Origin of the sequence: Limosilactobacillus urinaemulieris (assembly GCF_932750685.1) — a bacterium.
GTDB lineage: Bacteria > Bacillota > Bacilli > Lactobacillales > Lactobacillaceae > Limosilactobacillus > Limosilactobacillus urinaemulieris.
The window spans coordinates 173,015-223,706 of record NZ_CAKOBX010000003.1; the positions used below are offsets into that span (position 1 = coordinate 173,015).

Annotated in this window: 51 protein-coding genes, 1 pseudogene and 1 other annotated feature (1 of these 53 only partly in view); of the genes and pseudogenes, 17 read left to right on the forward strand and 35 right to left on the reverse strand. The window is 40.0% G+C overall.

The features are described 5' to 3' along the window. On the forward strand, nt 1-497 hold the 3' portion of the coding sequence (locus MR181_RS03420) for an ABC transporter permease (protein WP_242334875.1). 274 nt of this gene lie to the left of the window's left edge; only the last 497 of its 771 coding nucleotides appear in the window; the start codon falls outside the window, past its left edge; the stop codon is at nt 495-497. 49 nt (nt 498-546) lie between these two features. Here the strand turns inward: MR181_RS03420 and MR181_RS03425 are convergent, their stop codons facing one another. The 7 genes from MR181_RS03425 to MR181_RS03455 form a co-directional block, all read right to left on the reverse strand. Next, the gene (locus tag MR181_RS03425) at nt 547-1,056 is read right to left on the reverse strand and encodes an O-acetyl-ADP-ribose deacetylase (RefSeq protein ID WP_242334879.1); all 510 of its coding nucleotides are present in this window, start codon (nt 1,054-1,056) and stop codon (nt 547-549) included. 89 nt (nt 1,057-1,145) lie between these two features. Further along, the gene (locus tag MR181_RS03430) at nt 1,146-1,772 is read right to left on the reverse strand and encodes a helix-turn-helix domain-containing protein (protein WP_242334880.1); all 627 of its coding nucleotides are present in this window, start codon (nt 1,770-1,772) and stop codon (nt 1,146-1,148) included. A 340-nt stretch (nt 1,773-2,112) separates the two neighbouring features. Further along, nucleotides 2,113-4,026: a M13 family metallopeptidase gene (locus tag MR181_RS03435; RefSeq protein WP_422732540.1), complete on the reverse strand. Its 1,914-nt coding sequence runs from the start codon at nt 4,024-4,026 to the stop codon at nt 2,113-2,115. A gap of 45 nt (nt 4,027-4,071) precedes the next feature. Beyond that, a complete protein-coding gene (locus MR181_RS03440; protein WP_242334882.1) occupies nt 4,072-4,365 on the reverse strand; it encodes a hypothetical protein in 294 nt (97 codons plus the stop codon). Then, nucleotides 4,362-5,657: a vWA domain-containing protein gene (locus MR181_RS03445; RefSeq protein ID WP_242334885.1), complete on the reverse strand. Its 1,296-nt coding sequence runs from the start codon at nt 5,655-5,657 to the stop codon at nt 4,362-4,364. Before MR181_RS03445 ends, MR181_RS03440 begins: the two co-directional genes overlap by 4 nt. After that, complete coding sequence (locus tag MR181_RS03450) at nt 5,654-6,829, reverse strand: AAA family ATPase (protein WP_242334886.1); 1,176 nt, start codon at nt 6,827-6,829, stop codon at nt 5,654-5,656. The genes MR181_RS03445 and MR181_RS03450 overlap by 4 nt, the downstream gene beginning before the upstream one ends. A gap of 2 nt (nt 6,830-6,831) precedes the next feature. Further along, the gene (locus tag MR181_RS03455) at nt 6,832-7,467 is read right to left on the reverse strand and encodes a DNA-3-methyladenine glycosylase (RefSeq protein WP_242334887.1); all 636 of its coding nucleotides are present in this window, start codon (nt 7,465-7,467) and stop codon (nt 6,832-6,834) included. 64 nt (nt 7,468-7,531) lie between these two features. Between MR181_RS03455 and MR181_RS03460 the strand changes: the two genes are divergently transcribed. Next, nucleotides 7,532-7,930: a DUF488 domain-containing protein gene (locus MR181_RS03460; protein ID WP_242334888.1), complete on the forward strand. Its 399-nt coding sequence runs from the start codon at nt 7,532-7,534 to the stop codon at nt 7,928-7,930. Nucleotides 7,931-8,096: 166 nt separating this feature from the next. Here the strand turns inward: MR181_RS03460 and MR181_RS03465 are convergent, their stop codons facing one another. Further along, nucleotides 8,097-8,414 carry a DUF7671 family protein gene (locus tag MR181_RS03465; RefSeq protein WP_242334889.1) on the reverse strand — a complete coding sequence of 106 codons (318 nt, stop codon included), beginning with the start codon at nt 8,412-8,414 and terminating at the stop codon, nt 8,097-8,099. 116 nt (nt 8,415-8,530) lie between these two features. On the opposite strand from MR181_RS03465, the gene MR181_RS03470 reads away from it, so the two are divergent. Both MR181_RS03470 and MR181_RS03475 read left to right on the forward strand, forming a co-directional pair. Then, entirely contained in the window at nt 8,531-9,172 is a 642-nt protein-coding gene (locus tag MR181_RS03470; protein WP_242334890.1) for an NAD(P)H-hydrate epimerase, read from the forward strand. Between the two features lie 149 nt (nt 9,173-9,321). Further along, on the forward strand, nt 9,322-10,323 hold the full coding sequence (locus MR181_RS03475) for a D-2-hydroxyacid dehydrogenase (protein WP_242334891.1): 1,002 nt from the start codon (nt 9,322-9,324) through the stop codon (nt 10,321-10,323). A gap of 66 nt (nt 10,324-10,389) precedes the next feature. On the opposite strand, the gene hisS is transcribed toward MR181_RS03475, so the two are convergent. From hisS to MR181_RS03490, 3 genes are all read right to left on the reverse strand, one after another. After that, nucleotides 10,390-11,667 (reverse strand): histidine--tRNA ligase, encoded by a 1,278-nt coding sequence (hisS, locus tag MR181_RS03480; RefSeq protein WP_242334892.1) that lies wholly within the window; start codon nt 11,665-11,667, stop codon nt 10,390-10,392. Nucleotides 11,668-11,813: 146 nt separating this feature from the next. Beyond that, nucleotides 11,814-12,989: an MDR family MFS transporter gene (locus tag MR181_RS03485; RefSeq protein ID WP_242334895.1), complete on the reverse strand. Its 1,176-nt coding sequence runs from the start codon at nt 12,987-12,989 to the stop codon at nt 11,814-11,816. A 97-nt stretch (nt 12,990-13,086) separates the two neighbouring features. Further along, nucleotides 13,087-13,707, reverse strand: a complete 621-nt coding sequence (locus MR181_RS03490; RefSeq protein WP_242334898.1) for an LVIS_2131 family protein — start codon at nt 13,705-13,707, stop codon at nt 13,087-13,089. Between the two features lie 225 nt (nt 13,708-13,932). Between MR181_RS03490 and MR181_RS03495 the strand changes: the two genes are divergently transcribed. Then, nucleotides 13,933-14,133 carry an LBP_cg2779 family protein gene (locus tag MR181_RS03495; RefSeq protein ID WP_003716400.1) on the forward strand — a complete coding sequence of 67 codons (201 nt, stop codon included), beginning with the start codon at nt 13,933-13,935 and terminating at the stop codon, nt 14,131-14,133. A 105-nt stretch (nt 14,134-14,238) separates the two neighbouring features. Here MR181_RS03495 and MR181_RS03500 read toward each other — a convergent pair whose 3' ends face one another. Further along, the gene (locus MR181_RS03500) at nt 14,239-15,174 is read right to left on the reverse strand and encodes a LacI family DNA-binding transcriptional regulator (RefSeq protein ID WP_191910886.1); all 936 of its coding nucleotides are present in this window, start codon (nt 15,172-15,174) and stop codon (nt 14,239-14,241) included. A 337-nt stretch (nt 15,175-15,511) separates the two neighbouring features. Here MR181_RS03500 and MR181_RS03505 point away from each other — a divergent pair, with 337 nt between their 5' ends. Together MR181_RS03505 and MR181_RS03510 are read left to right on the forward strand one after the other, a co-directional pair. Continuing rightward, nucleotides 15,512-17,479 (forward strand): LysM peptidoglycan-binding domain-containing protein, encoded by a 1,968-nt coding sequence (locus MR181_RS03505; RefSeq protein WP_242334901.1) that lies wholly within the window; start codon nt 15,512-15,514, stop codon nt 17,477-17,479. A gap of 135 nt (nt 17,480-17,614) precedes the next feature. Further along, the gene (locus tag MR181_RS03510) at nt 17,615-17,926 is read left to right on the forward strand and encodes an ArsR/SmtB family transcription factor (protein WP_040530638.1); all 312 of its coding nucleotides are present in this window, start codon (nt 17,615-17,617) and stop codon (nt 17,924-17,926) included. 94 nt (nt 17,927-18,020) lie between these two features. On the opposite strand, the gene MR181_RS03515 is transcribed toward MR181_RS03510, so the two are convergent. The 6 genes from MR181_RS03515 to MR181_RS03540 all read right to left on the reverse strand — a co-directional run bounded on the left by MR181_RS03515 (nt 18,021) and on the right by MR181_RS03540 (nt 24,025). After that, on the reverse strand, nt 18,021-18,257 hold the full coding sequence (locus MR181_RS03515) for a hypothetical protein (protein ID WP_191910888.1): 237 nt from the start codon (nt 18,255-18,257) through the stop codon (nt 18,021-18,023). A 185-nt stretch (nt 18,258-18,442) separates the two neighbouring features. After that, nucleotides 18,443-20,422: an ABC transporter ATP-binding protein/permease gene (locus MR181_RS03520; protein ID WP_242334904.1), complete on the reverse strand. Its 1,980-nt coding sequence runs from the start codon at nt 20,420-20,422 to the stop codon at nt 18,443-18,445. A 122-nt stretch (nt 20,423-20,544) separates the two neighbouring features. Then, a complete protein-coding gene (locus MR181_RS03525; protein ID WP_242334907.1) occupies nt 20,545-21,231 on the reverse strand; it encodes an ABC transporter ATP-binding protein in 687 nt (228 codons plus the stop codon). A 13-nt stretch (nt 21,232-21,244) separates the two neighbouring features. Continuing rightward, entirely contained in the window at nt 21,245-22,309 is a 1,065-nt protein-coding gene (locus MR181_RS03530) for an ABC transporter permease (RefSeq protein ID WP_242334910.1), read from the reverse strand. A 5-nt stretch (nt 22,310-22,314) separates the two neighbouring features. Beyond that, nucleotides 22,315-22,833: a TetR/AcrR family transcriptional regulator gene (locus MR181_RS03535; RefSeq protein WP_242334913.1), complete on the reverse strand. Its 519-nt coding sequence runs from the start codon at nt 22,831-22,833 to the stop codon at nt 22,315-22,317. A 178-nt stretch (nt 22,834-23,011) separates the two neighbouring features. Then, nucleotides 23,012-24,025: a zinc-dependent alcohol dehydrogenase family protein gene (locus MR181_RS03540; RefSeq protein WP_242334916.1), complete on the reverse strand. Its 1,014-nt coding sequence runs from the start codon at nt 24,023-24,025 to the stop codon at nt 23,012-23,014. 358 nt (nt 24,026-24,383) lie between these two features. Here MR181_RS03540 and MR181_RS03545 point away from each other — a divergent pair, with 358 nt between their 5' ends. From MR181_RS03545 to thrS, 3 genes are all read left to right on the forward strand, one after another. Then, on the forward strand, nt 24,384-25,988 hold the full coding sequence (locus MR181_RS03545; protein ID WP_178695904.1) for an Nramp family divalent metal transporter: 1,605 nt from the start codon (nt 24,384-24,386) through the stop codon (nt 25,986-25,988). A gap of 262 nt (nt 25,989-26,250) precedes the next feature. Next, complete coding sequence (locus MR181_RS03550; RefSeq protein WP_369807497.1) at nt 26,251-26,832, forward strand: hypothetical protein; 582 nt, start codon at nt 26,251-26,253, stop codon at nt 26,830-26,832. A gap of 338 nt (nt 26,833-27,170) precedes the next feature. Then, the gene (thrS, locus tag MR181_RS03555; RefSeq protein WP_191910896.1) at nt 27,171-28,976 is read left to right on the forward strand and encodes a threonine--tRNA ligase; all 1,806 of its coding nucleotides are present in this window, start codon (nt 27,171-27,173) and stop codon (nt 28,974-28,976) included. A gap of 80 nt (nt 28,977-29,056) precedes the next feature. Here thrS and MR181_RS03560 read toward each other — a convergent pair whose 3' ends face one another. The 4 genes from MR181_RS03560 to MR181_RS03575 all read right to left on the reverse strand — a co-directional run bounded on the left by MR181_RS03560 (nt 29,057) and on the right by MR181_RS03575 (nt 32,711). Beyond that, nucleotides 29,057-29,767, reverse strand: a complete 711-nt coding sequence (locus tag MR181_RS03560) for an MIP/aquaporin family protein (RefSeq protein WP_242334922.1) — start codon at nt 29,765-29,767, stop codon at nt 29,057-29,059. Nucleotides 29,768-29,846: 79 nt separating this feature from the next. Continuing rightward, nucleotides 29,847-30,155, reverse strand: a complete 309-nt coding sequence (locus tag MR181_RS03565; RefSeq protein WP_242334925.1) for an MGMT family protein — start codon at nt 30,153-30,155, stop codon at nt 29,847-29,849. Then, a complete protein-coding gene (locus MR181_RS03570; protein ID WP_242334927.1) occupies nt 30,156-31,409 on the reverse strand; it encodes an MFS transporter in 1,254 nt (417 codons plus the stop codon). Continuing rightward, complete coding sequence (locus MR181_RS03575) at nt 31,410-32,711, reverse strand: alkaline phosphatase family protein (RefSeq protein WP_242334930.1); 1,302 nt, start codon at nt 32,709-32,711, stop codon at nt 31,410-31,412. Nucleotides 32,712-32,920: 209 nt separating this feature from the next. On the opposite strand from MR181_RS03575, the gene MR181_RS03580 reads away from it, so the two are divergent. Beyond that, nucleotides 32,921-34,279 carry an APC family permease gene (locus MR181_RS03580; protein WP_191910900.1) on the forward strand — a complete coding sequence of 453 codons (1,359 nt, stop codon included), beginning with the start codon at nt 32,921-32,923 and terminating at the stop codon, nt 34,277-34,279. Nucleotides 34,280-34,377: 98 nt separating this feature from the next. Here the strand turns inward: MR181_RS03580 and phoU are convergent, their stop codons facing one another. Genes phoU through MR181_RS03605 form a run of 5 tightly spaced genes read right to left on the reverse strand, consistent with a single transcriptional unit; the run spans nt 34,378 to nt 38,513 of the window. Continuing rightward, on the reverse strand, nt 34,378-35,076 hold the full coding sequence (phoU, locus tag MR181_RS03585; RefSeq protein ID WP_242334933.1) for a phosphate signaling complex protein PhoU: 699 nt from the start codon (nt 35,074-35,076) through the stop codon (nt 34,378-34,380). 14 nt (nt 35,077-35,090) lie between these two features. Further along, nucleotides 35,091-35,846: a phosphate ABC transporter ATP-binding protein PstB gene (gene pstB, locus MR181_RS03590; protein ID WP_191910902.1), complete on the reverse strand. Its 756-nt coding sequence runs from the start codon at nt 35,844-35,846 to the stop codon at nt 35,091-35,093. Between the two features lie 10 nt (nt 35,847-35,856). Beyond that, entirely contained in the window at nt 35,857-36,738 is an 882-nt protein-coding gene (gene pstA / locus MR181_RS03595) for a phosphate ABC transporter permease PstA (RefSeq protein ID WP_102167956.1), read from the reverse strand. Further along, nucleotides 36,738-37,637, reverse strand: coding sequence for a phosphate ABC transporter permease subunit PstC (gene pstC, locus MR181_RS03600; protein WP_242334936.1), 900 nt, complete (start codon nt 37,635-37,637; stop codon nt 36,738-36,740). The genes pstA and pstC overlap by 1 nt, the downstream gene beginning before the upstream one ends. 3 nt (nt 37,638-37,640) lie before the next feature. After that, nucleotides 37,641-38,513 carry a phosphate ABC transporter substrate-binding protein PstS family protein gene (locus MR181_RS03605; RefSeq protein ID WP_242334939.1) on the reverse strand — a complete coding sequence of 291 codons (873 nt, stop codon included), beginning with the start codon at nt 38,511-38,513 and terminating at the stop codon, nt 37,641-37,643. Nucleotides 38,514-38,626: 113 nt separating this feature from the next. Here MR181_RS03605 and MR181_RS03610 point away from each other — a divergent pair, with 113 nt between their 5' ends. Further along, nucleotides 38,627-39,340 (forward strand): winged helix-turn-helix transcriptional regulator, encoded by a 714-nt coding sequence (locus tag MR181_RS03610; protein ID WP_242334942.1) that lies wholly within the window; start codon nt 38,627-38,629, stop codon nt 39,338-39,340. Between the two features lie 82 nt (nt 39,341-39,422). After that, nucleotides 39,423-40,853 (forward strand): annotated as a pseudogene (locus MR181_RS03615) (C69 family dipeptidase). A gap of 237 nt (nt 40,854-41,090) precedes the next feature. On the opposite strand, the gene MR181_RS03620 reads toward MR181_RS03615, so the two are convergent. Beyond that, the gene (locus MR181_RS03620) at nt 41,091-42,041 is read right to left on the reverse strand and encodes a ketopantoate reductase family protein (protein ID WP_098044465.1); all 951 of its coding nucleotides are present in this window, start codon (nt 42,039-42,041) and stop codon (nt 41,091-41,093) included. 107 nt (nt 42,042-42,148) lie between these two features. Then, nucleotides 42,149-42,385: a binding site (T-box leader), on the reverse strand. 542 nt (nt 42,386-42,927) lie between these two features. Here MR181_RS03620 and MR181_RS03625 point away from each other — a divergent pair. After that, nucleotides 42,928-44,064: a 5-methyltetrahydropteroyltriglutamate--homocysteine S-methyltransferase gene (locus tag MR181_RS03625; RefSeq protein WP_242334944.1), complete on the forward strand. Its 1,137-nt coding sequence runs from the start codon at nt 42,928-42,930 to the stop codon at nt 44,062-44,064. 103 nt (nt 44,065-44,167) lie between these two features. Here MR181_RS03625 and MR181_RS03630 read toward each other — a convergent pair whose 3' ends face one another. After that, nucleotides 44,168-44,404, reverse strand: coding sequence for a cytochrome b5 domain-containing protein (locus tag MR181_RS03630; RefSeq protein ID WP_003716370.1), 237 nt, complete (start codon nt 44,402-44,404; stop codon nt 44,168-44,170). A 171-nt stretch (nt 44,405-44,575) separates the two neighbouring features. Here MR181_RS03630 and MR181_RS03635 point away from each other — a divergent pair, with 171 nt between their 5' ends. Further along, complete coding sequence (locus MR181_RS03635; protein ID WP_191910908.1) at nt 44,576-45,091, forward strand: hypothetical protein; 516 nt, start codon at nt 44,576-44,578, stop codon at nt 45,089-45,091. A 92-nt stretch (nt 45,092-45,183) separates the two neighbouring features. On the opposite strand, the gene MR181_RS03640 is transcribed toward MR181_RS03635, so the two are convergent. Together MR181_RS03640 and MR181_RS03645 are read right to left on the reverse strand one after the other, a co-directional pair. Then, nucleotides 45,184-45,840: an SDR family oxidoreductase gene (locus MR181_RS03640; RefSeq protein WP_242334947.1), complete on the reverse strand. Its 657-nt coding sequence runs from the start codon at nt 45,838-45,840 to the stop codon at nt 45,184-45,186. Between the two features lie 159 nt (nt 45,841-45,999). Continuing rightward, nucleotides 46,000-46,308, reverse strand: a complete 309-nt coding sequence (locus tag MR181_RS03645) for a winged helix-turn-helix transcriptional regulator (protein ID WP_242334950.1) — start codon at nt 46,306-46,308, stop codon at nt 46,000-46,002. Between the two features lie 113 nt (nt 46,309-46,421). On the opposite strand from MR181_RS03645, the gene MR181_RS03650 reads away from it, so the two are divergent. Further along, complete coding sequence (locus tag MR181_RS03650; RefSeq protein ID WP_242334953.1) at nt 46,422-47,024, forward strand: nitroreductase family protein; 603 nt, start codon at nt 46,422-46,424, stop codon at nt 47,022-47,024. Nucleotides 47,025-47,088: 64 nt separating this feature from the next. Continuing rightward, nucleotides 47,089-47,520, forward strand: a complete 432-nt coding sequence (locus tag MR181_RS03655; protein ID WP_102167976.1) for a winged helix-turn-helix transcriptional regulator — start codon at nt 47,089-47,091, stop codon at nt 47,518-47,520. Between the two features lie 59 nt (nt 47,521-47,579). On the opposite strand, the gene MR181_RS03660 is transcribed toward MR181_RS03655, so the two are convergent. The 4 genes from MR181_RS03660 to MR181_RS03675 all read right to left on the reverse strand — a co-directional run bounded on the left by MR181_RS03660 (nt 47,580) and on the right by MR181_RS03675 (nt 50,385). Beyond that, nucleotides 47,580-48,278, reverse strand: a complete 699-nt coding sequence (locus MR181_RS03660) for a dihydrofolate reductase family protein (protein WP_242334955.1) — start codon at nt 48,276-48,278, stop codon at nt 47,580-47,582. An 88-nt stretch (nt 48,279-48,366) separates the two neighbouring features. Beyond that, nucleotides 48,367-48,891 (reverse strand): DUF3278 domain-containing protein, encoded by a 525-nt coding sequence (locus MR181_RS03665; protein WP_242334958.1) that lies wholly within the window; start codon nt 48,889-48,891, stop codon nt 48,367-48,369. Next, a complete protein-coding gene (locus MR181_RS03670) occupies nt 48,888-49,082 on the reverse strand; it encodes a helix-turn-helix transcriptional regulator (RefSeq protein WP_242334961.1) in 195 nt (64 codons plus the stop codon). Before MR181_RS03670 ends, MR181_RS03665 begins: the two co-directional genes overlap by 4 nt. Before the next feature lie 172 nt (nt 49,083-49,254). Further along, complete coding sequence (locus MR181_RS03675; protein ID WP_242334979.1) at nt 49,255-50,385, reverse strand: MFS transporter; 1,131 nt, start codon at nt 50,383-50,385, stop codon at nt 49,255-49,257. Nucleotides 50,386-50,692 lie beyond the last annotated feature (307 nt).

Genomic DNA, 50,692 nt, shown 5'->3' on the forward strand with positions numbered 1-50,692 from the left:
CAAAATACATTGCATTATTTATCTATAACGTAGTCCTTCACCTTTTAGCAATTGTTTTTACCATTCTTTTAAATATTGTTCCACTTCTCAATGCACCAGTATCGTGGACAGGCATTTATAAATACCACCAGCCACTAGTAGTAAATATGCTGGCGACGACTGGTATTGACATCATAACTTCAACGCTAATTATCAGCTTACTGTGTCTCTTCTCTTGTCTGATTAACTCCGATGCAATTGTTATTGCGATTAACGCGATTATCATTTTTATGGGGAGAGGCTTTTCCGCAAGTTTACTAAACGCTAACTTGGGAATCGGTCAAATTCTCAAATGGAACCCCCTTAACATGACTAATCTCACAACCCAATATTACAATTACGCATCCTACCATCCCACTTCCATGCTCTCCAACAGCCAACTCTTCTGGGGAACTTGCTGTTATATCGTTTTGATTTCGGGATTAGGATACTTAGCGTTTAGAAGAAAACGATTTTAAAAAATAAACTTCAAGAGCTTTGCAATTAAGTTCTTGAAGTTTATTTTTACTATTCTTCTTTGATTTCCTTTTGGTAAGCTGCATAGGTGGTTGGATCAAAACAAACCATCTCAACCTCAGCAACAACCTGGCTTGTTTTAAGGAAGTCACGGATTGTTGTGATGGCAATATGAGCAGCCCGGTCTAAAGGAAAGGCATACACTCCGGTACTAATCGAGGGAAATGCTACCGTATGACAATCGTTTTCTTCAGCAAGCTGCAAGCTGTTTCGATATGAATTAGCCAACAATTCGTCCTCGCCATTATTACCACCATGCCAAATTGGTCCTGGCGTGTGAATAACGTACTTTGCCGGCAGACGAAAACCATGTGTAATCCGTGCTTCACCGGTTGGACAGCCATGAAATTTCAAACAAGCGGCATACAGTCCTGGTCCAGCAGCTCGGTGGATCGCTCCATCAACCCCACCGCCACCAAGTAATGTCGTATTAGCAGCGTTGACAATCGCATCAACGTGGACCTGAGTGATATCTCCTTGGATTGCTTTAAGTTGGTGCATTTTTCTCCCCCTAACTTGATATTCCTAATTATAAAGCTTAAGAGGAACCAAATCCTCTTTTTCCATAGATTTAGTTCCTCTGACGATATTTATTGTTCAATTTTAGATCTAAATTGCGGATATAACCAAATTGTAGCGGTAACACAAAAACCAAATAAGATATATCCCGTAACCCTTCCAGAAACATATCCTAAATAATTATGGATATCTCCTGGCATTGCTGAAAGTGATGAGGCAGTTAGCTCGAATTGCATCACACCCAAGACAAGCCAACAAATATAGAATCCGTACTTCATTTTTAACCTTTTCCAGTCAATATATTTTAGAAGAACAAGCGTATTGAAAATTAGCGCTAATACTAATACCCACATGAACTTTCGCAGAGTTAAGTTACCCATTATCACAGGCTTTGCTAATAAAATTACTGACATAATAACGTTAATAATGTAGCTAAAGATAAAAGTTCGCCGTTCTTTTTTATTTATTTCATGTTCTTGCTTGTAGTTATCAATCATTTTATGATCCTCCCGTAATAAATCATCTAAACTTATACGGTAGAGATCACTAATTTGAACCAACATAAAGATATCCGGATAACTTCGACTATTTTCCCAACTGGAAATTGTTTTTCGTGAAACATTTAGTCTTTCAGCAATATCTTGCTGCGTCCAGTTATTCTTCTGTCGATAAGATTTCATTTTTTGAGCAAAATTCATCTCCAATTTAACCTCCACCGATATTAAATTGATTTCCCGGGAAATAATTCTTGATACTAAGATAACCAAAAGCGCGTTAAATGTCACGCTAAGGATCGTGGCAACAAAAAAGTTCCGCTTGTCTACTCTCTCAAGACAAGTGGAACTTTTTTGAACTTACTTTAGAAATGTGGTATTGCTAACGCGACCGCAATCGGTTATCGGTTCTACTGCAGCATAGCTAAAACGTGCTCAGCCTAACCTTCCTAGAGCTAACGACCTCCACCTCCGACGACATCCCGCCGTTCGGTGGAGAAATCGTTAGCCACCGGAAGGTTTTAACGGCTTCACACTCTCCTCTTTACCAAATATTCACCCGCTCTCCGGAAGCTTTGAACATCGGATCGTTGGGTTGAATGTTGAAAGCGGAGTAAAAGTCATCGAGGTTTTCTGCTTGAATATTGGCCCGGAGCTTTTGTGGAGCATGAACATCAATGGAAAGTAATAATTGTTCATACTGCTTAGTAGCTTTCATTCGCCAGATCGTTGCCCAATTAATAAAGAACTTCTTTGCATCGAAATCATCTTCTTGCTTAGCCGCTTCAAGAGCACAACTCAAGCCACCGGCATCAGCAATGTTCTCAGAAACGGTTAACTTCCCGTTAACTTTTTGACCAGCGAATTCAATTCCATCAAACTCTTTGATCATCTTTTGGGCTAGCTGCTTAAAATGTTCAGAATCTTCCTTAGTCCACCAGTTATTCAGGTTTCCCAACTCATCAAAGAGCGCACCATTATTATCAAAGGCGTGAGAAATTTCATGAGCAATTACCGCACCAATTCCGCCGTAGTTCTCACTACTGCTTTGCTTAAGTGAGTAGAATGGGGCCTGTAAAATTGCAGCTGGAAAGACGATGATATTCTTAAACGGATGGTAGTATGCATTTACGGTTGCCGCACTCATTTCCCAGCGCATCCGGTCAACCGGCTTGTTCCACCGACTAAACATCTCGCGATTTGCGACAATGTTGGCTTGATTAAGGTTAGCAATTAATGACTCACCCTCATCAATTTTAATTTGATCGTAAAGAGCTGGGATTTTGTCTGAATACCCTACTTGAATGCCAAGTTTATCTAACTTTAAAATTGCCTTATCACGGGTAGCCTTGCTTAACCAGTCATTGTTAGCTAATCGTCCTTTATATACTTTGATCATCTGCTCAACCATATGATGAACATCTTCCTTAGCTTGGGGACCAAAGTACTTCTTCCCGTAATAGTCACCCATTACTTGGCTAAAGACATCTCGTGCCAAGTAGTAAGCAAACTTCCGTTGATTAATCGACTTTTTACTACCGGAAAGTGCCCGACTATAACGACCATTAATCTCCCGCATTTCATCATCAAGATAGCTTGCGTTAGCTCGAATAACGTTGATTAACACCCAGCTCTTAAACAATTCAAAGTGATCCGTTAAGATCCCATTAAGTGCCTTAAAATATTCTGGTTCAGTTACAATGACCTTTTCAGGAGTAGTACCAATGAGCCGTTTAATCACATCTGCCAAGTCAAGCTGATCAGTTGAACTTGCTAATTCTTCTACGGTTTGCGGATTATACATTTTACTATAATCAGCTGCTTCCTCTGCGCTTTTTACGTTTGGAGCAAGAAGAGCATCAAACTTTTTGGTATTTTCAATATGCTTGGCAGCTTCATCCTTATCGTACCCAAGCTTATCCATCAAGGTAGTAACCATTGATGACCAGAGCTTTAGAAGCTGATCGTGTTGGTCCTTCTTATCAGCTTCATAGTAGCTTTTATCTGGCAAAATTAACGATGGTGCTGCAGCGAATAGAGCATAAACAGTTGCGTTTTTCATATCAGCATCAATATCAAAAACAACCGGTGACGGCATCCCCGCCATAATCCAGTTACGCCATTGACCCTGGTATTCATCATATGACTTCAATTCTTCAATACTTGTTAGCATCCGCTTAAGTGGGCGTGGGCCAACTTTTTTACGAAAATCAAATTTTTTAGCTAACCGGTATAGTTTTACCATCTCGTTGAAGCGGGAATCATCACTTTTTTCTTTTCCTTCCGCATAAGCATCTAGGTCATCCATGAGCTGCTTATCAATCTCGTCAACAAGGTCATTAAATCCCCCAGTTGCCGGCTTATCATCAGGGATTTTAGCGTTCTTTAGCCATTCCCCATTAACCGCTTCATATAAATCGTTTTTAATTTCTTGTTCATTCACTGTCACGCTCTTCATCCTCCTTATCAATCATATATTTATTATACTATTTTTAATTATCCGTTATCCATTAAAGGGCTTTAAGAGCTCGAATCGCGCAGCCCCGCTAAACCATTGAGAATGTTGACTTAATAATTGGCCAACTGCCCGGTAATCATCAAGATTAACGTTTCCAATTATTAAATGATGGTGTTGTAGCTGACGAGCTAAAATTACGTCCGCAGCCATTACCCGATCCCGAAAGAGCATTTGATTTCCTAAATCCCAATCAACATTCAGGAGCTTAACCGCCCGCTGGTATTCTTTTGAATGAGTTAGGATCTGTTTCATTACTGTCGGCTTTAATAATTCAGTCATTTTATTTCCTTCTTTAAGCTAAGAACTTGTCCAACCGGACGATGAAGTGACAAATCTGTAACTGACCCAGTTACTAACCAGTCAACCTGATGAAAATCGTATGGGTTAATCTTTTGCTCACCCCATCCATCAGTCATAATTACTACTAATGAATTTGTTGGATTAATATGGCGATCATGAAGAAAATCAAATATGCATTGAAAGCTTGTTCCTCCACCACCAACTCGGCGAAAAATAACCCGTTTACCATTTTCAATATGTTGATAGTGTTCAAAATGAACACGAGCATCAAATGGATAAATTTCTACGGGAAGGTGATCGCTATTTGTCATATAGCTAATCTGGCTTAATGCCTTTTCCAACTCATCATCAGTTACCGAACCAGAATTATCAACAAAGACTAAAATTCTGGGAACCAGTCGACTAACCGATCCCGGAAGTTCCATCCGCCAAGGTTGGCGTCGGTTAAACCTGTACGCTGCTTCTTCTCTTCCTGCAGCTAGCGTTCCCACTTGGCGACTAATCAATTGTTGCCAATTAAACCGGTCATTTATTTGTGGTTTCAATAATGTTGTTAAAATGTCACCTGGTAACGATCCACGATCCCTTTTAGGAGTATTCATATACGCTTGATGTAAAATCTTCTTTAACTGAGCTAACCGCAATTGTTGAATTCCAGAGGCAGGTTGGGCATCGCTTAATTGCCATCCCTGATGTGTTTCCTGAACTACCCGGGAAGGCTTTGCTTGATCATTTTGCCCTGCATCCTGTTCTTTTTTTCGCTGCAATTTCTGCTTATCTTGCTCTGATAGGTTCTTTAATAAACGAAGATAACTACTTGAATCCTGATGTGGCAAAATTCTGCGGTGCAAATACCGTTGCAGTTCTTCTAACGTCATTGTTTCACGGGGAACTTCTGGTAAATATTGGTTAACTGCAATGTCTGTTGCCAATTGAACTAACTCTGGCGTAGGTGAATTAGCATAACGTAATGGGTGTTGCCATAGTAAATGAAGGGCTTCATGTTCTAATAAAATTACCACTTCATCACTTCGTAGATCGGCTAGTTTTTGGGGAACTACCCTTAATTCAATTTGATCCTTCCGCCAAAAAAGACCCAGGATCGCATCTTGCTCCCGAATAACCCGTCGAGGAACCTGCAGAAGAATTTCACCAAGGATTCGCTGAGTTTGAAGAACTTGAACAATCGCTTGAGTAAGAACACGATTAGCTATTTCATAATCTGACGGGTTTTTTCTTAGTTGTTCAAGCATTTTTGCTAGTCGGTTCATTCGCCACGGTCCCCATAAGTTGCTATTTGAGCGCCGGTTTCGTATAATTCTGCCACCGCACCGTCAGGATTTTCCTTAGCGGTATTATACATTCTATTTAATAATTCATCGTTTTCACCAACTTGCTGAATAAGAGAATATTGACCATCTGGACTAATATCGGTTAGGTATGAACTAAAATTAGCTGCCCCACTATTCTGTGCTAACGTTTCTGAATATTTCCTAACCCATTCACGTAAAAGTGATAACTTATCAGCTTCTTCTAACTGCTGAAAGTCGGTTTCAAGTCCAGCTTGGTTTATCATATCGCTTACCTTTAGGCGAATTCCGTGAGCCTGAACAAATTTAGCAAATGAAACCCCAATCTCAGTTCCTAAATCACCACTAAACAAGTCAGGTGCCAATTGTTCCTGTACTTTTCCAGGAAGTTTTTGTAATTGATCCAGATTCCGGGAAACTCGTTCCCAAGCTCTTGGCGTTGGTGTTAAATCAGAGCCAAATTGATGTGGTTGAACTAGCCGACTCGGATACTGCGTTAAGTATTCAATTACCAACGGATTAATTTGAGAACGTTTAGTCTGTTCTCGCGGCTTTTTTGCCCACTCAAGCCATTCGTCAGTCGAACTGGACATTACTAGACGGACAGTTCGATCCTTAATCGCCGCGTCACCAGTTGAGACTGCATATTCACTATCTTCAAACCCTTCCATTGTATTATCTGGATTTTCGGCAATCACAATTTTAACCGTTTCTGGAAGTCGTAAACTATTAATTTGTCGTTGGAGAACCAAGTTCATCAGCTCACTCTGAACAGACTGCGGTCCTCGATTAAATTCGTCCAGAAACCAAATAATTTCCCGGTTGGGATTCTCTTCAGCGTAGCGCACGATTGATACCAACGTTTCAGAGTAACCAAACTGAACATTTGCTAAGCGACCATGATTCTTTGTTTCAATAAAAGAATCACTAGTCAGCGGTGGTACAGGAATTGCAAGATCTCCCTTTTCACTTAAACTAACTACGGTAGTATATAGTTTAGCGTCCATCTTTTTAGCAACTTCCTCTACTAAGGCAGATTTCCCTAAACCAGCTTCACCGACAATGCTAGGAACATTTCCAGCGCGTAAAACTAACGGGACCGTAATCAGGAGCTGTTGATATGTCAGGGCCATTTTTATTCCTCCCATCCATGATCTTTTAAGTTCATTTCACGTTTCCGCAGACCAGAAACATAAGGGTTTCCCTTAACATAAAAGCGGTATGGCTTACGACCATCTTTACCATTTAAATTTACCCCAATCCGACTTGTTGTGGTAATCTCACGCGGCTGGCGGCCGGTAGCAAGATCAATCGTTAAGGGACTTGTTTCTAATGGTCGACCATCTAATTCTCGTGAATGAATTCCGAGTGCTTGAACCAGCTTTGCGGGACCGTTACTAAGATTAACGCCACTCATTCCCCGATTAATTATCATTTGTTCTTGATTAACAGTCGGTTCTAGCCCCCGAATAAGGACTCCCTGAGGCTCTTCGGCATCCTGAACAACCACGTCAAAGCAGTAATGGCCCCTAATTTGATAAAGATAAATATTTCCCGGGTTACCATAAAGCGATTCGGAATAATTCGTTCGTCGACCATTATATGCATGTGAAGCGGAATCATTTTCACCAAGATAGGCTTCTGTTTCTACAATTAATCCACCAGTTGTTATCCCATCAGCATTAGTATAAGTAATCTGTTTCCCCAATAGTGCTTGGGCAATTTTTTCCGTGGGACGTCCAGTAAAAAACTGTTGATATTTTGTTAGCATCCTTGATTCCTCCTCAACTTGTACTATTCTAAAAGTATCACTAATTAGAAGGGGATTCACTATTATGGAATTAAAGTTAGAAAGAATTTATACAAAGCCTGCCGATTTAGATGGCTACAGAATCCTTGTTGACCGTATTTGGCCCCGTGGGATCTCAAAAGAAAAGGCCCACCTCGATCGCTGGATGAAAGAAGTTGCCCCAAGCAGCGATTTACGAAAATGGTATGGCCACGATGTCGCTCGTTTCCCAGAATTTAAGGAACGCTACCTGAATGAAATTGCAAGCGCACCTTCTTACTACAATACCCTTCGTGCAATTGTTCAGGAAGAATTAAAATCACAAAACGTCATTCTTCTTTATGGTGCTAAGGACGAAGAACATAATCAGGCTGTGATTCTTGCAGATAAGCTCGCAGCTGATTTAGGAGTTAAGGTCCACTCAGTTAAAAAAAGCGAAAATTAACATAATCTCCTTAATGTTCTAAAGCTAAACGCCAAAAAATGGATTTTTAGCGTTTAGCTATCTTTTTGAAACAACAATAACCCCCGAAAATCGATTTTCGGGGGTTATTGTTTTAAATCCTAGTGATAATTATGCTAAAAATTCAATTTTTGGCATTAACAGTAACTTATTTTAATAACTTCATCCCTTGCTGCAAAACCGCATCATCCACAAAGGTTGTCAAGAACCGTTGAAGTGGCGTTTCACTATGGCGATCTTTAAACGCCATTGGTTCGGCGGCAATAATAACGGCCATCAGATTATTTTCCGTTAACATCAATTGCCCTGGTCGTTGATATTTCCCCTTTGTATGTTTCCCGGTCCGCCAAATATGGATCTTGGCGTTCCCTTGCTGATCTACTTTCAGTTGATACTGACCATTATCATCTGTTTCGACCGGAATACATGTAAACCGTTGGACTTCATATTTTCCTTTTTTACTCACTATTCTCTTCCTCCAGCCATAAGTTAACCTAACCATATTCTACACTCCTCTAGTCCCACTCACAATTAACAAAAAGTGCTAAGCTAAAGTTAGTTTATATTCAGGAGGTTACCATTATGGCAGACAAAGCAATTACCGCTGAACAAATGCGGCACTATGATTCGTACACAATTAACACAATCGGCATCCCATCACTAGTATTAATGGAACGGGCAGCATTGGCGGTTCGCGATGAGGTATTAAATACATTTCCGTTGAATTTACAAAATGTTGTTGTGGTGGCCGGAAGTGGCAATAACGGCGGAGATGGACTAGATGTCGCCCGTCTCCTCCATATTGCCGGTGTAAAAGTCACTATTCTAAACGTTGGTAATCCAGACCACGCTTCCGAGGAACACCAAGTTCAAGATCGGATTTGTCAGTACTATAAAATTCCGCAAACTTCAGATCTCAATGTCCTTAAAGACGCATCATTGATTGTCGATGCCCTTTTTGGTATCGGTATTGATCGTCCTGTTGAAGGCGACTATGCTGCGGCAATTGAGGCGATTAATAACAGTGACGCCGTGGTGGTTGCCGTTGATATGCCATCAGGTATTAATACCGATACTGGAGAAGTAATGGGCGTTGCCGTTAATGCAACGGCAACCGTTACCTTTGCAATAAATAAGGTCGGCTTGACCAAGGGTACTGGTAAAGAACACGCTGGTCGAGTAGTTGTCGCTAGTGACATGGGAACATATCCAGTTGACGATTAGTGACATTAATATTCATTTTTACTGTGATTGTATAAAATTTCATCGAATAAGCTTGATTTTAGATGCATTTTCCCAGATAATTAGTGAAATAGTTCTCATAGTTAATATGATTCTATTGCATTTGGATTATCTAAAATGGAGGGAACATTATGAGTAAAATTTTTGCTTTTAGTATCCGAAAAGATGAAGAACCATACTTAAAGGAATGGGCAGCTGCTCATCCTGCAGTTGAAGTAGACTACACTGACAAGTTACTAACTCCTGAAACTGCTAGTTTAGCAAAGGGTACTGATGGTGTCGTTGTATACCAACAATTAGATTACACTCCTGAAACGCTTCAAGCATTGGCAGACTTAGGGATCACTAAGATGTCTTTGCGGAACGTTGGGGTTGATAACATTGATATGGATAAGGCTAAGGAACTTGGCTTTGAAATTACCAATGTTCCAGTCTACTCACCAAACGCAATCGCAGAACATGCCGCAATCCAAACTGCACGTGTTCTTCGTCAAGACAAGGTCTTAGACGAAAAGATCGCTAAGGGTGACCTTCGCTGGGCACCAACTATTGGTCGTGAAGTTCGTGACCAAACTGTTGGGGTTATCGGAACTGGTCACATTGGTCAAGTTTACATGCAAATCATGGAAGGCTTCGGCGCAAAGGTTATTGCTTACGATGCCTTCAAGAATCCTGAACTTGAAAAGAAGGGTTACTACGTAGACTCACTTGATGATCTTTACAAGCAAGCTGATGTTGTCTCCCTTCACGTTCCTGCATTGAAGGATACTATTAACATGATTAACGATGACACTATCGCTAAGATGAAGGATGACGCAGTTCTTGTTAACGTATCACGTGGTGCATTAGTAGATACTGATGCTGTTGTTCGGGCATTGGACAGTGGCAAGCTCTTTGGTTTCGTTATGGATACTTACGAAGACGAAGTTGGGATCTTCAACGAAGACTGGCAAGGTAAAGACTTCCCAGATGCACGTTTGAAGGACTTAATTGACCGTCCTAATGTATTGGTAACTCCACATACTGCCTTCTACACTACTCACGCAGTTCGCAACATGGTAGTTAAGGCATTTGATAATAACCTCGCATTAGTTGAAGGCAACACTCCAGAAACACCAGTTGAAGTAAAGTAAACCTTAATATCAATTATAGATAAAGGGGCCAGGAAAAACATTTTGTTTTTCCTGGCCCCTAATTATTTACCGCAAATACTTTGTTGGCTCAGCAACAAAATCTGTAATCTTAACATCAACTGTATCCTTAGTAGCAGCATTCTTCAGTTGGAACTGCCCTTCATCAACCTCACGTTCACCAAAGACCGCAAAGTACTTTGCATTACGACGGAAAGCTTCCTTAATTTGCTTACCAACCTTAACGCCACTGTAATCTTTATCAGCAACAACACCCTTATCACGAATTTGGTTTAGAATCTTAAAGGCAAGGTTATCACCATCTTCATTTGCACTAGCAAAGAAGACATCTAATTGATCTTGAGGAGCAAATTCTGGATTTTCTTCTTGAAGAAGGAGCATCAATCGTTCTACTCCCATTCCGAAGCCAATTCCTCCTTCTTCAGGGCCACCAAGCTGGCTAATAAGACCGTTGTAACGACCTCCCGCACAAACAGTCGTGTAGCCACCCCCAAATACTGGTGAATCTGACATAATTTCAAAGATCGTGTGGTTATAGTAATCCAAGCCACGAACCATATTGGTATCAATTTCGTAGTCAATTCCAAGTTCTTTCAATAAGGATTGAACCTGATCAAAGTAATTCTGTGACTCCTCGTCCAAGTAATCCAGAATAGACGGTGCTTGGGCAACGATCTTTTGGTCTCCAGCATCCTTACTATCCAAAACACGAAGGGGGTTCCGGTACATCCGTTCTTGAGAATCAGAACTCAATTCATCATAGTGTGGCTTGAGGAAGTTGATTAATGCTTCACGATAATCTTCGCGAACTTGCTTATCACCTAAAGTATTGATTGTTAACTTTACATTGGGAACACCGAACCGCTTGAACAGCCGCATTGCCATTGCAATTACCTCAACGTCAATTTGTGGTGATTCGTTATTTAATGCTTCAACACCAATTTGATGGAATTCCCGTTGCCGTCCAGATTGTGGTCGTTCATAACGAAACATTGGTCCCATGTAATAAACCTTGTATGGTTTTGGATATTCAGGACCATACAACTTATTTTCAACGTATGCCCGAACAACCCCAGCAGTTCCCTCTGGACGCAAGGCGATGTGTCGATCACCCTTATCATGGAAATCATACATTTCCTTTTCAACGATGTCCGAAGTATCACCAACATTTCGTGAAAAGACGTTGTAATCTTCAAACATCGGTGTCCGGATACCGCGATAACCAAATTGATCAAATACTTCACGCGCAACTTCTTCAACCTTTTCCCAAAGATTAGTCGTTCCTGGTAGTAAATCTGCGGTTCCTTTTGGTTTTTGGTATTCCATACTGGTACTCCCTTCAAAATAAAGCGCCCTCCTAAGACAAAGTGCCTTAGAGGGCGACTAATAAATTAAATCGTCTCTCTATAATTAATCGTTAATCTTAATTATCCATGTGTGATTTTACCATAGCTAGCAGACTTTTTGTACCTTTACCGTGCCTGCTGCTGGTGAATGTGAAATAATTTTATTCCTACAAACATCAAGGTAACAATCATCAGCATGAAAACCGAGAAAAATAGTTCTTGATAATTACCGTGTTCGATTACATACCCGCCATAAAGCGGCCCAATTGCTCGCCCAACTGAAATAACAATATTATACAGGCCCTGATAATGACCAGCATTAGCGGTCCCAGTCAATTGAGTAATCCACGCTGGTAATCCTGCAAAGCTCAATGTTTCCCCAATTGTCAAAATCACAAAGTCAACTACAAATTCGACCAAGTTATGGGCAAAGATTAAGAAGAAGAATGAACTAGCAAAGATTAAAATCCCTAGCACAATCTGAGTTGAAAGCCGCATATAGGGACTCAACTTGTTAACTAATGGTTGACCAATAATAATAATGATTCCGTTTAGTGTCCACAGTAAACTATATGCATAAAACGGAATTCCCATATTAGTCATGTGAACTGCCATAACGCTTTCCCAAAGCGAATAACTAATATGAATTGTCATTACGTTAACCAAAATTAAGAATACTAGGGCAATAAATGTTGGATGATCCTTGGTTTGCCGATCCGGCTTTGAACGTTGCTGTCCGCTGCTCTTAACCTCAATATTAAATGTAAAGAGTACCATTAAGGTTAATCCTAAATAGAATGCTGAGGCAACACTAAAGACCAGTACGACACTAATCGGTAATAAGATCCCCACAAGAAGGGTCCCCAACACTACTCCCACGTTAAATGCCATGTAAATATAGTTGAATACAAAACGTGCTGGGTGATTGGCGACTGCTGTCCCGTAGGAATTAACGATCGTCATATTAATTCCATCGCCAAAACTATTAATAACCATTAATACTGCATACCATGGCCAACCGTGAATGAAAATCAGGAGAATAATTGGAACAGTCGAACAAGTTACCCCTAGCAAAGCTGTTCGATAGGAACTCCAATGATCAAATAACCATCCCCCAATGTAATTGCCGGCCATCATTGCAATTGATATCAGGAGCATCACTACTCCTGCAGTCGTTAACGTTTGTCCTAAATATTTATTAACATACATCGTTGTTAACGGCCAGATAAAGGCAGCACCAGTATTGTTCAGCAAACTTGCTAGTGCCACCCACTTTAATTGAACCGTTTTTTCTTTCTTCATTCGATCTTTTTCTAATCCCACAACTTTTTATTGAACTCCTCAAAAAGAAAGAGATCGAGATACAATCTCAATCCCAATATTAGATCTCCATAATTAATTAGTGTTCAGCTACCATGCTTTCCTGTGGTACCCGGATTAAAGTATAACTGGATGCAACATGATTTGCTCGTAAACTAAGACCATTTAGCGGTGTATTACGGTAGTGTCCCGTCATCACCGCGGCAAATGCATGTCCTGATTCATTATCAATTTTCTGCAGCTTTTCCTTATTCCATGGCAAGCTCGTTGCTTCGACAGGAATAAGCCGTGTTCCATCGCTAATTGAACTAAACCGAGAACTAACCATATACTTAGAATCATCAGCCCAGTAGGTGTACGACACGATCGGTCGCTTTCCCGATGCACTATGCTTGGCAAGAACATAATAGTAATCGTTCCCCTGATCATGCAATTGTAATGGTTGGTACTTTGTAGATAGTTGTACCTGTTGGTGATCATTGTAGTTAACTGGTTGAATAAAGCGAAGGTATCCTAAGCTTCCTAACCATAAAACAGCCACCAAACTCATTACTACATACTGGGTAAACAGCTTACCGTCAAATCGTTTCTTTGTTTTAGCGATTAACATTAACTGTTTTACCCGAATATAATGGATTACAAAACCTAAAAATCCAATCCCAAGGATCCACATTAACCAGCCTAGCCAGTTCCAACTCATAATTTTAATTCTCCATTTCTTCTCAATAGACTTAACTTATATTGATTATCACACAAAATCATACCATTGTCCGCCCACATCACCAAAACTTAAATATTTATTCCATTTCATTCTCGTAAATTATGATAAACTTAATTTTGGCATCAAATCAAAGAATGTTTTACAATAGGACTAGTTAATCTTATATTAGCTTTGCTAAATAGCACTAAGGGGGAAATTTATTTCATGGATAATTTGAACGAAATTGCCCAGGAATTGATCAAATTTGAACGCGAGCACGATATGAACGATAATCAAGTTGCTTTTGGTAGTCACTTATCTGTTGAACGGATTCACGATATCAAATCTGGTAACAGTAACGCAACTGATGAAGAAGCCGAATTAATTGAACGGTTCATGCAAAGTAATAATACCAGTAACGATTAATTTAGTATTACAAGGCCCCTAGCATTCAAGAAAACTGAATGTTAGGGGCCTCTTATGTATAAAAAACTCTAATTTATTCATTAGTACATTAGAGCAGTGAACTAATTATTCCCTAAATTTTACCGGTAGCGTCACTGACTCAACCTTTTTCCGCGGGTTAGCAATTCGTTCAAATAACGTTGAAATCAAATTTTCGGCAAGGGCATGGATCGGCTGAACCACAGTCGGCAACTGTGGAGCAACTTGGCAAATCAGTTGCGATCCATCATACCCAGTGACAAAAAAGTCATGGTTAACCTGATAGCCCCTTTGCCGATACTGTGAAATGATCCTTAGTGCTTGAACATCATTCGATGCAATCACCCCATCAAATTGGTCAGCAAAGTCTGTCTGATCAATTTCTTCTTTAGTTAAGGTTATAAAATTGTGTCCCTGATCATTCAAGTAGTCAATTACTCCCTGCAACCGATTTAGTGTTGGTGAAACGGATGTATCTTCATCGACAATTACCGCCAACCGATCCACCCGATGTTGAATCATAAACTGAGCGGCTAATCTGCCACCACGATAACTATCAGCTGCAACAATCGGAATATTGTCAGAAAGGTAACGGTCAAAGGAAACGATTGGCGCAGTTAGTTGCTGATATTCCTCAATTCCCAGGTTATGAGAACCTGAAATAATTCCGTCTACCTGATTAGCAAAAAGCATACTCAAGTACTCGTGTTCAATTTCACGATTTTCAGCTGAAGAAGCAATAATCGTCTTGTACCCCTTTAAAAAAAGCTGATGTTCCAATTCATTAACTAATTCAGCAAAGAACGGGTTCGTAAGATTAGGGAAAATCAAGCCAATGAACTTTGACGGTTTTCCTTGCATCGCCCGTGCAAGAGCATTCGGCTGATAGTTTAACTGATTCATTGCTTGATGGACTTTCTTAATGGTCTTTTCGCTTAAAGAACCATAATTGTTAATTACCCGTGACACAGTTGTTACGGAAACACCAGCTAATTTAGCAACATCTTGTAGTTTAGCTACCATACTTCTTCCCCAATCTTTCTCAAACTGCTTTTCATTATATCCTAATATCAAACTCTGGGACTAAATAAAATAATTTTAATTAAACAACTAGCAATATAATGTTTATTAATAGGGATTATTTAGAAATATATTTTTCAATTGATAAGAATAAGTGATCGTTGTTTTTATAATAACGATAAATGTTAAAATTGCTTGCTCTTTTATCATATTAATGATATTTTTTACTTAGTTTGAAATCTTAATAACTTCTTAAAAAAATTTACTTTTTATTACCTTTTAATTATTGTTCGATTAGTTAATAAAGTTCCAAGAAGTTTTTCTAGGGGGAGTCAGAATAATGAATCGATCAGAACTAACAAATTCGACAACGCATTATAAAATGTATAAAAGCGGTCGAAAGTGGATGTTCGCTGGTTTAACTGCAGTCACCTTGCTAACAGCAACTGGTGCTGTAGCCCATGCCGATGAAACACAACAGACTAGCAACAACGCCACTGAAGTCACTGCTAACACTAATTCTAATAGTAACAATACTGACAGTAGTGCTGCTGATACTGTTGCTAGTCAAAGCGCCAACACCAGCAATAATAGTGAGGTCGTTTCTGCAACTGTTGCGGCATCAAACGTCAAGGTAACTAGTTCTGCAGTTAGTGCTGCCAGTGCTGCCACTTCCACCGTTGATTCAGCTTCTTCTGCGAGCTCTGCACCAGCAACTGCTACGAGTTCTGCCGTTGCTCCACAATCGGCAACTGCTTCCGCTAACACAACAGCAGCCTATGCAGCTCAATCTCCTGCATCTTCAGTCAATTTAAATTCACTTCACTTTAGCAACAACGCCCGTTCACAGCAGTTCATCCAAAGTGTTGCTCAAGGGGCAATTGATGGTTGGAACCAATACCGTGTTCTCCCATCCATTACCGTTGCTCAAGCAATTCTTGAAAGTGGCTGGGGACAATCAAGTTTGTCGACTAGTGCCCATAACCTTTTTGGGATTAAGGGCTCTTACAATGGTCACTCAGTGGTAATGCGGACCCGAGAAGTCTATGGTGGCCGTTCAGTTTACGTTAATGCTAATTTCCGGGCATACGCTAACAATTCTGAATCAGTAACCGATCATGGCCGGTTCCTAAATGTTAATAGTCGTTACCGAAACTTGCTCGGTGATACTAATTACGTTTCAGTTGCTAACAAGCTTCGTCAAGATGGTTACGCAACCGACCCGAGCTATGCAAGCTCACTGATTAACCTTGTTCGGACATATAACTTGACCCAACTTGATTCAGTTGCTTTCTCGGGTAAGGTTGTTACTAACAAGAACAATAATGGTGATAACAGTAGTTACAATAGTGGTAGCTCAAGCGTAAGTAATACTGGTTACTACACAGTTCAATCCGGTGATACCCTTTCTGGAATTGCTAACCGCTTCAGCACCACTGTTAATCACCTTGCTTCACTAAACGATATCAGTAATCCAAACCGAATTTATGTTGGTCAACGACTCCTTGTTCGGCAACAAGCCAGTTCACAGACTAATACCAGTAACACTAACACTTCAAGTAATACTACTAACACCAGTTCTAGTGCTACAGGTACATACACCGTTCAGTCTGGCGATACTCTTTCTGGAATTGCTAACAAATTTGGTACCAATTATGAATCTTTGGCAAGTCTGAATAACATTTCTAACCCCAACCGGATTTATGTTGGTCAGGTATTAAAATTAAGTGCCAATTCAAATGCAGCTAGTTCCGTTCATCAAGCAACCACTAACGTTACCCCAGCAGGTAGCTACAGCGTCAAGGCTGGTGACTCACTTTCCGCAATCGCTGCCCGGTATGGAATGAGCTACGAAACCCTAGCTCGCTTGAATAACATTTCTAATCCAAACCGGATTTATGTTGGTCAAGTATTAAGATTGGGCTCTGGTTCTACTTCTACTGTTTCAAATGCTGTTAACCATTCCACTGCTTCAGCTGCTGGATCCTACACCGTTAAGAGTGGTGATTCACTTTCTGCAATCGCTGCCCGGTATGGAATGAGCTACGAAACTCTAGCTCGCTTAAACAACATTTCTGATCCAAACCGAATTTATGTTGGTCAAACTCTTAACCTTGGTACTTCAGGTTACACAAGCCATCGTTATGCAGCAAGCTCATCAAGTAACGGTGGTTCCTACACCATCCAAGCTGGCGATACTCTTTCCGCAATTGCTGCCCGGTACGGAATGAGTTACGAAACTTTGGCTCGCTTAAACAACATTTCCGATCCAAACCGAATTGTTGCAGGTCAACGAATCGTTCTCTAATCAAATAATTAAATCATTAAAATAATGCGCTTAAGCATGATAAAAGAATCATACTTAGGCGCATTTGTTATATAATAGAGTTATATGTTATTGATATGTTTTGGCCTGCGTTTAGATAGTGAGAAGGGTGATTACATGATTAGTCAAACGGGGAGAGCCTTTGCTGATATAGAGGAGATTAGCCAATTATTTAAGTTACTTGGTAATCCGAAACGACTACAATTACTATATCTCTTAATTCAAGATTCAATGAGCGTTACAGAAATTAGTCAACGGATGAAGTGGGAACAATCAGGGGTATCCCACCAACTGCAGCTACTTCGTAAGTTTAATTTAGTTGAACAGAGACGTGACGGAAAAACAATTATCTATCGCCTTGAAGACCCACAAGTAATGACGTTAATTGCAGATGTACTTTCACATGCAGAGCAAATAATTCATCGGTAATCTTTTAAAACGGACACCAATGGTTCACTAAACTGAACTTTTGGTGTCCGTTTATTATACTTGTAAGTTACCTAGTGTCTCATCCCCATAGAGACTAAGTAAATTTTAACGCGATCTGATCTTTAGCCATAATGTCCCGAATCACAACTTCCTTCCCATCATGAAAGTCACTATCGGTTAACCGAAAACTTGGGTGACTATGTGCATAAAACTTAAAATAATATGTTGGTGTCGTTGTTAAATCTTCCACTTTAAGTACACCAGTGGAACCGTCAGAGCAATTAAATTCTTGAGTTACGTTCTTTTTGTCTTGAATATAAACTGTCGTCATTCTTAACACCTCCATTATTTATTATACCGCTATTTTCGGATAACCTAAAAATATTTTTTGAGTTATATCATGAAAATAGTCATTTTTAGCAAAGTAGTATATTAAACACTAGAAAAGGAGCATGCTGACCATTAGCGATGACTAGTCAGTTATGCTCCTTATTCAATATTATTTATTTCTGATCTTTAATCTGCTGCAAGCGCATCAATCGGGTTTAAGTTAGCTGCCCGCCGTGCTGGTAATAATGCTGCTAAGAACGATATTACTAACGCTACCACAAAGGCAAAAGCAATATTACCAAAAGTAATTTGAATAATATTATATTTAATCAAGTGGTACAGGCCATGATTAATTGCTAATGTAACAACAAGAACAATAATCAATGCTAAGATTGCCGAGAAAAAGCCAATAAATAATGATTCAGACGTAAACAATCGTCGAATGTCTTTCTTTCGTTCACCCAGTGCTCTTAGGATCCCAATTTCCTTGGTTCGCTCTGAAACCGACATATACATCGTTACAATAATCATCAAGGCAGAAACAAGTAATGAAATTCCGGCAATCGCAGCTAATAACGTCGAGGCTAATTTAACGTACGTATTAACAGTCTTTAAAATTGAACCAACTGTTACTGCACCTAAAATTCGTTTATTCTGACCGTTACGTAAATTATTAACCCGATCAGCAACGGTCTGCACCTGATTCAGATCCTTAACATTGACAGATAAAAAGTTGGGCTGGACGCTACCATTAGCTTCCCGAATCATCTTGGTTAGCGTTGCTGAATTAATCGAAGTCCGCACGCTAGTACCGTTAGAAATTCCTGATACCTTGACATTTCCCTCTGCTTGAACAGGCTTCCCTGAACCATCAACCCAGTTAAAACTAAGCTTAACCGTTTTCCCAATTAATTGTCGATAATTCTTAGCACTACTTAATTGAATTGCCTGTTGCTTAGTAAGGACAACTTCACCTTTACCTGGCTTGTGGCCCTTAGTGATTCCCCTAGTAGTAGTTGAACTAGTCCAACTATCCATTGAAGTGCCGTTCTGTTGAAGATCCTTGTATGATAACCGATAGCTTGGTATCGTATACCCTCTTTCAACAGAAGAGACCCCGGCAATCTTCTTCACCCGATTGATCTCACTCTGTTTAATAAACATTGATTGCGGATCAGCCATCATATTCTGGGTCGACATCTGTAACTGATCCTGTGTCATCTTCTTGCCAGTCGTGTTTTTTAGAATCGTTACACTTCGCGGATTAGCTAGTGAGTTAATTTGATCCTGGATATAGCCATTTACCCCATTGCCTAAACCACTAAACAGGAGAACCGCAAATATCCCAATCGCAGTGCCTAGCATTATTAGTGAATTTCGCCAAAAATTATACATCAAATGCTTAAACGCGGTCCGGTAGCTTGCCATTGCTGGAAGAACTCGCGATTGAAGATGCTCTGGATCATCTGGAATCGGGTATGCCGGTCTAAGCCTTTCATCCCCATCAATTTTTCCGTCTGCAAGATGGACAATTCGAGTACCATGATCCGCTACTTCTTGGGAGTGAGTAACAGCAATTACTAGTTTGCCGTCTTTTGCAATATCATCCAGAAGGTTCAATACTTCTTTCGTATTCTCAGAATCCAGGGCTCCTGTCGGTTCATCAGCAATGATTAACTGCGGATCACTAGCTAGTGCCCGTGCGATCGCTACCCGTTGTTTTTGACCACCGGATAAATGATTGGGATGTTTATTTACTTGATCTGCCAATCCAACCCGCTCAAGCAGTTCCAATGCCCGCTTTCGTCGAGCTGCTTTATCTAATGTCGTCATATCAAGAGCAATCAAGACGTTATCAAGGACTGTTAGATGAGAAATCAAGTTGTATGACTGGTAAATATAACCAACAGTTGAGCGCCGATAGTTGTCTAGCTGTTTCTCCTTACCGTGATCAATCGTCTTCCCATCAACGATTACTTCCCCTTCGAAGTCACGGTCTAAGCCCCCAATAATGTTCATTAAAGTGGACTTTCCACCACCAGATTCTCCAAGAATCGAAACAAATTCACCACGTTCAAAAGAAAGGTTAATCCCTTTGAGAACAGGAAATTTCTGTTTATCTAGGTAATATGCTTTGCGGATATCCTTTAACTCAAGAAAGGCCATAGTCTCCTCCTTAACTGTTCTATCTAAACACTTATTAATATAAAGATTATATCAAGGTTACCGCTCTTATAAAATTACCTCAGATAATTCTAAACTAAATCTTATTATCATTTCCCGGGAAATTATTGGTGAACTTTTTCGCATTTTAGTTTGCCATCTTCCAATTGATAAACCTTATCGGCAAATTGACGTAACCGAAGATCATGAGTTACTACGATTACTGCCTTGTTTCGTTTGGCAGCTAATTCTTTTAACAGTTTTCCAACCATTTCCACCCGATCACTATCAAGAGCAGATGTTGGTTCATCAGCTAAAATAATTTGTGGTTCAGTATAAAGTGCTCGAGCAATTGCGACTCGTTGATTTTGCCCACCAGAAAGCTCTGCCGGATACTGTTTTAAGAGCTTTTCAATTCCGAGTTCGTCTAATAATTCATGGAATTCTTTTTGGTCCATATTGCCATCTTCCTTTACTTGCTGAACCAGCTTAAATTGATCGGCAATGTTTAGGTATGGTAACAAGTTATACGATTGAAGGACAAAGCCAATTTTATTTAACCGAAATTGATCTCGTTTCTTACTGGGCATGCTCAAGAAATCTTGACCATCAACGATTACTTTCCCGCTATCCGGTGTTTGAAGACCACCCGCAATTGTAAGAAATGTACTTTTTCCAGAACCCGAAGGACCAAGGACCAAACATAGTTCACCGAGATTGGCGGTAAAATTAACATCCTTTAATACCTGGACTTTACCGACACCCTTACCGAAGGACTTATTTACATTCTCTAATTTGATAGCTGTTTCCATAATTCTCCCCTCCTTAATTAAGTGCCTCAACCGGATCAATCTTTAAAATTAGTCGTACCGGCAGCAACGCTCCTAATATTCCTAAAATAATCATCACAGAAGACAATCCTAAAATTAAGGGCCAGTTCATCAAAATTGGTATTGAGGTTGGTAACATCAGTGAAGTCAATTCAGTTAAAATAATTCCTCCAATATCGCCAACAAGGACCAAGATTATTGCCTGAGCTAGCGTTGAACTGATCAGGTGCTTTGCAGGAACCCCTTGAGCTCTAAGCACAGCGAAATGGGCCATTTTCTGCATCGTTAAGATATAGAGGAAAACGGCAATGATAATCAATGAAATTACCATTAAAAATGAAATCATAAAGATAAAAGTTGTATTCTGAGCTCGGTAGCCTGGCAACTTATCAATAAATTCTTTTACTGTATAGTGAGCTAACTGAGGTTCATTACTAGCTGCTTGCTTTTGATTGCTAAAAATACCACTAGCAACAATTGAACTATTTGCTCCCTTTAATTTCCGCCATGTTCCCAAGCTACCGTAAGCAATTGGTGCAATATTTAGCTTTGCATTCTTCGCAAAACCAACAACTTCGTATTTTTGCGAAAGTGAATTTAAGGTGACCTTCTCTCCTAAGCGGTATCCCTTGTCTTTCATGCTCTCATCCAATACAATCTGGTGATCATTCTTTGCCCGGTGTCCACTAACTAGTTCTAACTGGTCTTGATAAATAAATTGATCGCGATCTAAGCCAACAAACTGGATATTTTCCTTATGGCGGTCCGTTTTAGCGCTTGTTTCGATGACTACCGGAGTTGCCCCGACAAGCGCATCATTTTTAGAAAGGCCTTTAACTTGATCCTTTGTAATTAATGATTGACTAAGACTATCGTTACTATCCTTATTTAAAAATACTGTCTGAGTATCCCAGGACTTTATCGCTGCCGTATTCTCATTCGCTAGCCCCAGCATTAATCCCATTAAGATCAGCATTAAATAGCTAATCAGGATAAACATCGCCATTATTAGGCCATAACGAAATTTTTCATGTAAAATTTCCTTAATTGCTAAAAACATCTTAATCACGCTTTCTTTGTCAGAAGTCGAATTGCTTCATAACATAGTTCGATAATCTGCTTTTCCTTCTCTGGAGATTGGAGGCTCTCCTTGATTGCCTCATGACTTAATACCATCACTCCCCACTCTCGACTATCTTTTGGTTGCGGTGCCTTAGAGTGACTTGGCTTGACTAGGCTTTCATTTACTTGAAAATGAAGCCTCATCAAATCTTGATACGGACTGCCATTAACAGCATCTAAAAATTCTTTAATCTGCTTCTGGTACTCTTCCGCACTAAGTATTTGGTTACTGTTCGTGATCTTTTTATGAATTTCAACCATTGCTTGTTGGTAAAGGTAAGTATATGCATCTTGCAAATCATCAAAGTACTTGTAAAACGCCCCACGAGCAATTCCAGCTTCTTTAACAATTCGTGCAACTTGTGCTTCAGAAACACTATGATTACTAAACTCCAGCAATAACGACTGAACGATCTTTTTCTTTTTATCTTCATTTAAATTCAAAAAAGTTGTACTTGGCATTTTAATTCCTCCATCGCCGAGTTGACATTGTGTCACTTTAGTTGAATTAACATTAACATTTTAGTGACACAGTGTCAACTTAAGAACAAAAAAAGAGAATCAGAAAAAGTTTTTCTTGATTCTCCTACTATAATTCGGTAGTTTTAAACTTAACTAAGGCTAATTTCCAGCTTCTGTTTTATGCTTCTTCCCCAGCTAACTTAACAACAGCCTTAGAAACACCCTTAATTCGACCATTTACAAAGTCATCAACTTCTTTAAGGTCAAATTCGTGAGAAAGCAATGGTAAAACATCAACCTTACCTGAACCCATCAAGGCAATTGCATCTTCAAAGCAGTAAGGGTTAATGAAGGCCCCTTGAATGGTTAATTGCTTTTGGAATACTTCATAACTGTTAATGGAGAACTTATCATCTGGATTTCCAACACCAAACATCAATACTTGGCCACCACGAGCAGCTGCTTTAACCGCTTGTTCTTGTGTTTCTGGGCGACCAACGGCTTCAATAACAATGTCATAAGTATCGTTAGGAATCTTTTCACCCTTAGCGGTGTTAATAGTCTTCGCACCAAATTTGTCATGGTTTAACTTCAACTTGTCTTCAGAAAGACCACTTAAAGTAACTTCTTCTACTCCTTGAGCAAGTAAAGTCTGAACGAAAAGTTGTCCCATGAAGCCATCACCAATAACCAATACTTTTTGGTATGGGTGTAATTCAAGAAGGTCAACCCCGTGAACGGCACATGAAAGTGGTTCAGTAACCGCAGCAGCCTTTAATGAAAGACTGTCAGGAATTGGGTAAACAACCTTAGCTGGTGCAGTAAAGTAGTCTTCAAATCCACCGTCACGAGTAACACCAACAGCATCTAAGTGTTCACAAAGTTCTGGACGGGATGTCCGGCAGTACTTACATTCGCCACAGTAAATGTTAGGGTCAACAGAAACCCGGTCCCCGACCTTAACATTCTTAACTTCTGAGCCAACCTTAGCAACTACACCAGAGTTTTCGTGTCCTAATACGATTGGCGGAACAGCGTCTGCTGAACCTGGTAAGCCAGCGTAGAGTGCGTGATCGGTTCCACAAATACCTGCATAAGCAGTGTGAACAAGCACTTCATCGGACTTGATTTCAGGCATATCAACGTCTTTAACTTCTAAGTTCTTAACAGCAGCTAATACAAGAGCTTTCATTACTAATACCTCGCTTGTGAAATCTTTCTTTTAACTTATGCGTTTGATTATAATTGAATTTACGCTCTGATGTCAACCGGTTAACATAGATTTCTTTTACTATTTTAGTTATTTCATTTCTCGTTCCTTTTTAGAAATAATTAACTAATTTTATGAATTTTAAATTTTATTTTCGCTTTTTGAAAGCGGTTTGATCCTCATTAGGTCAACCAAAATTTGTCTTTTGCTTTTCCTTATTTCATTAACAAAGCCCGTCAAATAGGCGATCTTCCATTGTAGTATATTATTTTTTATGTTACCCTAAAAAAGTAATCAATTTAAGTTAACCGATCTGTTCAATTTGTGTTAACAAAAAAAGATGAAAGGTGGATTTGGCGTGGACAACACAAAAAATCAACACCGTAAGCATCATTTAATTGAATATGCTAACGGTAAGTCTCTGGAAGAGATTAACGGAACTGTTAAGGTTCCACATGGTAAAGGTTTCTGGCGAACATTATTCGCTTACTCTGGCCCTGGTGCATTAGTTGCCGTGGGTTATATGGATCCTGGTAACTGGGCTACTTCAATTACCGGTGGTCAAAGTTTCCAGTACACCTTAATGACTACTATCTTGATTTCAAGTTTGATTGCGATGTTACTCCAATACATGGCGGCTAAACTCGGAATCGTGAGTCAAATGGACTTGGCCCAGGCAACACGGGCCCGTACCGGTAAAGCATTAGGTGTTATTCTCTGGATCATGACTGAGTTAGCCATCATGGCAACTGATATTGCTGAAGTTATTGGTGCCGCAATTGCCCTTAACTTGTTATTCCACATTCCGTTGATTCCATCAGTATTTATTACCGTTCTTGATGTTTTGGTATTGCTATTATTAACCAAGATTGGTTTCCGGAAAATCGAAGCAATTGTTGCATGCCTAATTTTAGTTATTCTGTTCGTCTTTGCCTACCAAGTCGCATTGTCACACCCTAACTGGGGTGCTGCTTTTGCTGGCTTATTGCCTTCCACTAAGGCAATTGCTAAGTCACCAGAAATTGGTGGAATTACTCCATTAAGTGGTTCACTTGGTATCATTGGTGCGACTGTTATGCCTCACAACTTATACCTCCACTCAGCAATTTCTCAAACTCGGCAAATCGACCACAACGACTTGGATAGTATCCGCCAAACTGTTCGATTCACTACTTGGGATTCTAACATTCAATTGTCATTGGCCTTTGTTGTTAATGCATTGCTGTTAATCATGGGGGTTGCCGTATTTAAGACTGGCGCCGTTCAAGATAGTTCATTCTTCGGTCTTTACGATGCATTGAACAACACTTCGATGCTTAGTAATCCAATTCTAATTGCAGTTGCTAAGTCTGGTGTTCTTTCAACGCTATTTGCCGTTGCGTTATTAGCTTCTGGTCAAAACTCAACCATTACTGGTACCTTAACTGGTCAAGTAATCATGGAAGGGTTTGTTCACATGAAGATGCCACTTTGGGCTCGGCGGCTTGTTACACGGATCATCTCGGTTATCCCTGTTTTGATTTGTGTTGGGATGACTTCAGGCGAATCAACTATCCAACAACACACCGCGTTGAACCTTTTAATGGAAAACTCTCAGGTCTTCTTAGCATTTGCCTTACCATTCTCAATGTTGCCATTATTAATGATGACTAACAGTGACGTTGAAATGGGTGAATTTAAGAACCGTGGCTGGGTTAAGGTTTGTGGTTGGATCTCAGTTGTTGCATTAACCTTCTTGAACCTTTACAACCTTCCTTCAACATATGAAGGATTTGATATTTGGTCAAAGAGTACTTCAGATGTTCTAGCCTACATCACCATCGTTATCATCCTTGTTCTCTTAGCTTGGACTTGTGTTGAACTATACCGTGGTGACAAACGCTTTGCCGCTGAAGGAAAAGGGTTCGGCCAAAAGGAAGAAAAGATGATTGATAGTAAGGACTAAAGAATCCTACTGAAGATTAAAACTTCCTTTATTATTCACTCACAAATTCTTCAAATTTTACCTATATATTAGGAAGCATAAGATAACTCCTATATCTTTTCCTCCCTAAATAAAAGCAAAGATTCAAAAATTAGGGACTGGGGTAATTCCCAGTCCCTAATTTTTTGCTTCTAAGTAGCACTAAGCCAGTCGATAATCCGGTAAAATGTTATAATATATCTTTGATAATATAAGTCTCATCCTTAACTTTGAGGTGAATTCATTGAATAATCAAAATAATAATGAACGTCCTACTCGCGTTCAGCTATATGATTCAAATAATAGTCGTCGTTCCCACCTTCATAAAGGCGGTAAAAAGCCAAAAATGCCCCACTTTAAGGGGAAAAATAAGCTTTTCAAAATCCTGCTGGCAATTCTGTTAGCAATTTTAGTGATCATGATTATTGTCTTTTTGATCAAGCAACAAAACCCTGTTAATACTGATAACAACGACACAACAGTCTCAACTAGCAGTAAATCGTCGTCACACAAGAAGAAGCATCATAAAAAACACCAGTCTTCTAGTACCAGCGATGATAATCAGGATACTTATTCATTCTCTTACTCCACTAGTAACGGTGGCGGTTCACGGGGAACACAGCATTACTCAAATCAAGACCAACATCCCACAAATAATAATGGTGGAAACACTCCTTCTTCTCAACCTAGCACCCCACAGGTAAATCAAAACAATAATAACGGGAATGCTCACCAACCTAGCAATTCCGGTAATAGCCAAACTAATAGCGGAAATAATGGAGGTAGTACTGGTTCTACACCAGCAACAAATTCTGCTAGCCATTAAAAAAATTTAAAAAGGGGGTTGCGATCCGTTCTCCCAGTGATATAATCATAGGCAATTAAAGGATATGCACATTAGTTACCCTCTACTAGGGAGTCGGTGTCTAGGCTGGAAGCACCGTTGAGGATCTAATTATTGTTGTACCACCTTTACTTATTGCTTGCCGAAATAAGGCGAGTCGGGTCGTGTCCGTTAATACACCTTAGAGAGGACAGTATTAATATGTCCTGAAGATGGGTGGAACCACGCTAATTATAAAAATAATTGACGTCCCTAACACTACTAAAGTAGTAGTGTTAGGGACGTTTTTTGTTTAACTACAAAAAAGGGAGAGATTGTTTATGGCTCAAGTTGCTGTTATGTCACCAGATGGATCAGTTAAAAAAATTGATCGCGATTCAAAAGAAGGTTTACAAGCATTACGGAAGCTTTCCGCATTAATGTTGAAGGCTGCCTTAAAGCAAGAATTTAAGGGAATTCGTTTAGGAGAAGCAGTCGCTGACGAAGATGGCTTCCATGTTGATTCAGACAAGGATAACCAACAAGTTTCTGCTGACGAATTACCAGCACTTGAAGATGTTATCAAGGGAATGGCAAAGAATGACGCAAAAGTTGAATTTGTCGAAGTTTCCGTTGATGATGCTTTAGCAGAAGTTGAAGCAGACCGCTTCTCAAGTGAGCTAATCAAGGAAAGTGCTAAGGATGGTAAGGTTGCAATGTATCAATTAGGTGACGTCAAAGCCGTTGCCGACGACGATATTCTCCTTTATGGTGATGTTGTCAAGAATCTTCGTCTTCTTTCCGTTGCCGGTGCTTACTGGAAGGGAATGTCATCAAACCCAATGCTTCAACGGATTTATGGTACTGTCTTCTACAAGAAGGATGCCTTAGAAGAAGACCTTAAGAAGCGCCAAGAAGCCAAGGAACGTGATCACCGGGTTATCGGTAACCAACTCGACCTCTTCTTCGTTGATCCAAAGGTTGGTGCCGGGTTACCATACTGGATGCCAAAGGGTGCCACTATTCGGCGGACAATCGAACGTTACATCATTGATCGTGAAGTAGCGGACGGTTACAAGCACGTTTACACTCCAGTATTAATGAACCTCGATGCTTACAAGACTTCTGGTCACTGGGAACACTACCGTGACGATATGTTCCCACCAATGGACATGGGTGACGGTGAAATGCTTGAATTGCGGCCAATGAACTGCCCAAGCCATATTCAAGTTTACAAGCACCACATTCGTTCATACCGTGATCTCCCATTACGGATTGCTGAACTTGGAATGATGCACCGTTACGAAAAGTCTGGTGCCCTTTCTGGTCTTCAACGGGTTCGTGAAATGACCCTAAATGATGGTCATACTTTCGTTACCCTTGACCAAATCCGTTCTGAATTTGCTAAGATTCTTCGCTTAATCATGGATGTTTACAAGGACTTTGATATTACTGATTACAGTTTCCGTCTTTCTCTTCGCGATCCAAAGAATGTTAAGAAGTACTACGCTAACGATGAGATGTGGGAAAAGTCTCAATCAATGTTAAAGAAAGCCATGGATGACCTTAACCTTGATTACTACGAAGCTGAAGGTGAAGCTGCCTTCTACGGTCCAAAACTTGATATTCAAACTAAGACTGCCCTTGGAAATGATGAAACCATGTCAACAATCCAACTTGACTTTATGCTTCCAGAACGGTTCGGTCTTACTTACGTCGGCCAAGATGGTAAGGAACATCAACCAGTTATGATCCACCGTGGTGTTGTTGGTACCATGGAACGGTTCATCGCTTACTTAACTGAAATTTACAAAGGTGCTTTCCCAACTTGGCTAGCTCCTGAACAAGTTCACATTATTCCAGTTAATGAAGATGCTCATGGCGAATATGCTGATGAACTTGCTAAGAAGATGAAAGCTGCTAATATCCGGGTTGTTGTTGATCACCGGAACGAAAAGATGGGTTACAAGATTCGTGAATCTCAAACTCAAAAGGTTCCTTACACTCTTGTTGTTGGTGACGATGAGAAGGCTAATAACGGTGTTTCTGTACGGAAGTATGGCGAAAAGGAACAAAACGAAATGAGTCAAGATGCATTTATGAACGAAATTCTCGATGATATTGCATCCTACTCCCGTGAAAATTAAAAACTAACTATCCTAGTAATAGAGGTCGAAAATCCTGGATTGGATCTTCGACCTCTATTTATATTCTATAAAGACATTTTTTAGATTACTGCTAACTGCTCCATCCAGCACGCAAAAAGGCTCCCAGCCAATGGACCTAGCATTGGTACCCAAGCATACGACCACTCGCTTTTTCCCTTATTGGGGACAGGAAGAACAGTATAAGCTAACCGTGGCGACCAGTCTCGGGCAGGATTCAAGGCAAAACCAGTCGTTGAACCAAGGCAAGTTCCAATAACAGCAATCACAAGTCCAACCATAAGCGGTTTTAGTCCTGAGGTAAAGTTACCTAAATTCAGCAAAACAAAAATAAAGGTAAAGGTTGCAATAAATTCTGAAAGGAAATTAAACGGAGCGTTCTTGATTGCCGGACGCGTAGCAAAAATTCCAACAGTATTTCCTTCCTTAGGTGTTTTGGTGACTTTAAACTGCGGGTAAAACTGAATAATTACAATGATCGCACCAACAAATGCTCCCAGAAATTGACCTGCTAAATAGGGAACAACCGAATGCCAAGGAAACAAGCCAAAAATTGCATACGGAATTGTTACTGCAGGATTAAGATGTCCTTGAGAACCAAGGAATCCAGCAACATAAACTCCCATTGTTACTGCTAACCCCCAAGAAATACTAATATACCACCAGTTACTTCCCCGACCGTAACTTTGTTTTAAATTTACGCTGGCACATGCACCACAGCCAAGAACAATTAAGATCATTGTCCCAAAGAATTCGCCAATAAATCCATGCATTCGAGTTTCCGCCCTTCTTGTATTCGCTTACAGAGATGGTTTAATTTTAGCATACTTAGGTCAAAATTACTGTTAACTATTAGATTCCGCGCCATTGACATCGTTTGATATCAACATGGTTCTCATCCTTAAATGGTACCTTCTCAGCCATCAGCATTGGTCGTTGGTCAAACCATCCTGGAACAAGTCGACCAGTAGCGGTTACTACTCTGTGACATGGATGTTTACCATACCCGCCAGATTTGCCAAGAGCCTTCCCCACTAATCTAGCATTTCGGGGACGACCAATTATCTTAGCAATTTGCCCATAAGTCGCCACCCGACCTAGCGGAATAATATCAACAATGTTTAGTACAGATCGCATAAACTGCTCATCAATCTTTGTCATTTAATCACTCGTTTCCTGAGTCAAACGCGGTAACATTAGAAAAATGATTAGTCCAATTAAGAACAGAATACTAAGAGAAGCCGCGCCAACCGTTGACTTATTAGTCAGTTGGGTTACAAAGCCCACAATTACCGGGCCTAAAATAGCAGAAAATTTACCAAGGATATTATAAAAGCCAAAGAACTCACTACTCGAATTTTTAGGAATTAGCTGGCCAAAATAAGACCTGCTAAGTGCTTGCAACCCACCCTGACTTGTCCCAACTAAAATAGCAAGAACCCAGAAATCAGTTAATGATTTTAAGCGTAACGCATCTAAACAAATAAAAAGATATATGATAATTCCGACTAAAATTGCTAACCGGTTAGATGTCTTCTGGGCTAACCAGCCATAAAGAATTGAACACGGGAACGCAATTAATTGAACCATAAGCAAAACAAGCATTAGCATTGTTGTTTCAATCCCGAGGTCCTTCCCAATTGCGGTTGCCATTGTAAAAATAGTATCAACGCCATCAATATAAAAGAAGTACGCAACCAGAAACCAGAAAATTTTTCTGTGTTGTTTAACGTGATAAAGCGTTCTTCCCAATCGTTTGAAACTATCCACCACTGGATCGGTTACCGCTTGAACATTATGATACTGATGACCATGCCTTAACAACGGCCAGGCAAAAATAACCCACCAGACCGCAGCAAGGATAAAGCTAAACTTGGCGATTCCATAGCTACTTAAAAGGCCATTAAACCCACCAGTTAGTTGTGCACCAAGAAAAATAATGAAAGCAAGAACGCCGCCAAGGTAACCCATTCCGTAACCAGTTGTTGAAACAGCATCCATCTGCTGATTATCAGCGACATCTGTAAGAAAACTATCATAGAAAAGATTTCCGCCAGAATAACCGATTGCCGAAAGAACATAGATGATTAATAACGCAGCCCATTGATTTATCGGAACAACAGCTAACGCAAAGGTCATCGCGATTCCAATCCACGTAAAGATATTCAGCCACCAACGTTTTGAGTTAGGGTAATCCGCCAATGCACCAAGCAATGGCGCCATTAATGACACAATTAAAGTACCAAAGCTATTTGCATAACCCCAAAGTGCGGTTGAATTTGTTGCACTAATCCCGTTTTCACTTGCGATCGCTTTAAAGTAAACCGGTAAGACAGCAGTTACTACTAAGATTCCGTAACCAGAATTGGCCCAATCATAAAAAATCCATTGCCACTGTTGCTTATTAAACTTCACTTACTTAACCTCACTTTTAATTACTCCAGGGATTACCTGACCAGCAGTTGGTGCAGGATAATGGAGTCCTAATATCTTAGCAAATGTTGGTCCCTCATCAACCAAGTGAGCTGTTTCGACTTCCTTTCCTTGATTAATACTTGGCCCAGCAAAAATTGCCGTTGTAAAATAATTGGGCTGGTTAGGACCATAACCGTGAACAGCACGGTAGCGATCATGTGTACCAAGTGATTTTGGATCAACCTTTTCGACGACTGCTGGTTGATTAACTTCATCGGTAAAGTAATACCCTGGCTTAGCCTCAACCAAAAAACTACACTTTGGATCAGCACCGAGTTTTACCGCTTCGGCACCACTATAAATTCGTTCAACACCTTCGACACCAGCAATCAATCGCTTCAGCTTGTTCAAATCAACATATCCCTTGGTATAAATATATGTTTCCCCGTCGCATGTTTTAGCAGTCACTCGCCAATTATTTTTGTATGTTGACCTGCCCTTAATTGGAGTAAGCAAGCCCTGTTTGGCAAAGACCATGTTAAGGTGAATCATTTTATCAACATTGATTTGATAGTGGTCACCCAAAATCACGAAATCCGTATCACTATACGTCCCCGCATCACGACTTGCCTGAATAATCTTTGCCACTCGACGATCTAGCCTTTGCAAAGCAGCCTTAGCTTGCGGAGATCGGACTCCATTCCGGTGACGCATGCTATCCATGTCAACTAAATGGATTAGTGTAAAGTCCGGCCGCTTATTTTTGATCGTATCTACAGCACATGCCGTCACAAAATCATCGAGCCACGGCTGCTTGATTCCTCGGCGAAGTTTTCCGTAACGATGGTTCATTTGGTAAAGAAACAGCGGTGAGCTTGCTTTAAGCGACACTAATACTTGGTTCGTCCAAATCCTATTAGGGAAAATTTCTGCTAAGTTATAATTTATTTTACTTCCCGCAGTAACCGGCCACAAAAACGCCGCTGTTGTTAAGCCGGCTTCACGCGCAACATCATAAAGCGGCATTGCTTTAACATCTTTACGGTACCAATACCAATCCGGTGATTCGCGTTGTGGCTGAATTTTTGTGTTATTTACAATGCCATGAATTGCCGGATATTGACCAGTAATGATTGAAGTATGCGATGGATAAGTTAAGGTTGGAAAGATCCCCTTAACGCGTTTGACCCACGTCCCCCGCTTAATTAATTGATCAAGATGGGGAACAAACTCGCGAAACTCATCGAAATCACGAAAGCCCATCGAATCAAGAGAGATTACTACCAATTTATGTAATGCCATTATCCCATCTACTTCCTTTTAAGTCTTATTTCCATTTTAAAATAAAAATTAACAGATTCGTAACCCTAAAGAGCTAAAATGATAAAAGTAAATTTGATGAAAGGAGAACTAAAGCAAGCGGTTACAGGATTTGCAATTTGATTCACAGCGATTTTTAATGTAAAATTAAGGTTCAGTTTTCTGTATTTTTTTTGAAAGGAATCATCATTATGCAAAATCAGTTACCAAAGGGTAAAGAGCATGAGAAAACTCTCGGTCTCTTTGACCTTTCCATTTTAGGTATCGGCGCAATTATTGGTACGGGAATTCTAGTATTAACTGGAATTGTCGCCGCGGAAGATTCAGGTCCAGCGATCGTCTTTTCTTTCTTAATTGCCGCGTTAGCTAGTGGATTAATTGGCCTCTGTTATTCTGAACTAACTACTAGTTTACCTAATTCAGGGAGTGCCTTCTTCTATGCTTGGGTATCCATTGGTAAGTTCGTCGCATTTTTGGCTGGCTGGACATTAATTGGGGTTTACGTTACTACCACAGCGACGGTAGCAAATGGATGGACCGGTTATGTCCAATCATTTCTAGAGGTTCTTGGCATTAACCTTCCCCATCGTTTCCTCGTTACTCCAGCTGCTGGAGGTTACGTTAACCTTCCAGCTGTCCTGATGATCTTTCTAATGACAATTATCCTAACTCGGGGAACAAGCGAAAGTAAGTTAATTAATAACTTCCTTGTTGGGGTAAAAATTTTTATTATTCTTTTATTTATTATCGTTAGTGTTCCACACGTTAACCCAAGTAATTGGCACCCCTTTCTCCCGTATGGTTATAAGGGGATCTTCACCGGTGCTTCTGCTGTTTTCTTCTCGTTTCTTGGCTTTGACGCCCTAGCAACTTCCGCAGAAGACGCTAAAGACGTTGATAAAAATATTCCCCGGGCAATAATCTTGTGCCTGGTTATCTCCACCACCCTCTATGTATTAGTAAGTCTTGTCATGACAGGAGTTGTTTCCTATACCAAGTTAAACGTCTCTGAAGCCATGTCCTACGTTCTGATTGTTAAGGGACATAGTTTTGTTGCGGAAATCGTCTCACTTGGAGCTGTTTTAGGGATCATGGCGGTTGTGTTCGCCTTTATCTACGCCGGCTCTAACATTCTTAAATCAATGAGTCGGAGTGCCTTTCTTCCCAAGGGTCTTGCTAAAGTAAACACTAAAACTCAAAGTCCTAATCGGGCAATTTGGTTAGTGGGAATTTTTTCAGCAATCTTAGCTGGTGAATTTGATCTTCACTACTTGGCATTAATTGCTAACATCGGTTCTTTAATGGTGTTCGCGTTAATCTCACTTATTGTTATTATTCTGCGTCTACGGTACCCAGAACTCAAACGACCTTTCAAGGTGCCATTTGGTAAAACAATTCCGGTACTTTCAATTATCATTTGTATCGTTCTTCTTGTTAGCATCTCGTTAACCGCCTGGCTAACATATCTTGTTTGGATTGCTCTTGGCTTAATTATTTACTTCTGCTATTCACTCCGTCATGCGGATGAATTTAATTTTACAAAGGAATAAGATCCATCTTTACTATATTAAAAAGCTTCAAGTATTCGGGCTCCCCTGAATATTTGAAGCTTTTTTAATGTGAATTATCAGTTAACGCTGTCGTTTGCTTATTTTTGTAGTTTCCGTTTAACCATTGTTGGATCGGCTTTTCCAGGATTCAACTCTACCAACTTACCTGAACCACTATAGATAATCCATTCTGCAAGGTTCACAATATGATCGCCAGCACGCTCGAGGTAACGAATTACGGAAAGGTAATCACCATATGTTTTTACGTTCTGCCCTGCTTTTACTAATGCATTCATAATTGCTCGTTGTTGCTGAACATAGATTAAATCAACTTTTAAATCCTCGTTAGCAACTTCATAGGCCTTTTGTTCATCAGTATAAACATATGCATCCAGAACCCGTTCTAACATCTCCCGAACAATCATCATCATCTTTTCAATCTGTTCTTCAATTTCTTCATTATGCTCTCGATCACTTAAATGAATAGCTGCCCGGGCAATATGGGATGCATAATCGCCTAATCGTTCAATATCACTACTTGCTTTCAAAATACTGATAATCTTGCGAAAATCGCTTGCTACAGGTTGCTGCAATGCCATTAGCTTAAGTGCCTCTTTTTCAAGATTAATTTCCTCATCATTAATCTTGGGATCAGCTTTCAGAACCTGTTCTGCCAGCGCTGTATCACTTTCTGTGAACGCCTTTGTCGCCTGGTATATCTGTTCACTAGCGTCGATCCCCATCTCCATAAAGTGACCACGAAGCCGTTTTAATTCATCATTAAAAATTGCACCCATCTATCTACAACCTCCTAACCAAACTTACCGCTTAAATAATCAGCAGTTTTTTGTTCTCGTGGATTCATAAAAATATTTGCCGTCTTATCAAACTCAATGAGGTGTCCCTGATGCATAAATGCAGTCCAGTCTGCTGAACGTGATGCCTGCTGCATATTGTGGGTTACCATAATGATCGTTAGTTGCTCTTTCAATTGTACTAGAGTATCTTCAATTTGCGAAGTTGAAACTGGATCAAGGGCACTGGTTGGTTCGTCCATTAGAATAATTTCTGGTCGAACTGCTAGCGTCCGGGCAATACAAAGTCGCTGTTGTTGTCCCCCCGAAAGCGCGAGTGCACTGGATTTTAACTGGTCCTTTACTTCATCCCACAATGCTGCCTGACGAAGACTTTCTTCAACTCGTTGGTCAAGTACCCGTCGATCCCTTTCGCCCGTTAACCTAAGACCATAGATCACATTTTCATAAATTGACAGCGGAAATGGCGTTGGTTGCTGGAAAACCATTCCGATTCGCTGACGAACTCGATAAACGTTAACTTTTGGTTGGTTGATATTTACCCCGTGAAAATTAATTTCTCCCTTTACCGTTGCAAAGTCATCGTTCATCCTATTCAAGCTCCGCAATACCGTAGATTTTCCTGAGCCAGAAGCGCCAATCAATGCCGTAATTTTATTTTGGGGAAATTTTAGATTAATATCGTGAGCAACATGCTTTTCACCATAAAGAACCTGAAGATTTTTCGTTTCTAAAGCCGTACTTGTTTGCATTTGTTTCTCCTTACTTAGTTAAACGTTGCTTAATTCGGTGACCAACATAGCGGGCTGCAAGATTAAACAGCAGAATCGTAATAATTAATACGGCAGCTGAACCATTTGAAACCGCTCGGGCATCAGGAACTAGCCCCTCGCTATTCACTTTCCAGATGTGAACCGCCAATGTTTCTGCTGGTCGCATTGGGTTCAGGAAACTTGTTGGACTAAAAGGATTCCAATCAGCATAGTTAATTGCTGGAGAACTTTGCCCCGCCGTATATATTAATGCGGCTGCTTCACCGAAGATCCGTCCGGCGCTTAATATTGCGCCAGTAATAATTCCTGGCAGTGCTGCCGGAAGAACAATTTTAGTCGTGACGCGCCATTTTGACATCCCTAACCCTAATCCTGCTTGGCGTTGCAAATACGGGACCTGTTGTAGCGCATCCTCACAACTACGGGTTAAGATTGGTAAGTTTAAAATCGTTAATGCTAATGCCCCTGCTAACAATGAAAAGTCAAAGCCAAACTGCAAAACGAAGACTAAGTAGCCAAATAAGCCAACTACTACAGAAGGCAAAGAACTTAAAACCTCAATCGCCAGCCGAAGCATTTGTGTCCACCGATTTTCTGGAGCATATTCACTCAAATAAATTGCCGCACAAAGAGCTAGCGGAACTGAGACGATTAGGGTCAAAAGCACTAAGTAAAGGGAGTTAAAAAGCTGATCACGAATCCCGCCACCCGCTGCAAATGATTCAGCATTAGCCGTTAAGAAGTGCCAGGAAATATTAGGAATTCCCATTGCTAAAATGTAAATTAACAAACTAAGGATTACCAAGCCAACCAATCCTGCCAGTCCTAGTATTATCCCAGTTGCTACTTTGTCAACTCGCTCTGGATTCATCATCTTGCTCCTTTCTTACTTACCAATCGCATTAATAAGTTGAATGCCAGGGACATCACAAGAAGGATTAATGCTAGCGACCACAAAGCATTATTCGATGCTGTTCCCATTACTGTATTCCCAATCCCCGTTGTTAAAACACTTGTAAGTGTGGCTGAGGATTCCATCAGGCTCGTTGGTACAATGGTCGTATTTCCAATTACCATTTGAACTGCTAATGCCTCCCCAAATGCCCGTGCCATTCCAAATACCATCGCCGTTAAAATTCCACTCTTCGCACTGGGAATTATTACCCGGGAAATAGTCTGCCACCGTGTCGCTCCTAGGCCGGACGATGCTTGTCGATACTTTTGTGGAACTGCTTGTAAACTATCAATGGTCATTGATGTCATTGTTGGGAGAATCATTAGGAAAAGAACACTTGTCGCTGCTAGAATTCCAAATCCAGTTCCCCCAAATACTTGACGAAGATAAGGAACTATTACGGTTAATCCGAGGTACCCGTATACAACTGAAGGAATCCCCACAAGCAATTCAATTAATGGTTGAAGATACTGATAGGCTTTTCGCGGAAGCATTTCCGTAATTGCAATTGCCACCACTAACGCTAATGGTAGGGCAATAATTCCCGATAAGGCAGTTACACTAAACGAGGTGATAATCATTGGCAATGCGCCATAGTAATGATGACTTGGCTGCCAGTCAGTACTGGTTAAGAAGTGCCAAACTGATACCCCATCATTCTTAAAGAGGGCAACTCCTTTAATGGTAAGGAACATTAGAATTGTCACCACCAATCCGCCAATTAATATAATTGCTAGGTAGCTGATCAATTTACCGACCCATTCCTGCTTACTTTCAATTGACGGTTGACTTAACTGCTTTTTCAAATCATCCATTACTTACTCCTTTATACTTGTCTTCCCGTCCGCTGTTCGTTGGACCTTCATATCATGAATATTAATGTAGTTTGCATCTTCGACTAATGTTTGTTGAACCTTTTTCGTTTGCATGTAATTAATAAATTCCTTAGTTGCCCGAGTTGGCTTTTTCTGGGTATACATGTGTTCATATGACCATAATGGCCACTTATTTGTCGTAACATTCTTTGCCGTTGGTGTAACTCCATCAATCTTTACTGGCTGAACCTGGTCGTTAAGGTAGGCAAACGAAATATAACTAATTGATCCCGGAGTATTCTTGACAATTTCCTTTACAGTGCCATTCGAATCCTGTTCTTGAGCATTAATTGACCGTTCACCATTCTTGAGAACTACCTGTTCAAATGCTACCCGGGTTCCGCTTCCGGCAGCTCGATTAATCACCGTTATTGGTAAATTGGGACCACCAACTTGGCGCCAGTTCGTGATCTTCCCCGTATAAATTTGCCGTAATTGTTCAAGAGAAAGATTATTAATTCCTAGTTCATGGTTTACAACTGGAACAATTCCAGAAACCGCAACGATATGATCCGTAAGTTTCTTTTCATTAATTCCATCCTGTTGATCCGCGAAAATATCTGATGAGCCAACATTAACCGCTCCTGCTTGAACCTGACTTAATCCAGTTCCAGATCCGCCACCTTGGACAGTAATACTCGTTTGTGGTTTTACCTTCCGATAGTTCTCAACAACTGCTTCAGTTAGTGGTTGGAGGGCAGTAGAGCCAACAATTGTAATTTTTTCTTGAGGCGGTTGTTTCTTTGCTGCAACCCAACCGGCCCCTAATCCGACGATTATTGCTGCAACAATAACTCCTGTAATTATTCTCTTCATCTTATCTCCCTAGTTGTTTTCGTTAACTTCATATGATACAAATAGAGAATATCAAGTCGATGTAAATATTTAATCTTCGCATTGTAAAAGTTGTGTAAATTTTGGAGAAGAATATGACTAACAAGTTTTTATTAATGAGTCAGAATACTGAATTAACTCAGCAACTAACCACCCTTTGCAAAAAAGCGCGGTGGACTCTTAGCCAAATTACAACCCCAACCGGATTAGTGGTTGAACTCGAAAAGCAACCAGTTACGGGGATCTTCTGGGATCTTACTGACACAACTCTAGATACCACGATCGCAACAATGACCCTGATCCGCGAGCAGATCCATGGTCCAATCATTGTTTTTGCAGCTAAATTAACAGAGCGAATCCAGCGAAAGCTTTATAAAGCACGAGTGGATGATCTAATTTCATTTCCGTTTAATGAACGCATTATTCAACCATTGCTCGAGCAACGACTGTGGCTATATCAGCAGTTAAAACTTAAGGAGTCTGCGCCTACTAAAAAAATAATTTCACCACAAGTAGTTTCAATTGGTTCATGGCAAATCGATCAAAAAAATTACACTGTCACTAAAAATGATTTGCCAGTTGAGCTTACTCCTAAAGAATTTCAATTGCTCGCCTACTTAATTGAACACCACGATCAAGTACTCAGTCGTGAACAACTCGTAAATGGCGTGTGGGGATATGACATTCTTGATACTTCCCGAATTGTCGATATTCATATCAGCCACCTTCGGGATAAACTTGAAGATGATCCCCATAAACCAGATCACCTATTAACGGTGCGTGGCTTTGGTTATAAGCTAGTAAAATAAGTTTTTTTAGATTTCAGCCCTGAAAGTGTAAAATAAAAGAAGATAGAACTTTGGGATTATTACACAAAGGGGATCTGATTTAATGACTCGTTTTAAAAATTCTGCATGTACGTCCATTATGGTTGGCAAAAAAGCCTCAATGGATGGTTCGACTTTTATTGCCCGCAATGAAGACCGGGTAGTTGCAATCGAACCAAAACGGTTTATTGTTCAACCAGCAGTTTCCGGTCGAAACGAGACATATGTTTCACCATATAATAAGTTAACCGTCAAATTACCAGCAACTGGAATGCGCTACACTGCAACGCCAAGTGGCGACCAAAGCATGGGTCCAAACGAAGAAGACGGTTTTAACGAAGAAAACGTTGGCGAAAGTGCTACCGAAAGTGTTTACGCTAATGATCGCGTTCTTGCCTATGATCCATACGTTAAGAATGGTTTAGCTGAAGACTCAATGACTAACCTTGTCCTGCCATATATCCATAGTGCTCGTGAAGGAGTAGAATACCTGGGTAAGTTAGTGGCAAAGTATGGGTCCGCTGAAGGTAACGGTGTTCAATTTAACGACCAAAACGAAGTCTGGTACATGGAAATTGCTACCGGACACCATTGGGTAGCAGTTCGGATTCCTGATGATTGTTATGCTGTCGCTGCTAACCAAATTGCCATTGAAAAGATTAACTTTGAAGATTCAGATAACTATCTGTGGTCCGACGGAATCGAAGAATTCGTTAATCTTCACGGTTTAAATCCGGACAATGACCAATGGAATTTCCGTCATATTTTTGGAACCAACACCCAATTTGATCATCATTACAACACTCCCCGAGTTTGGTTTGCCCAACGCTACTTCAATCCTGTTGCTGCCGCTAGCCAAACACCTGAGTCTTCAGAAATTCCCTTTATCCGGAAACCAGAACGAAAAATTACGGTTGAGGATATCCAATATATTCTGAAGTCTCACTACAATGAAACAAAGTACGATCCACTCGGTGATGGTAATGAGCACGATCGAAAAGTCTATCGGGCAATCTCCCTTTCGCGAACTGCCCAGTCGCATATTCTTCAAATGAGAAATAATGTCGATTCAAAGCATGCCGCTGTTCAGTGGATCGAAATGGGAGTTCCCAGCTTTAATGCCTATGTTCCATTCTTTGCTAACGCGGACGATACTGATGTTTCATACCGTGAACTTCCAAAAAAGATGGATTTAAAGAGTGCTTTTTGGCTTAATGAAGCTCTTGCAATGGTCGTTGAAGCCCATTACAGCGAATTTAATCAAGCCGATCTCGACTTCCAAAAAGAACTTGGCGAATGGTGCCGGCGAAAGATTCACGAGGTTGATGAACATGCCAAAAAGCTTGACGGTAAATAACTCACAACTTACCTTACTGGTCAAAACCATGAGATTGCGAGCCACTGTAACGCTAAAGCAAAAGAATTGTTATTCAATTTAATGACTCAGGGAACCGAATTATCAAAGCTAACTTTCAAAATGGATCCAAACTTATAGGATGATCACAAAAAATGAGGGCGAGAAAAAACGTTAAGTTTTTCCCGCCCTCTATATATACTTATTAATCTCCGAACTTAGAGAGTCTAATCGCGGGAATTAACTGAGGAACTCGAGCCTAACGCAGCGAAGCAAGCCTATTCGGCTACGAACGACTCTGATGATTTCATCATCATTCATCGTTCTAGGTTAGTCAACCGTCCCTCCGAGAAAGTTAATTCCCAGCTCCATCTTTTATTACTTTCGATGTTCCCGCGTTGCTTCCGCAAGGTGAACCAGGTTAGTTACAAAGTTATGGGTTTTTGCTTCATAATGGTACTTCCGCCCAAGTTTAACAAAGTAGCCGTTGATATAGTCAACCTCAACTGGTCGATTATGACTCATATCTTGATACATTGATGGGTAATGGTGAGGGTTACCAACCTTCGAAACATAGTTAACACTCTCCAGTTCTTCTGCCCGACTATTAACTAACTGGACCCCTGCCCGCTCACAAACGTCATAGGCTTCATCAATTAGTTGCCGAGATAATTCATCCGCCTTCTCAAAGGAAGCATATTCTCCCATCGTGATTTCAAACATCGTACATAAAGTATTAACAACTGAATTAAAGACTACCTTGGCCATTAAAGTTCCCATGAAGTTATCCTTTAATGTTGGGTTGAAGTTTGCCTTTTCTAATTCTGCCATTAGCTCATCTGTTTTGGCATTCGGCTTCTCGGTATAGTTTGCCCAATTGGTAGTCCCCATCCCTGGCTTACCAACAAACTCGACTTCGCCCGGACCAGTCAAGATGGTTGCCACAAGTGCAGTTCCAGCAGTTAGCTTTTCTTTAGGGAAATATTTAAGTAATTTCTCGACGTGCCCCATCCCGTTCATCGCGGTTAAACAATACTGATCTTTGAAGAAATGTTTACACCGTTCCAACATATCGTCTAATTGCATCTGCTTCAGTTCAAAGAACACAAAGTCAGCATCGGTTGCTTGATATTCTTCTGGAGTATAGACGTTTACCGGGACGAGGTGCTTATTTTGGTGTTCACGGGTAACATATACCCCACCCTGTTCCTTCATCTTGTCATAATGTGGTTGCCAACCTTCCACAAAGTCAACTTCATTTCCTTGTTCTTGCAGCAATACACCAAAGCGGAGACCCATTGCTCCAGCACCAACTACTGTAAACTTCATAATATCCAACTCCCTTTCTCTAGCTCACCAATAAGTCTCAGTGATAAAGCGTTCATGCTGATCGGTAATTCATAAATAAAAAAGCGCCCAAAGATTGATTAATCAATCTTAAGGACGCTCCTGCGTGTTACCACCTTTTATTCGTTAATAGCTCACACCATTAACCTCAAATGTTCAGTCATAATAACTAAACACGGTAGCGATAATGGGCTACTCCCACCGCAGATTACTAACTTCATCCTGGCACTCAAAGTGATTTTCATTAGCATCTAGTTATCCTTTTTCATCAACCAAGGACTCTCTGCAAACTCGATCCTAACTACTCTTCTTGTCAACGTGTTTTATAATTATTATTTAATTGTGTTTTAATCTAACTCGTTATTTATTAATTGTCAACGTCCTTTTTAAATCCCTATTTTTATACACTTATTCGATGTGTTTATCCTATCAACGAACTAATTAAACTTAATTTTTAAAATAATGAAGATTAATCATTGACATCAAAATGAGAATATTCTAATATAATGACAATCAAATTTACAAATTGCATTGAAAAGATGAGTAGTCTTAGAAATCCAGCACAGAGAGTTGCGTTAGATGAGAAGCGATCTGGAGGACTTTGACGAAGATGGTCTTGGAGCATTTACGAACGATGAGCTAATCTAGTTAGTTGTTCACGATTGACGACCGATAAAACGTCTAGGTTTACCTTCGGGTGTACCTACTAAGGATTAGGTTGTGAGACCTGATCAAAATAGGGTGGTAACACGTTATTTCTAAATGATTGAAATTGACGTCCCTAGGAAAAGTTAAACTGCTTTTCCTAGGGACTTTTTATTTGCTCTTATTTCCTGAACTTATCTGAAAAAGAAAGGATGTATTCAATATGACTCAATTTACAACTCGCACTACTTCACCATTCCGTTATGATATTGTTGGTAGTTTTCTTCGTCCGCAAAAGCTAAAGGAAGCTCGTAATGATTTTGCCCAAGGAAAGATTAATCAAGAACAACTCACAGAAGTCGAAAATCAATGTATTACCGAACTAGTCAACAAGGAAGAAGCAGCTGGCTTAAACGCTGTTACAGATGGTGAATTCCGGCGAAGCTATTGGCACCTTGATACTTTCTGGGGATTCGCGGGAATTAAGCATACAACTCAGGAACATGGCTACCTCTTCCACGATGAGGAAACCCGTAATGACTCTGCACAAGTTGCTGGGAAGATTTCCTTCAAACCAGGTCATCCTGATGTTGAAGCATTCAAATTTCTGAAGAGTCTTACAGATGGTAAAGACGTCACTCCTCGACAAAGCATTCCAGCGCCGGCTCAATTCTATGCCGAATTAGTTCGTGGTGATGAAAACATTGCTGCTTTACGGAAGTACTACCCTACCGATGATGAACTCTTCCATGATATTGCAAAAGCCTACCACGATTTAATCCTGGCACTCTATGATGCAGGTTGCCGCGATGTTAAGATTGATGATTGTACTTGGGGAATGGTTGTCGATGATAAATTCTGGGCAACAATGGCTAAAGCTGGTTTTGACCGGGAAGCACTCGAAAATACCTACCTTAAGTTAAATAATGATGCGATTGCAGACCTTCCAGATGATCTAACCGTCACTACTCATATTTGTCGTGGAAATTACCACTCAACTTGGGCTGCTAAGGGCGGTTATGGACCAGTAGCCGATCACCTTTTTGTAAAGGAAAACGTTCAAGCCTTCTACCTCGAATATGACTCTGACCGTGCTGGGAACTTCGAACCATTAGCAAAGGTTCCTAATGATAAGTATGTCGTTCTCGGTTTGGTAACCTCTAAGAGTGGCGATCTCGAGGATCCTCAAACAATTATTGACCGAATCAAGGAAGCTGCTGAATTCCATCCCCTCGATCACCTCTGCCTAAGTACCCAATGTGGTTTTGCATCAACCGAAGAAGGAAACATCTTAACCGAAGATCAAGAATGGGCAAAGATTAAGCTTGTTAAAGAAGTTGCAGAACAGGTATGGGACTAGAAAGTTCGAAGCCGTCAGCCTATAACATCAACTCCAGAATTATTTTAAAAAATTAAATCCCTGACAATCGTTACTTCTAGCGTTTGTCAGGGATTTTTATTTTCTATACTAACTTACCAACAACAGGCAAATCTTTTAATACCTTATCTCCATGAGGCGACTCATTATACAAAACATCTGTTAGATCCTGACCGGCCTCATTACCGTGGTGTTTACCACCTTTCCAAGCAGCCTTATTCGAGACATCATAAACTGTTCCAGAAATGGCAACATATGCTGGTTGACCATTTTGTCCATTAAACTTTGCTAATTCTTCGCGAGTAAAAGTCTTTTCTGCCATCAGCTACTGCCTCCTTAGTCAACAAATCTAATTATTTCATTTTCTAATTTGACTATAACACTATTAGGCCTTAAGCACTAATGTTTCGCTTCTGAACAACTACATCACCAAACACCTTTAAAAAAATTTAAGCTGTTATAATGAAGATAATGGTTTGAAAGGAGGTCGCCCATGAAGAAGTTCTTATTGCCAATTTTAGTTAGCATGATGACATTCCTTATTACTATAACTATTACAGATAAACCCGTTCAAGCAATGTCGCAAAAGTCATTAAATAACCGTGTCTACCTTGTTACTTTTATCAATTCAAATGGTTACACAACTGCGCATCAATACGTCTTCTTTACTACTAATGGCAAATCCGCTTACGTTAACGTTACTGATACTGATCAATCTGGTAAACCAGTAATTAACAAGGATTCCACGAAAGAAGAAAAGGCTGCCCCACGAACAATTAATCGCTATCTCGCTGACCGGACAATCCTTAACAAAGCTACTAGCAAGAAATATTACAAAATTAAGAACAATAAGGTTACAATCGATAATGGACTAGTAACAAAGAAGTCATCCGGAAAGATTGAAAAGGGTGGTAACCTTGAGAAATTCACTGTTAATTTCCCTGATGGTACTCAAAAATATGACCGCGTTTTATTCCAGATGGCCCAAAAAGACTATCAATATCGATAATATTACCTAATTTCAAAATAAGGCATCAGCAATCTTTTTTACAGATTATTGATGCCTTATTTTATTTAACTAATTATCGTTAGTTCTTTTCATTAAAGCCAATTCGGCTTATCACCGTCAGTATTAGGTTTATTAACACCGAAATCCTTACGAGCATATGGAGCGGGATCAGAAATAATTTTTGCTACAAAATTACCAATTGATTTTCGTGAAACCTCAGTCCCTTTAAACGCTTCTCCTCGTTCTGTTGTCTCGTAATCAACCTCATCCTTATTTGTTAACCATGCTGGACGAATAATTGTGTAATCAAGATCAGAGGCGGAAATAACATCAGCCGCGCTCCGGTAAGTTCCAAGATAACTATCCTTTTGACCGCCACCAAGTTCAGCATTATTCCATTCACCAAATTTACCGGGAACTTCATCATAGATCCCAATTGATGAAATCCAAATTAACTGCTTTACTCCATATTTATCCATTGCCTTAACAATATTTTCAGCTTGCTGTTTAATCTCGGGGTTCCGCAAATTAGCGTAAACAACATCTGCTTGTGACACAGCGGCGTCTAACTCGTCCGTCTTCAAGGTATCGCCCTTAATAACCTTTTCCCGACTTTCATCTATGTTTTTTAAATGTTGCGGGTGACGAGCAAAAAGCAATAGTTCTACATCACTATTCTTTAATAACGCGTTAATTGCGTGTTGAGCGATTTGACCAGTTGCGCCTAAAATTAGTACTTGCTTTGTCATTTTATCTTCCTCCTCGTATTCTATCCTTTGTTCATTTTTAAGTATAAGGAAATTGAAACTTATTAAAAGTAAGCACTTTTGTGTAAGGTAGTTACCCTCAAGTAACATTTACTTGGCGCTCAATCAAAGGCGGTATTTAAATTTTTTTACTAATCCAGACTAATCGCTACTTCCCCACTCTTGTAGCCCTTCAATTACTGGCTTAAGCTTTTTACCACGTTCAGTCAAAGAATACTCAGTTTTAGGCGGAACTACCGGATAAACTGTTTTACTAATTAGGCCATCATGCTCTAGTTCCTTTAACTGTAACGCTAGCATTCGCCGTGAGCACTCAGGGATTAGCTTTTGCAATTCATTAAATCGGCATCGAGGATGTTCTAAGAGACGAAAAATAATTACACTTTTCCATTTTCCTGAAATTTGTTTTAAGGTGGTTTCGATCGGACAATCTTCAACTTGTTTAGTCATCACTTTATCCCTCCTTTAATAATTACTAGGTGAAATAAAATTCCCCTCTTGTGTCATCAATCAATTATACTTATTATTAGTAAGTAATCAAACAATGAACGGAGGAATTACTTATGGAATCAGCATTTAACCAATTAACTGCCCAACGGCGTTCAATCTACGCTCTCGGCGATCAGCTAACTAACTCCCCAGAGGAAATTTATGATCTAATTATAACGGCAATCAAAAATTCGCCAACCGCCTTTAACAGCCAAACTGTTCGGGCTGTCGTCCTATTTGGCAAGTCTTCAGATAAAGTTTGGGACATTGTCGAAGCAGCATTAAAGGAAGTTGTCAAGGATCCACAGGCATTCGCCAAAACCCAACAAAAGATTGCTAGTTTTCGGGCTGGCTTCGGGACCATTTTATTCTTAACCGAAACTGATACTGTTCATGAATTGGAGAAACAATTCCCAGCTTATGCAGACAACTTTGCCGACTGGGCAGAACAAGGAATCGGTGGCGCTCAGCAAGCCGTTTGGACTGCTCTTGCTGAACAACAGATCGGGGCTAGTCTTCAACACTACAACCCACTGATTGATGATGCAATTCACCAAGTATTCGACCTTCCTGATAGTTGGCAGCTTCGTGCTGAAATGCCATTCGGCTCAATCGAAGCATCCGCTGGCAATAAGGATTTTCTCAATGATGGTGAGAAATTTAAATTAATCAAGTAATATAATTAATTCTCTCTTTAGCGGTTTCATAATATAATGAAATTACTGGAGGGAGGATTTTTTTATGGCTAAACAGGTAAAAATGTTTAATACGGGTGCTGATTATGCTCTTTCCCTAATTGGTGGCAAATGGAAGCCGGTTATCCTCTACCTACTTGCTGGTCATCCCCGACGCACTGGCGAATTAGTTAAGCAATTGGGAACATCACATAAAGTATTGAGTGACCAGCTTCGTGAACTTGGCGATGCCGGTATAGTCGCCCGAAAAAGCTATAATACCATCCCGCCCCACGTTGAATATCGACTAACTGATGAAGGGGAAAACCTTTATGCTGCTCTTCGATATTTAAATTACTGGGGTGAGCAACAAGTTAGTAATAAACAAGACGTTAAAATTATGTGTACAGACAAAATGAAGGAGCTTGGCGAAGATGGCCTGTGTGTAATTACCAAGCAACACCTTCATCACTGGAAGCAAGAAATTGTTAAAAAGTAATCAATAAAAACAGCGGAAGTTCTAACAACTGGAGCTTCCGCTGTTTTACGATAGTTCACCTAATCTCGATCGTAAATTAGGTGAACGCCACCATCACCTAGCTTTTTCGTTTGGGTAACATGGAAGCGTTGATTAACAAATTTCCCTAACGTGTCAAAGGTTCCCTTCTTCTTTGAATCACCTGAAATATACGGAGCAATTACTAATGAAATCTGGTCTACTAATTCAGCTTTAAGGAAGGCACCATTAATTAGCGCACCTCCGCCCAGAACCATTGTTTTAATATCAAAATATTTTTTCAGCTTAACCAGTGATTCAGCAAAGTTGATCTCTCGTTCACCACAAACTAAGTACGGGATCTCCATTGATTGAAGAAAGGCAAGGTAGTTTCTTGATGCTTGCTTGGTAATAACCTCAATTGCCCGGTTCTTTCTCCCGGCATACGGAAAGTAGTTTTTCTCCCACCCGGCACGGCCACGGCGATCATAGCTAACATCCCAGGTTGCTGATTTAATTTCGCTTGGTACCCAATCACGGTATTCTATCCGTTGACCATCATATTTACTTAGGTCCGGCTTCCCCTTAGCAGCATACATTACGATCGTATTGCTTCCATTGGCGTTCGCACTCCCTAACTTAAATAATTGATCATCATAGTAGTCACCGGAAATCTTATCGCCAGGAAGGCCATCCCAATCACCATCGATCTTTCCATCAATGGACATGTACATATGAATAATTACCTTTGCTCGTTCCATTTTCAGTCACTCCTTTAATATTAGTTTACTCCTGTTGTAGATTGTTTAAAACGGCCAATGTTTCATATGAAACACTGACCGTTATTTATTATCCGTTGAATTTTTTTAAGTTCTTCCAGGCAATTACCCCTGCCAGTACTCCAGCAAACAAACCAACAAGTATGGATACAATAATCACATTAACGATCAGTGCGTAGCTCCATTTGACTGAATAATTCTGGTAAATAATTATTAAACCAATACATTCAATCAAGGAAAAAACAATTCCTGTAATAATACCACGTCTAATGACTATTTTTCGTTTTTCTTTCAGTTCGCCCGAATCAACCTCATTTACTAATACTTTTTGCCGAATAGCAATAATGTAAAAGTACCAAGTAACAATAATAAATAAGGCGAATAAACTAATAATCGCGAACCAAAAGGCTATCCGGTAAGTAGTAACTAATGCCAAGAGAACCGCGATACATAGTAAAATTGGTGTAACTAAAGTTAAGATTAAATAAGCTGAATTACCAAGGTGATCTAGTTGTTTCTCTTGGTATTCATCAATTGGGCCACTGATTCCGTATGAAAATTTAAGAAGACTATTACGTAGTTTTTCTTTTGTCATTTTGATTCCTCCCAAAAAAGTGAGTTTAGATCTGTTTTTAGTGCAATTGCTAACCGGCGACATAAGTCTAGTGACGGATTATATTTATCACTTTCAATCAGACTAATTGTTTGGCGCGCAACTCCGATCTCTTTTGCCAATTCAAATTGTGATAATTGTTGCTTCTTCCTAAACTGACGGACACGATTCAATAATTACTCACTCCTCTATCTGTCATATATAAATGACATTTGTTGGTATTATCTTACTAAGGTCATTTCATTTTGTCAACTATATATGACAAAAAATAAACTGGTGAGAAAATTAGTTTTTTCTCACCAGTCATTACTAGCCTTTCAACATTAAATAATTCAATTGTAGAAATTAATGATTGCCGACCGCACTATTCAACTTTCGCCGATTGAAGAAGTAAATCAAAAGAATCAGAGGAACAGTGACAAGCATTACTGGATAGAACCATTTTACCGGCATCGTACTATCAATAATCCCACCAAGAACTGGACCAAGCGTCATCCCAATATCTAGTCCTAAAAAGAAGGTCGAACTAGCTAATCCTCGTTCGTCATCTGGTGCGAGCATCATCGCGGTTGATTGACAAACCGAATAGATCAGGCCATAACCAAAAGCCATTCCTGCAGCCGCTAACGCCATTTCAATATTAGTCTTCATCACCGTTAGCATAATGAGGTAAAAGACCGTGGCAACAGTACTGGTAACTAACCAGGGACCAAAACGAACAGTATCAAATTGGTTCCTTAAGAATAGCCGAATTGCCAATAAGACAACAGCATAGATTAAGAAGTACGAACCAACAGCAATCTGTAAATGACGCTGTTCAGTATAGGCAACAATATCCGCTTGCGTTGCAAAATACGGAATCGCAAATAATGCCGTTAAGGCGGCAACTGGTAGCGAATCTCGCTGAATAATCTTCAAATGAAACTTTTTGGCCGTTTGTGCTTGTGGTTCTGGTTTAGCTCGGTTACCAACGAACTGAACAGTAATTACCACCATTAGTGCTGATAAGGCCGAAATAATGATGGCGTCTCGATAACCAATTACCCGGTAAAGGTTAATTGACACTGCTGGAGCAAATGCCATTGCCAAAGCGTTCATCAGACCATAAAAACTCATTGCTTCCCCAACATGGTTAAAAGGAACCAGGTATGAAAGCCAGGTAGTCATACATACGGTACAAAGAACATACCCCAAACCATTAATCAATCGAAAGAACAATAGTAAGCCACTATTAGGAGTAATTACATAGCCCATTACCCCAAGGAAACACAACGCGCCGCCAATGAATGATAGTGAGTACTTCGAAAAGTGGTCGGTTAAGTTCCCCGCGATCGGTCTGAGGAACATTGCGACAATACTCATCATCCCCACAATAATTCCAGCAAAGGCACTTGAAGCTCCTAATTCTTGTGCATAACCATTAATTAACGGGTTGCAGTACATATTACTAAAAATGAAGAAAAACGATGCTGCCATTACTAGGACAACATCCTTAGTAAAGATTGATTCTTTTTTCTGCTTTACCACGATTTAACCAACTTCTTTCTCTCTAAACTTCTCTTATAGCAATAATCATACCGCAAACGGTAGTTAATTTTTTAAAGAAAAATAAATCGCCAATGAGTTTTCTCATTAAGCGATTTATTCAGTAGCAAATTATCTTTTATTATTTTTAATGTACTAGATCTAGTGTTCTACTATCACAGAGTCTAAACAGACTAAGCTAAGCAGTGGAGTTTGAGATTGACGAATCTCAAATTTCACTGCTTTTTTTGTTAAAGTA

What these genes read in the sequence shown, in the direction of transcription:
- MR181_RS03445 (WP_242334885.1), bottom strand. Translation starts at nt 5,657, where the DNA reads ATGAACCGACTAGCAAAAATGCTTGAACAACTAAGAAAAAACCCGTCA.
- MR181_RS03530 (WP_242334910.1), bottom strand. Translation starts at nt 22,309, where the DNA reads ATGTTTTTAGCAATTAAGGAAATTTTACATGAAAAATTTCGTTATGGC.
- pstC (WP_242334936.1), bottom strand. Translation starts at nt 37,637, where the DNA reads ATGGATGATTTGAAAAAGCAGTTAAGTCAACCGTCAATTGAAAGTAAG.
- MR181_RS03650 (WP_242334953.1), top strand. Translation starts at nt 46,422, where the DNA reads ATGGAATCAGCATTTAACCAATTAACTGCCCAACGGCGTTCAATCTAC.
- MR181_RS03425 (WP_242334879.1), bottom strand. Translation starts at nt 1,056, where the DNA reads ATGCACCAACTTAAAGCAATCCAAGGAGATATCACTCAGGTCCACGTT.
- MR181_RS03450 (WP_242334886.1), bottom strand. Translation starts at nt 6,829, where the DNA reads ATGGCCCTGACATATCAACAGCTCCTGATTACGGTCCCGTTAGTTTTA.
- MR181_RS03645 (WP_242334950.1), bottom strand. Translation starts at nt 46,308, where the DNA reads ATGACTAAACAAGTTGAAGATTGTCCGATCGAAACCACCTTAAAACAA.
- MR181_RS03525 (WP_242334907.1), bottom strand. Translation starts at nt 21,231, where the DNA reads ATGGAAACAGCTATCAAATTAGAGAATGTAAATAAGTCCTTCGGTAAG.
- pstB (WP_191910902.1), bottom strand. Translation starts at nt 35,846, where the DNA reads ATGCAAACAAGTACGGCTTTAGAAACGAAAAATCTTCAGGTTCTTTAT.
- MR181_RS03580 (WP_191910900.1), top strand. Translation starts at nt 32,921, where the DNA reads ATGCAAAATCAGTTACCAAAGGGTAAAGAGCATGAGAAAACTCTCGGT.
- MR181_RS03675 (WP_242334979.1), bottom strand. Translation starts at nt 50,385, where the DNA reads ATGGCAGCATCGTTTTTCTTCATTTTTAGTAATATGTACTGCAACCCG.
- MR181_RS03545 (WP_178695904.1), top strand. Translation starts at nt 24,384, where the DNA reads ATGAAAGGTGGATTTGGCGTGGACAACACAAAAAATCAACACCGTAAG.
- MR181_RS03430 (WP_242334880.1), bottom strand. Translation starts at nt 1,772, where the DNA reads ATGAATTTTGCTCAAAAAATGAAATCTTATCGACAGAAGAATAACTGG.
- MR181_RS03475 (WP_242334891.1), top strand. Translation starts at nt 9,322, where the DNA reads ATGAGTAAAATTTTTGCTTTTAGTATCCGAAAAGATGAAGAACCATAC.
- MR181_RS03660 (WP_242334955.1), bottom strand. Translation starts at nt 48,278, where the DNA reads ATGGAACGAGCAAAGGTAATTATTCATATGTACATGTCCATTGATGGA.
- MR181_RS03440 (WP_242334882.1), bottom strand. Translation starts at nt 4,365, where the DNA reads ATGACTGAATTATTAAAGCCGACAGTAATGAAACAGATCCTAACTCAT.
- MR181_RS03520 (WP_242334904.1), bottom strand. Translation starts at nt 20,422, where the DNA reads ATGGCCTTTCTTGAGTTAAAGGATATCCGCAAAGCATATTACCTAGAT.
- MR181_RS03620 (WP_098044465.1), bottom strand. Translation starts at nt 42,041, where the DNA reads ATGAAGTTTACAGTAGTTGGTGCTGGAGCAATGGGTCTCCGCTTTGGT.
- MR181_RS03505 (WP_242334901.1), top strand. Translation starts at nt 15,512, where the DNA reads ATGAATCGATCAGAACTAACAAATTCGACAACGCATTATAAAATGTAT.
- MR181_RS03635 (WP_191910908.1), top strand. Translation starts at nt 44,576, where the DNA reads ATGAAGAAGTTCTTATTGCCAATTTTAGTTAGCATGATGACATTCCTT.
- hisS (WP_242334892.1), bottom strand. Translation starts at nt 11,667, where the DNA reads ATGGAATACCAAAAACCAAAAGGAACCGCAGATTTACTACCAGGAACG.
- MR181_RS03655 (WP_102167976.1), top strand. Translation starts at nt 47,089, where the DNA reads ATGGCTAAACAGGTAAAAATGTTTAATACGGGTGCTGATTATGCTCTT.
- MR181_RS03470 (WP_242334890.1), top strand. Translation starts at nt 8,531, where the DNA reads ATGGCAGACAAAGCAATTACCGCTGAACAAATGCGGCACTATGATTCG.
- MR181_RS03495 (WP_003716400.1), top strand. Translation starts at nt 13,933, where the DNA reads ATGGATAATTTGAACGAAATTGCCCAGGAATTGATCAAATTTGAACGC.
- MR181_RS03625 (WP_242334944.1), top strand. Translation starts at nt 42,928, where the DNA reads ATGACTCAATTTACAACTCGCACTACTTCACCATTCCGTTATGATATT.
- MR181_RS03605 (WP_242334939.1), bottom strand. Translation starts at nt 38,513, where the DNA reads ATGAAGAGAATAATTACAGGAGTTATTGTTGCAGCAATAATCGTCGGA.
- MR181_RS03640 (WP_242334947.1), bottom strand. Translation starts at nt 45,840, where the DNA reads ATGACAAAGCAAGTACTAATTTTAGGCGCAACTGGTCAAATCGCTCAA.
- MR181_RS03535 (WP_242334913.1), bottom strand. Translation starts at nt 22,833, where the DNA reads ATGCCAAGTACAACTTTTTTGAATTTAAATGAAGATAAAAAGAAAAAG.
- MR181_RS03455 (WP_242334887.1), bottom strand. Translation starts at nt 7,467, where the DNA reads ATGCTAACAAAATATCAACAGTTTTTTACTGGACGTCCCACGGAAAAA.
- phoU (WP_242334933.1), bottom strand. Translation starts at nt 35,076, where the DNA reads ATGGGTGCAATTTTTAATGATGAATTAAAACGGCTTCGTGGTCACTTT.
- pstA (WP_102167956.1), bottom strand. Translation starts at nt 36,738, where the DNA reads ATGAATCCAGAGCGAGTTGACAAAGTAGCAACTGGGATAATACTAGGA.
- MR181_RS03485 (WP_242334895.1), bottom strand. Translation starts at nt 12,989, where the DNA reads ATGAAGAAAGAAAAAACGGTTCAATTAAAGTGGGTGGCACTAGCAAGT.
- MR181_RS03540 (WP_242334916.1), bottom strand. Translation starts at nt 24,025, where the DNA reads ATGAAAGCTCTTGTATTAGCTGCTGTTAAGAACTTAGAAGTTAAAGAC.
- MR181_RS03490 (WP_242334898.1), bottom strand. Translation starts at nt 13,707, where the DNA reads ATGAGTTGGAACTGGCTAGGCTGGTTAATGTGGATCCTTGGGATTGGA.
- MR181_RS03500 (WP_191910886.1), bottom strand. Translation starts at nt 15,174, where the DNA reads ATGGTAGCTAAACTACAAGATGTTGCTAAATTAGCTGGTGTTTCCGTA.
- MR181_RS03510 (WP_040530638.1), top strand. Translation starts at nt 17,615, where the DNA reads ATGATTAGTCAAACGGGGAGAGCCTTTGCTGATATAGAGGAGATTAGC.
- MR181_RS03610 (WP_242334942.1), top strand. Translation starts at nt 38,627, where the DNA reads ATGACTAACAAGTTTTTATTAATGAGTCAGAATACTGAATTAACTCAG.
- MR181_RS03560 (WP_242334922.1), bottom strand. Translation starts at nt 29,767, where the DNA reads ATGCATGGATTTATTGGCGAATTCTTTGGGACAATGATCTTAATTGTT.
- MR181_RS03630 (WP_003716370.1), bottom strand. Translation starts at nt 44,404, where the DNA reads ATGGCAGAAAAGACTTTTACTCGCGAAGAATTAGCAAAGTTTAATGGA.
- MR181_RS03565 (WP_242334925.1), bottom strand. Translation starts at nt 30,155, where the DNA reads ATGACAAAGATTGATGAGCAGTTTATGCGATCTGTACTAAACATTGTT.
- MR181_RS03575 (WP_242334930.1), bottom strand. Translation starts at nt 32,711, where the DNA reads ATGGCATTACATAAATTGGTAGTAATCTCTCTTGATTCGATGGGCTTT.
- MR181_RS03515 (WP_191910888.1), bottom strand. Translation starts at nt 18,257, where the DNA reads ATGACGACAGTTTATATTCAAGACAAAAAGAACGTAACTCAAGAATTT.
- MR181_RS03460 (WP_242334888.1), top strand. Translation starts at nt 7,532, where the DNA reads ATGGAATTAAAGTTAGAAAGAATTTATACAAAGCCTGCCGATTTAGAT.
- MR181_RS03435 (WP_422732540.1), bottom strand. Translation starts at nt 4,026, where the DNA reads ATGAAGAGCGTGACAGTGAATGAACAAGAAATTAAAAACGATTTATAT.
- thrS (WP_191910896.1), top strand. Translation starts at nt 27,171, where the DNA reads ATGGCTCAAGTTGCTGTTATGTCACCAGATGGATCAGTTAAAAAAATT.
- MR181_RS03665 (WP_242334958.1), bottom strand. Translation starts at nt 48,891, where the DNA reads ATGACAAAAGAAAAACTACGTAATAGTCTTCTTAAATTTTCATACGGA.